The following is a 57671-nucleotide window of genomic DNA, read 5'->3' on the forward strand; positions in this document are numbered from 1 at the left end:
GAAAGGAACGTACGGCCGCGGCCGTGACCGGGCACCACCCGGTCACGGCCGCGGACCGCTAGATCACCAGGGACAGCAGCAGGACCAGGGCGCCCGCGACCACCGAGATGATCGTCTCCATGACCGACCAGCTCTTGATCGTCTGGCCGACGCTCAGCCCGAAGTACTCCTTCACCAGCCAGAAACCGGCGTCGTTGACATGGCTGAAGAACAGCGAGCCGGCGCCGATGGCCAGCACCAGCAGGGCGGCGTGGGTGGTCGACATGTCGGCCGCGAGCGGGGCGACGAGACCGGCCGCCGAGATGGTCGCCACGGTCGCCGAACCGGTCGCCAGCCGGATCGTCACCGCGATCAGCCAGGCCAGCAGCAGCGCCGGGATCGACCAGTCCTTGGAGATGTCCAGCACCATCTGGCCCACCCCGGCGTCGATCAGCGTCTGCTTGAAGCCGCCGCCCGCGCCCACGATCAGCAGGATGCCGGCGATGGGCATGAGGCCCTTCTCGACGGTCGAGGAGATCCGCTCCTTGCTGAACCCGGCCGGCCTCCCCAGCGTGAAGACGCCGACGAGCACGGCGGCGAGCAGCGCGATGAGCGGGGAGCCGATGACGTCGAAGACACGCTGGGTCATGTTCGCCGGGTCGTCCACGACGATGTCGACCAGGGCCTTGGCCAGCATCAGCACCACCGGGAGCAGCACCGTGGCCAGCGTGGCGCCGAAGCTCGGACGCCGCTGAAGCTCCTCCGACGGGCGCTGGGGCAGCATCCGGTCCGGAACGGGGACGTCCACCCAGCGGGCCGCGACCTTGGAGAAGAGCGGACCGGCGATGATCACCGTCGGTATGGCGACGAGGATGCCGAGCGCCAGCGTCACGCCCAGATTGGCCTTGACCGCGTCGATGGCGACCAGCGGGCCGGGGTGCGGCGGGATCAGGCCGTGCATCACGGACAGACCGGCCAGCGCCGGCACGCCGATGCGCATCAGGGAGTAGTTGCCGCGCTTGGCCACCATCAGCACGACCGGGATCAGCAGCACGATGCCGACCTCGAAGAACAGCGGCAGACCGATCACGGAGGCGATCAGCACCATCGCCCAGGGCATCGCCCGCCCCTTGGCCTTCGCCAGGATCGTGTCGACGACCTGGTCGGCGCCGCCGGAGTCGGCGAGCAGCTTGCCGAGGATCGCGCCGAGGGCGATCAGCACGCCGACGCCGGCGACGGTGGAGCCAAGGCCGGTGGTGAAGCTCGTGATCGCCTTGTCGAGCGGTGCCCCGGCGACCGCGCCGAGGACCAGCGATCCGATGGTCAGGGACAGGAAGGCGTGCAGCTTGAACCTGGTGATGAGCAGGACGATGACGGCGATGCCCGCGAGGACGGCGATGCCGAGCTGGGCGTGGCCGGCCGAGGTGATCGGCGGGGGCGCGTCCGCTGCCAGCATCTCGACGCTGAGTCTGGTCACGGTGTTCCCTTGCAGGTGAAGAGGGACGGTGGGGAGAGGTGTGCCGCAGTCGGCGAGCGTGGGGGAGAGGCGCCGGGGCTCAGGGCCGCGGCACCTCGGAGGACTGCGTGGAGCTGTCGAGGCCGTCCAGCGCGGCCACCGCGCGTGCGGTGATCTCCTCGGGCGACCCGGAGACGTCGACCGCGACGCCCCGCTCGTCCCGCTGGAGCGGCTCCAGCGTGGCGAACTGGGAGTCCAGCAGCGCCGTCGGCATGAAGTGACCCCGACGGTGCCCCATCCGGTCCTCGATGAGCTTCCGGTCGCCCGTCAGGTGCACGAAGACGACGCCGGGAGCCGCGGCCCGCAGCCGGTCGCGGTACGACCGCTTCAGCGCCGAACTGCTCACCACCCCGCCCAGCCCCGCCCGCCCGTGGGCCCAGGCGCCGATGGCGTCGAGCCACGGCCACCGGTCCTCGTCGCCGAGCGGGATCCCGGCCGTCATCTTGGCGATGTTGGCCCGCGGATGGAAGTCGTCGCCCTCGGCGTACGGGACGCCGAGCCGGGCGGCGAGCAGGGGACCGATCGTGGTCTTGCCCGTGCCGGCGACGCCCATCACCACGACGACGTGGGGGGTGCGCATCACTGCCTCGCTGTCTTCCTCGACATGGGACGCCGACATCCGGCGTCCGCCACACTGAAACCCATAGGTACGACTAATTCAAGAGTCTGTGACATATAAGTCTGACTTTTTGAGGCTGTGATCCGCCCCGTACGCTGAGTGCATGAGCACACCGGGCCGAGGGCTGCACGGCCGCGTACTGGACACCCTCGGCCCCGCCATCACCGCGGGCGAGTATCCGCCGGGCAGCGTGCTGCGCACCGACGAACTGGCGCAGCGCTTCGACGTGTCACGCTCCGTGATGCGCGAGGCGGTCCGCGTCCTGGAGTCCATGCACCTGGTGGCCTCGCGCCGCCGCGTCGGCGTGACCGTGCTCCCCCTGGCCGAGTGGAACGTCTACGACCCGCAGGTCATCCGCTGGCGGCTGGCCGGCGCCGACCGGCCCCGGCAGCTGCGGTCGCTGACCGTGCTGCGCTCCGCCGTCGAACCGGTCGCCGCGGGTCTGGCCGCCCGGCTCGCCACCCCCGAGCAGTGCGCCGAACTCACCGAGTGCGCCCTCGGCATGGTGGCCAACTCACGCGGCCACCACCGGCTTCAGGCGTACCTGGTCCACGACGTCGCCTTCCACCGGGTGATCCTCAACGCCTCCGGGAACGAGATGTTCGCCCGGCTCGGCGACGTCGTGGCCGAGGTCCTGGCGGGCCGCACCCACCACGAGGTCATGTTCGAGGAGCCCGACCCCGCCGCCGTCACCCTCCACGTCCGGCTCGCCGAGGCGGTCCGGGCCCGCGACGCGGACCGCGCCGAGCGGCTGACCCGCGAGATCACCGTCGGGGCCCTCCAGGAACTGGACGTCCTGGCGCCGTAGCCCGGCGCCGCCTCACTGCTCGGGGAAGTCCCCGTCCACGTACACCCACGCCCCGTCGACCCGCTCGAACCGGCTGCGTTCGAGCAGCGAGCCACCCCGGTAGGACGCCCGGAACGTCACCGTCCCGGTGCCGTGGAACGCCGAACCGTCCGTCGCGCCGAGGATCTCCAGACCCGTCCAGCGCATTCCGGGATCCAGGTCGAGCCGCGCCGGCCGCGTCCGCGGGTGCCAGGTCCGCAGCAGGTACCCCGCGTCCAGCCGCACGAAGGCGCAGTACCGGGACCGCATCAACGCCTCGGCGGTCGGCGCGGCGGCACCACCACCGTGGTAGCGGCCGCAGCACCTCTCATACGGCTCGGGCAGCCCGCACGGGCAGGAACGCGTGGTCATGCCCCCCATTCTGCCCGCGGCGGCGCACCCGCCCGCCCCCGGTACGCCCGCTTCCCCCGTCGCGCCCGTGCGGCACGCGCGCGACGGGGGCACAGTGGAAGACGGAGGCCACGCCGGGTCACTCGTCGCCTCGACCGTGTGACCTCGCCTCCCACCGGAGTTGAGGAGACACGGACGATGACTCGACCCGTCGGCATCCGGCCTCCCTCCGTCAAGGAGTGGCGGCTCAATCTGTATCTGTCCGAACACGACCCGGACACCACCGCCCGGATCGTCCTGGACACCGGCGACAACGTCCTGGAGACCCGGGCGGAGGCCCGCCGCAATCCGTACGACATGGCGGTGCCCGAGATCGGCGACGAACTCGCGGCCGGCCGTGCGCTGATCGCGCTCGGTCGCGAGCTGCTGCGCGCCGCCGCGGGCGACATCGACGCGGTGGGAGCGCCGGAGGCGACGCCTCCCGTCCCCCTGTGGACATCCAGGGAGTGAAGGAGCCGAACGGTGCTCTTCACGGACCGTCTCGACGCGGGACGGCGGCTGGCCGCCCGCCTGGAACATCTCACCGGCCAGGACGTCGTGGTGCTCGGCCTGCCGCGCGGCGGCGTCCCCGTGGCCGAGGTCGTCGCGGAGGCCCTCGGCGCCCCGCTGGACGTGTGCCTCGTACGGAAACTGGGCGTGCCCTTCCACCCGGAGCTGGGCATGGGGGCGATCGGCGAGGACGGCGTACGCGTACTCGGCGAGGACGTGCTGCGCGACGCACGCGTCACACCCGGGGAACTCGCGCGCGTGGAGGAGCGCGAACGCGACGAACTCCGGCGGCGTGCCGAGCGCTACCGGGGCGAACGGCCACCGGTCGCCGTCGCGGGCCGGACCGCGGTGGTCGTCGACGACGGCGTGGCCACCGGCTCGACGGCGCGGGCGGCCTGCCGGACGGTACGCGCCCGCGGGGCCGCGCGGACCGTGCTGGCGGTCCCCGTCGCACCGCCGGACTGGACGCACCGGCTCGGCGGCGAGGCCGACGAGCTCGTGTGCCTGGCCACCCCGCCGGACTTCTTCGCGGTCGGCCAGTTCTACGCCGACTTCGCCCAGCTCGACGACGAGGACGTCGTCGCCTGCCTCCGCCGGGCGGCGGGCCGCTCGCACCGGTTCCCCGTCGACCGCGAGGTGGAGGTGGCGGCCGGCGCCGTGCGGCTCGGCGGTCATCTGACGGTGCCCCCCGAGGCCGTCGGCATCGTGGTCTTCGCGCACGGCAGCGGCAGCGGACGGCACAGCCCGCGCAACCGCTTCGTCGCCGAGGGCCTGAACCGGGCCGGCCTCGGCACCCTCCTGTTCGACCTGCTCACCGAGGAGGAGGCGCGGGAGCGGGCCAACGTGTTCGACACCACGCTGCTGGCCGCCCGGCTCACCGCCGCCACCGGCTGGCTGCGCGGCCGGCCCGGCGCCGGGCGGATGGCGGTGGGCTACTTCGGTGCCAGCACAGGCGCGGCCGCCGCCCTCTGGGCAGCGGCGGAGCCGGGCGCGCACATAGCCGCAGTGGTCTCCCGAGGCGGCCGTCCCGATCTGGCCGGGACGCGCCTGCCGGACGTGACCGCTCCCACCCTGCTCATCGTCGGCGGCGCCGACACCGTCGTCCTCGACCTCAACCGCCAGGCGCAGTCCCGGCTGCGCTGCGAGAGCCACCTCGGCGTCGTCCCCGGCGCCACCCATCTCTTCGAGGAGCCCGGAGCCCTGGAGACGGTGACCGACCTGGCCCGGGACTGGTTCACCGACCACATGGCGGCGGCGCACGTGTAGCCCCGGGGCGGCGTGCGGTGTGCGATGTGCGGTGGGAACGCGAAAACGGTGCCGACCGATACTGGTCGACACCGTTTTCCGGTGGTGTCCGAGGGGGGACTTGAACCCCCACGCCCGATAAAGGGCACTAGCACCTCAAGCTAGCGCGTCTGCCATTCCGCCACCCGGACGGGGTGTCTGTCGTGCGGGCCTTCCCGCGGCGACGAAGGAAACATTACCAGGCTTTCGGGCAGGCCCGATCACCCGTCCGCCCCAGGGGGCCGTCGCGCGCGGGGGCCGGGGGCGGGCGGCGGCGGGCGGGGCCCGGGGCTCTCTTGGGGTTGGCGCGGGGGAGGGGGAGGATGAGCGGACCACCGGCACACGGGGTGGCCACCAGCACACAGCGGGAGGAAGCAGCGTGAGCGAGACGGGCACGGCCAGGGGCGTCACCGGCGAGGACGAGGTCGTGGACCTCTGCCGCGAGCTGATCCAGATCGACACCAGCAACTACGGCGACCACTCGGGACCGGGTGAGCGCAGGGCGGCCGAGTACGTCGCCGAGAAGCTCGCCGAGGTGGGCCTGGAACCGAAGATCTTCGAGTCGCACCCGGGCCGGGCCTCCACGGTGGCCCGCATCGAGGGCGAGGACCCCTCCCGGCCGGCGCTGCTGATCCACGGCCACACCGACGTCGTACCGGCCAACGCCGACGACTGGACCCACCACCCCTTCTCCGGGGAGGTCGCGGACGGGTGCGTGTGGGGTCGCGGCGCGGTCGACATGAAGGACATGGACGCGATGACGCTGGCGGTCGTGCGCGACCGGCTGCGCAGCGGACGCAGGCCCCCGCGGGACATCGTGCTCGCCTTCCTCGCCGACGAGGAGGCCGGCGGCACGTACGGAGCCCGGTACCTGGTGGACAGCCACCCGGACCTGTTCGAGGGGGTCACCGAGGCGATCAGCGAGGTCGGCGGGTTCTCCTTCACCGTCAGCGAACAGCGACGGCTGTACCTGATCCAGACGGCCGAGAAGGGCATGCACTGGATGAAGCTGACCGTGGCCGGCACCGCGGGGCACGGCTCGATGATCCACCGGGACAACGCGATCACCGAGCTGTCGGAGGCCGTCGCCCGGCTCGGGCGGCACAGGTTCCCGGTGCGGGTGACCAGGACCACCCGCGCCTTCCTGGACGAACTGGGCGACGCGCTCGGCACCAAGCTCGACCCGGAGGACATGGACGGCACGATCGCGAAGCTCGGCGGCATCGCCAAGCTCATTGGCGCCACCCTGAGCAACACCGCCAACCCCACGCAGCTGGGCGCCGGTTACAAGGTCAACGTCATCCCGGGCGAGGCCACCGCGCACGTCGACGGGCGGTTCCTGCCCGGCTTCGAGGAGGAGTTCCTCGCCGACCTCGACCGGATCCTGGGACCGAAGGTCAAGCGCGAGGACGTGCACTCCGACAAGGCCGTCGAGACCACCTTCGACGGGGCCCTGGTGGACGCTATGCAGTCCGCGCTGGTGGCCGAGGACCCGGCCGCGAAGGCCATCCCGTACATGCTCTCCGGAGGCACCGACGCCAAGTCCTTCGACGACCTGGGCATCCGGGGCTTCGGCTTCGCGCCGCTGAAGCTGCCGCCGGAGCTGGACTTCGCCGGCATGTTCCACGGCGTGGACGAGCGGGTGCCGGTGGACGGCCTGAAGTTCGGCGTGCGCGTGCTCGACCGGTTCATCGACGCGTCCTGAGTTCCGCCCGGATTCGTCATCAACGGCTTGACCCGGGTAATCGACCGCGCGTGCGGGAAGACCGGGAAGGGTGAATGCGACCATAAGCTCGTATCCCGATTAGTCCCTCCTCGTTACAGGTGATGCGATCAGCAACATGGGATCGCCTTTGTCAACGAGGAGGAACAATGATCAAGAAGGTCGTCGCTGCCGCGGTCGCCACCGGTGGACTGGTTCTCGCGGGCGCCGGGATGGCCGCCGCCGACTCGGGCGCCCAGGGTGCTGCCGTGCAGTCCCCCGGCGTCGTTTCCGGCAACGTCATCCAGGTGCCCGTTCACGTGCCGGTGAACGTGTGCGGCAACACGATCTCGGTGATCGGGCTGCTGAACCCCGCCTTCGGCAACACCTGCGTCAACCACTGACGTTGTGCCCCGCCCCGTGAGGGTCTGACTCCATCGGCTCCGTGGGGGGTCTGAACCCGTCGGCCCCGGAGCGCCCGCCATGCGCTCCGGGGCCGACCGGTTTACCGGCGCGGTCGCGACGACGGAATTCCGACGGATGCGATCGCGCGTTCCGGAAGGTTCGAGAAGGTCGAAGGCAGGGATTCAGCAAAATGCGACAGGTCACCCGCAAGGGCCTGATGACGGTGGCCGCGGCCACCGGCGTGATCGCCGCGGCGAGCGGCTACGCCCACGCCGACGCGGGCGCGTCCGGCGCCGCGTCCCGGTCACCGGGCGTGCTGTCCGGCAACACGGTGCAGGTGCCGGTGCACGTACCGGTGAACGTCTGCGGCAACACGATCAACGTCGTCGGACTGCTCAACCCGGCGGCGGGCAACACCTGCGCCCAGCACGGCGGCGGCAGCGCGTCCGGGAACAACGGCGGTGCCCACGCCCAGGGGCGCACCAGCGGCTCGCCGGGCGTCGGCTCCGGCAACACGGTGCAGGTGCCGGTCGACGTGCCCGTCAACGTCTGCGGCAACAGCGTCGACGTGATCGGCGCGGCCAACCCGGCCATGGGCAACCACTGCGCCAACGGCGGCGGGAGCCACACCACGCCTCCGGGCGGCGACCGGGAGATCCCGCCCAGCACACCGAGGCACCCGGGCCACCCCGGTCACCCCGGCCACCCCGGGACTCCGGGACATCCGGGGACGCCCGGTCACCCGGGTACTCCGGGGCAGCCCGGCACACCCAGCACTCCTGCCACCCCCGCCACCCCGGCCACGCCGCCCTCCGAGGACGGCGGCAGCGGCACTCCCGGTGGTTCGACGCGGGTGAACCAGCCGGAGGCGCAGTCCGTCGCCGCGACCAGCAGCCGGGCGCAGCTCGCCCACACCGGCAGCGAACTGCCGATGGGCGCCGTCCTGCCGGTGGGCGCGGGCGCGCTGCTCGCGGGTGCGGTGCTGTACCGCAAGGCACGGACCTCCGCCCGGTAGCCCGAAAACGGCCATGCCCATGACAGAGCGGGCCCCGCTTCGGCGGGGCCCGCTGTGGCTCGGCCGCCTCAGCTCACCACGTGGCGCGCACCTGGCGGATGATCCGCCGGCGCAACCGCACCCTGCGGCTGCCGTCGCGCAGCAGGCTCAGACGGTACAACTCCCAGTGTCCGTACTCGGCGTGGTCCGTCAGCAGACGTGCCGTCTCCTTGCGGGACACCCCACGCGGGACGTACACGTCGACAAATTCGTATTCCGGCATCGCATCTATTGTGCGGGCTGGGGCCCGGTACGGATAGCGTCTGCACTATGTCTGATGCTGCGCAGCCCACCGCTGCCGAGGTACGCGCCGCCGCCGAGGCGGTCAAGACCGCGCTCGACCGCCACCTGGCCGCGGTCGAACGCAGGTCGGGTGATGAAGACCCGGCCGTCTACGAGGCGTTCAACCAGCTGGCCGCGGCGGCCGAGGCGTACGACGAACTGCTCTACGACCGCTACGACGAGGTCACGCCCTTCGAGATCCCCGGTGACGACTCGCTGCCGCCGTACACGGGTCCCGAGGAGCCGAACGCGATCAGCGTGATCATCCGCCGCGACTACGCCGTGGCCGAGCCGCAGCGGCTGCTGGCGCAGGCCCAACGGGTGGAGGCCGCGGACTCCGAGGCCGTCCTGGGCACCGCCGAGGGCGCCTCCGGCACGGCGCACGGGGCGATCGGCATCCTGTTCGGCGAGTTCGAACCGGACGAGATCGCCTCCCGGCACAAGGAGTTCGGCCTGGAGGAGGGTGACTCGACTTTGTGGGTCACCGCCGCGGACGAGCCCGCCGACCCGGGCGAATGGCTGGACGCCCCCTTCGAGCACGTCGACCCGGAGCGGGTCGTCTGCCGTTTCGACGTCAGCGCGGTCTTCGACGACGAGGACGACGAGCTGGACGACGAGGACCTCGACGAGGACGACTTCAGTGCGCCGCTCGACGAAGAGGACCTGGAACCGCTGGACGCGAACGACCGCTGAGGCCGTGGGCGGACCGGCGGTCGCCGGTCCGCCCGGTCGCACGCCGGGCGGGTCCGCGGCGGCCGAGGCGCGTGTTCCAGGAGCGCTGGGAGTTCCAGGAGTTCCGGGAAGTCAGCCGGCCGTTCCCTCCTGCGTCCCGGGATCCTGCGCCGGGGGCTGGAGCAGGGCGGGCAGACGGGTCGTACGCGGCCTGGCCGGGATCTCGGCGACGGCACGGGGCAGTGCCTGCTCCACGCCGTGCACCACGGACAGATGCCGGGCGGCCCGGCTGAACGCCGTGTAGACCCACGGGCGGCTGAGCCCCTTGGCCGCGTCACCGGGCAGCACGACGACCACCGCGGGCCACCGGCCGCCCACGGCCTGGTGCGCGGTCAGTGCCCAGCCGTGCCGCAGTTGCGTCTCCACCCGCTCCTTCGGGACCACCACGTGGGCGCCCGAGCAGGACAGGTGCAGCCCCTCGGCGTCGGCCTTCACCACCTGACCGGGCAGCGTACGGCCCGGAGCGGGGGAGTAGGCGATCCGGTCGCCGGGGTCGAAACCGCCGAAGCGGCCGGGGCCCGGGTTGAGCCGCTCCTTCAGCGCGGCGTTCAGCGCACGCGTGCCGGCCGCGCCGCCGTGACCTGGGGTGATCACCACGGTCTGCTCGGCCGGGACGCCGATCGCCCGCGGCACCGAGTCCGCGACGAGCTGCACGGTCCGGTGCACGGCCTCGCCCGCGTCCCGCACCGGGACGATCACCACCTCCTTGCCGGGCGCCGCCACCTGGTTCAGCTCGCCGGCGCCGACGCCGGAGACCAGCTCGCCGAGCGGGCCCGGATCCGGCAGGCGCGAGGCGATCTGCGGGCACACCCGCGCCGCCAGCAGATCCGCGAACACGCGACCCGGCCCCACCGACCACAGCACCGCCGGATCCCCGGCCAGCACCAGCCGCGCCCCGTCCGGCAGCGACTCGACCAGCAGAGCCGCCGTCTCCACGTCCAGTTGGGGCGCGTCGAGTACGACGAGGAGGTCCAGCGCGAGCGAGCCGTCCTCGTCCCGGCCGGGGCCCTCGGCGCCGGACAGCAGTCCGGCCACGGTGGCGACGGCGGGCTCGGGTGCCTGCGCGAGCCGCGCGAGAAGCTGCCCGAAGCCGTCCCGGCCGAGCGGGCTGTGGTCGGCGGCCCAGGCGCGCAGCCCGAGACGACCCGCCTCGACGAGCAGCCGCGCGGGCTCGACGCGGGACGCCTCCCCGCCGGTGTGCAGCACCAGTCCGTGCCCGGCCACGGCGCGGAGCAACTCGGCGGCGGAGCCCTGCGCGGAGGCGGCGGCCCGCTCCCAGTCCGAGGCCGAACCGCCTTCCTTCGGCGCGGAGTTGATCAGGCGGGCGAGTCCGTCGGCCAGACTCTCCTCGGCGAGCGCGTACCGCTCCAGGCCGACGAGGACGCGCACCGGACGCCCGTCGTCCTCGTCCGCCTCCCCGGTGGCCGGGGTGTCCTCCAGGGCGTCCTGGAACACCAGGGCCTCGCCCTCCGCCAGCGTGCCGTTCAGGGCCGCCTCGGGGTCGGGCACCGCCCGCTGGGCCAGGGCGGCGGTCAGGGCCGGGGCCTCCAGGGCCGTGTGCCCGGCGAGGGCGGCCTGCTCCAGCAGCCACACGGTGAAGGCCCGCCCGCGGCGCTCGTCGTCCGGACGGCACTCGGCGCCGAGCAGGGCGCGCGCGAACCCGTCGGCCTGCTCCGGCCGTACGCCGGTGACGTGCAGCAGCTGCCAGGGGTCGGCGTGCAGTCGCTCCTCCGCGCCCTCGCCGAGGGCAGCGGCGGCCTGGGGGGCGAGCGTCTCCGGTGCGCCGCCCCGGGCCAGCACCCGGCGCACCGCCTGGACGGTCTCCGGCGCCGGCCCGGCGGGCGCGGCGGCGGCCTCGGGTGCCACGGTCCTCGGCCGCGGTGCCGGTTCGGGGGCGGGGCGGCGCGGTGCGGGCTCGGGCTCGGCGAAGACGGTGGCCGAGGGCTTCTCACCGCTCTCCACGGCCCGCACGGCGGCCAGCAGGTCGGCCGCCGTGCCGCTGAGCTTGCCGCCGCTCTCGATCGGCCCCTTCCGCTCGGCCTTCCGCTGCTCGATCCGTTCCCGCTCGACCCGCTGAGCCGCCAACTCGGCCTCGGCCTCGGACCTCTTGCCCCCGTCCGAGCCGTCCGGGCCGTCCGGGCCGTCCGGGCCGTCCGGGCCGTCCGAGGGCTCCGCCTCCGCGCCGGACCGCCCGTCCTCCACCGAGCCAGTGCCGCCCGCGCTCGCGCCGTCCTCCGGAGCGCCGCCCGCACCCGGAGCGACGCCCCCGCCCGAGGCCGCTGCCGCACCGGCCTCGGAGGCGCCGTCTTCCGAGTTCGCCCCGCCGTCCGAGGCGCCGCCTTCCCCGGCCGCCTCGGCTTCCGAGGCGCCGCTCCCCGCGCTCGTTCCGGCCCCGGAAGCGTCCCCCTCCGCAGCCGCCCCGCCTTCCGGCGCGCCGTTCCCCGAGACCCCGCCCCCCGACGTACCGCCCTCCCCGACCGGGCCGTCGTGGCGGAGGTCGTCGTTTGCCCCGGGATCCGGGGTGCCAGGCCCCGTCTGTTCCGTGGTCTCCGGCTCCGTGCTCACAGCGTGCTCCAGTCGTGATCGGGATAGCGGTGCACGGGCTCCGACACGTCGTCGAGCGCCCGGCAGATCTCGTCAGGAAGACTAAGCGCCTCCACCGACAGCACCGCCGTGAGCTGCTGCGCGTTGCGGGTACCGACGATCGGTGCCGTCACGCCCGGCCGGTCGCGGACCCAGGCGAGGGCCACCTGGAGCGGGGTCACCGCCAGCCCGTCCGCCGCCGTGGACACCGCGTCCACGATGCGGCACGCCGTGTCGTCCAGGTACGGCTCGACGAACGGTGCCAGGTGCTCCGAGGCGCCCCGCGAGTCCGGCGGCGTCCCGTTGCGGTACTTGCCGGTCAGCACGCCTCGGCCCAGCGGTGAGGACGGCAGCAGGCCGACGCCCAGGTCCAGCGCGGCGGGCAGCACCTCGCGCTCCACGCCGCGTTGCAGCAGCGAGTACTCCATCTGCGTGCTCGCCAGCCGCGTCCGGGCGCCGGGCGCCGCGAGCTGCCAGGTCGCGGCCTTGGCCAGCTGCCAGCCGCAGAAGTTGGAGACGCCCGCGTAGCGCACCCGGCCGCTGCCGACGGCGAGGTCGACCGCGTGGAGTGTCTCCTCCAGCGGTGTGTGCGGGTCGAAGGCGTGGACGTGCCACACGTCGACGTAGTCCGTGCCCAGGCGGGCGAGGGAGGCGTCCAGCGCGGCCAGCAGATGGCCGCGGGAGCCGTCGAAGCGCCGGTCCGGGTCCGGCACGCTGCCCGCCTTGGTCGAGAGGACCAGGTCACGGCGGGGCACGAGGCCGTCCATGAGCAGCCCGAGCAGGTACTCGGCCTGTCCGTCGCCGTACACGTCCGCCGTGTCCACGAGGGTGCCGCCCGCCTCCCAGAACACCTTCAGCATGTCCGCGGCGTCGTGCTCGTCGGTGTCCCGGCCCCAGGTGAGGGTGCCGAGGCCGATGCGGGACACGCGCAGGCCCGTACGGCCGAGATGCCTCTGCTCCATGGTCGCGAGATTACTGGCCACGGCTGGTACGTGGGTGACCTGTGGACAACCCGGTCCCCGCCCACAGGGGCGGCGCCGCGAACCGGCCGTCCCGCAGGTCGTGCACTGCCATGTGCCGTGGTGCCGCGCTAGTGTTCCCCGCACAACGGACGTTACTGATCGGTAAGGGGAACGGCATGCAGCTCGGGATCAACCTCGGCTACTGGGGTGCCGGCATGGACGCGGACAACCTGGCCGTCGCGCAGGAGGCGGACCGGCTCGGATACGCCGTGTGCTGGGCGGCCGAGGCCTACGGCTCGGACGCGGCCACCGTGCTCACCTGGGTCGCCGCGCAGACCGAGCGCATCGACGTGGGCTCGGCCATCTTCCAGATCCCCGCCCGGCAGCCCGCGATGACGGCGATGACGGCCGCCACGCTGGACTCGCTGTCCGGCGGCCGCTTCCGGCTCGGCCTCGGCGTCTCCGGCCCGCAGGTGTCCGAGGGCTGGTACGGCGTGAAGTTCGACAAGCCGCTGGCCCGCACCCGCGAGTACGTCGAGATCGTCCGCAGGGCCATGACGCGCGAGCGGCTGACGTACGACGGCGAGCACTGGACGCTGCCGCTGCCGGGCGGTCCCGGCAAGCCGATCAAGCTGACCGTCCACCCGCAGCGCGAGCACATCCCGCTCTACATCGCCGCCATCGGCCCGAAGAACCTGGAGCAGACCGGCGAGATCGCCGACGGCGCGCTGCTCATCTTCCCCTCCGCCGACCATCTCGAGGAGACCGCGGTCAAGCACTTGCGCGCCGGCCGTGAGAAGGCCGGCAAGACCCTGGACGGCTTCGACGTCTGCCCGACCCTGCCGCTGGCCGTCGGCGACGACAAGGACGTGTCCCGCCTCGCCGACACCTTCCGCCCCTACACCGCGCTGTACGTCGGCGGCATGGGCAGCCGCAAGCAGAACTTCTACAACCAGCTCGCCCGTCGCATGGGCTACGAGAAGGAGGCCGCCGAGATCCAGGACAAGTACCTGGCCGGCGACAAGCAGGGCGCCGCGGCCGCCGTACCGCAGCGGCTCATCGACCAGACCACGCTGCTCGGCTCCGTCGACCGGATCGCGGACCGCATGAAGGCCTACGCCGCGGCCGGGGTGACCACGCTGACCCTCGCCCCCGCGGGTTTCATGCTGGACGAGCGGCTTGCCTCGCTGCGGGCCGGCACCGAGGCCCTGGAGCGCGCCGGGCTGGCGTGACCGCCCGCCGCGACACGGCAGGCGGCGGGCGGTACGGCGGTGGCTTTTCGCGGCCGTGGTGGGGGCTCGGGGGTCTTCCCCGCCACGGCCGTCATGGAGAACAACGCGCCCGCCGCCACGCGGTTACGCCCGTGTCCGGCCCCGTTCCGGTCGCCCCGCCGCCCGCCCCACGCTCCTCCGTTCGGCGTAGTGCGCCCTCACCCCTGTTGCGGCACCCCCGCGGTCGCATTTGACTCGTGCTGCGCGCCAGTCAGGCAGGGAGGTGGCCCGCGGTGCTTTCGCCGGGAAGCCTGTTCCGGGAGATTCTCGACCACGACGAGTCCTTCCGGCTGTTCTGCTCCATCGCGGCCGGCGGGGAGGCGCAGGGCGGCTGGGAGAACGGCCGGATCGCGGCGCTCGTACCGCCCGGCGAGCGCGGCCTCGCCCCGAAGATCGCCCGCCACGGGGCGGACGAGGACAAGCACGGCCGGATCTTCCGCGCCCTGCTGCGCAAGCGCGCTCTGGACCCCGTGCCGGTGCCCCCGGAGACGGACTACACGATGCTCCTGGAACGGCGGGGCATCGGGCTCCCGCACGACCGGCTCCGCTCCGACGAGCCGCTCACCGTGGAGGACCTCGTCGTCTACCTGGCCCACAGCCGGGTCACCGAACAGCGCGCCAGCGAGCAGATGAGGCTGCTGTGCAGGCACTTCGGCGACCACCCCGGCATCGGGCGGGCGGTGCGGATGATCGCCGACGACGAGGACGGCCACCTCGCCCACTGCCACGAGGAACTGCTGCGCCTCGCCGCCGCCGGGTACGGCCGGACCATCCGGCGGACGCTGCACGCGTACGCGCTCGCCGAGATCCGCGTCCACCGCGACGTCAGCCTGGCCGTCATGTCCCGTATGGGCCGCATCCTCGCCTGGTCCGCGGCCAGGTCGGCGCTCCTCGCGGCCGGCATCCACGCCGTGTACGCCTACGAGCGGCTGGTGGGCCGCCGCCGGATGACGACCCTGCGCATGCCCGAGCGCCGCGACGCCCTCGGCGGACCCGCCGCCCAGGCGCCCGAGTTCGCCTGACGGCTGACGCGGGACCTACAGCCAACCCCGCCGCTTGAACAGCCGGTACAGCAGCATCTCCAGAGCCGCCATCAGCAGGATCACCGCCGGGTAGGACCAGAGCCAGTGCAGCTCCGGCATGTGCGCGAAGTTCATCCCGTAGATACCGGCGATCATCGTGGGCACCGCGGCCATGGCCGCCCACGCGGAGATCTTCCGCATGTCGTCGTTCTGCTGCACGCCGGTCTGCGCGAGGTGCGCCGACAGGATGTCCGAGACCAGCCGGTCCAGGCTCTCCACCGAGTCGTTGACCCGGGTCAGATGGTCGCTGACGTCCCGGAAGAACGGCCGCGCCTTGTCGTCCACGAAGGGCACGGTGGGGGAGAAGAGGCTCGTGCCGGTGCCGCCCAGGCGGGACATCGGCAGCGCCAGCGGGCCCGTCGCCCGCCGGAACTCCGTGATCCGGCGTTTGAAGGCGTAGATGCGTGAGGCGGAGTGCCGCGAGCCGCCGTCCGGCGAGAAGACCTCCGCCTCCAGCTCCTCCAGGTCCGTCTGGAGCTCGGCGGCCACGTCCAGGTAGTGGTCGACGGTGGTGTCGGCGATGGCGTACAGCACGGCGGTCGGGCCATGGCCGAGCGTCTCCGGCTCCTGTTCGAGCCGGCGCCGTACGGTGGCGAGCCCGTCGCCCTCGCCGTGGCGGACCGTCACCACGAACGAGTCGCCCAGGAAGATCATGATCTCGCCGGTGGAGACGGCGTCGCTGCGCGGCTCGTACACCACGGGCTTGAGCACCACGAACAGGGAGTCGTCGTAGACCTCCAGCTTGGGCCGCTGATGCGCCTTCAGGGCGTCCTCGACCGCCAGGGGATGCAGCGCGAACTCCTCGGTGACCAGGCCGAACTCCTCCTCGCTCGGCTCGTGCAGCCCCACCCACACGAAACCCCCGGCGGCCCGCGCCGCGGCCAGGGCGTCGGAGAGGTCGGCGAAGCCCGGTGTGCGGTGGCCGTCACGGTAGACGGCGCAGTCGACGATCACAGAGCGTGTTCTCCCTTCGGCCGGTCGCCACCCGAAGCGTTCGTACGCCTACCCTGGCCGCATGCCCACGCTGATCCTCGTCAGGCACGGACGTTCCACCGCCAACACCGCCGGACTGCTCGCCGGCTGGACCCCCGGGGTCGCCCTGGACGAACGCGGCACCGTGCAGGCCGCGGCGCTGCCGGGGCGGCTCGACGGACTGCCGATCGCCGAAGTCGTCACCAGTCCGCTGCAGCGCTGCCGGGAAACCGTACGACCGCTGCTGGACGCCCGGCCGGAACTGACCGCGCACACGGACGAGCGGATCGGCGAGTGCCACTACGGCGACTGGTCCGGCCGCAAGCTCGCCGAGCTCAAGGACGAGCCGCTGATGGAGGTGGTGCAGGCGCACCCCTCGGCGGCCGCGTTCCCGGGGGGCGAGTCCATGCGCGCGATGCAGACCCGCGCCGCCGAGGCGGTGCGCGAGTGGAACGCGCGCGTGGAGCGCGACCACGGCGCCGACGCCGTCTACCTGATGTGCTCCCACGGTGACATCATCAAGTCCCTCGTGGCGGACGCGCTCGGCCTTCATCTGGACCTCTTCCAGAGGATCTCCGTCGAACCCTGTTCCGTCACCGCGATCCGCTACACCAGGTTGCGGCCCTTCCTGGTACGGCTCGGCGACACCGGGGACTTCGCGTCCCTGGCACCGCGTGAGGAGCCGGAGGGCGACGACGCACCGGTCGGGGGCGGCGCGGGCGCACCGTGATCGTCGGCCGCAGTAGGGTGAAGCGGTCGCCCTCGACTTCCCGATTCAGACGTTCTCACGATTCCCATGGAGACAGGACGTGTCCCGTCAGGTGTTCCTCTACGACCCCCCGGACCGCTTCGTGGCCGGCACGGTCGGACTGCCCGGGCGCCGTACGTTCTTCCTCCAGGCCACCGCAGGCCCCCGGGTGACCAGCGTGGCCCTGGAGAAGACCCAGGTCGCCGCGCTCGCCGAGCGCATGGACGAACTGCTGGACGAGGTGCTGCGCCGCAGCGGCGGCAGCGCCGCCGTGCCCGCCATGGCGCCCAGCGAGATCGCCGACACCGGCCCGCTGGACACTCCCATCGAGGAGGAGTTCCGGGTGGGCACCATGGCGCTCGCCTGGGACGGTGAGGAACAGCGCATGATCGTCGAGGCGCAGGCCCTCGTCGAGCTCGACGCGGAGTCCGAGGAGGACCTCGCCGAGGCCGAGGAGCGGCTGCTGCAGGACGAGGAGAACGGTCCCCCGATGCTGCGGGTCCGGCTCACCGGCGCGCAGGCGAGGGCCTTCGCCAAGCGCGCCCTCGACGTCGTCAACGCCGGGCGGCCGCCGTGCCCGCTGTGCAGCCTCCCGCTCGACCCGGAAGGACACGTATGTCCGCGCCAGAACGGATACCGCCGCGGAGCGTGACGCCCGGCGCCGAGCCCGCCGAACTGCTCGCCCGGGGTGAGCTGACCGTGCGCGGCCGCATCCGCGAGGCCTCCAACGCGGCACTGTTCTGCACGGTCGCGTACGACGGCCGGGAGGCGTCCTGCGTGTACAAGCCGGTCGCCGGGGAGCGGCCGCTGTGGGACTTCCCCGACGGCACCCTCGCCGCCCGCGAGGTGGCGGCGTACGAGGTCTCCGAGGCGACCGGCTGGTCCCTGGTGCCGCCGACCGTGCTGCGCGACGGCCCGTACGGCGAGGGCATGGTCCAGCTGTGGATCGAGGCGACCCCGGAAGCCGAACTGCTCGCGCTGCTGGACGCCGAGGAACCCGGACCGGGCTGGAAGGCGATCGGCTTCGCCGAGGTCGGCGAGGGGCGCACGGCACTGCTGGTGCACGCCGACGACGAGCGGCTGCGCCGGATGGCCGTGCTGGACGCGGTGATCAACAACGCCGACCGCAAGGGCGGCCACCTGCTGCCGACCCCGGAGGGACACCTCTACGGCATCGACCACGGCGTCACCTTCAACGTCGAGAACAAGCTGCGCACCCTCCTGTGGGGCTGGGCGGGCGAACCGCTCCCGCCGGAGGTCCTGGCCGTCCTCAAGGCCCTGAAGGACACCCTCCGCGACGGCGCCCCCCTCGCGACCCGGCTGGCCGCCCTGATCACCCCGGCCGAACTCGACGCCACCCGCGCACGCGTGACCGCGCTGCTCACCTCCGGCGCACACCCCGAGCCGAGCGGAGAGTGGCCGGCGATCCCATGGCCGCCGGTCTGAGAACAGGGGTCAACCAGCCATCCGGGGTGGTCCGGTTCGTAGATGGGACCGCGGTCCGGTTACGCTCATGACATGCATGCCTGGCCCGCTTCCGAAGTCCCCGCCCTGCCTGGTGAGGGCCGCGACCTCAGGATCCACGACACCGCGACCGGTGGTCTGGTCACACTCGACCCCGGCCCCGTCGCCCGTATCTATGTCTGCGGCATCACGCCGTACGACGCCACCCACATGGGGCACGCGGCGACCTACAACGCGTTCGACCTCGTGCAGCGCGTGTGGCTCGACACCAAGCGGCAGGTGCACTACGTCCAGAACGTGACCGACGTCGACGATCCCCTGCTGGAGCGGGCGCAGCGCGACGACGTCGACTGGGTGGAGCTGGCCGAGCAGGAGACGGCCCTGTTCCGTGAGGACATGACGGCCCTGCGGATGCTGCCGCCCCGGCACTACATCGGCGCCGTGGAGGCCATACCCGGCATCGTCCCGCTGGTCGAAAGACTGCGCGACCTGGGGGCGGCGTACGAGCTCGACGGGGACGTGTACTTCTCCGTCGAGTCCGACCCCCACTTCGGCGAGGTCTCCCGCCTCGACGCGGCGGCCATGCGGCTGCTTTCCGCCGAGCGCGGCGGCGACCCGGATCGCCCGGGCAAGAAGAACCCGCTCGACCCGATGCTGTGGATGGCCGCCCGGGACGGCGAGCCGAGCTGGGACGGGGGGTCCCTCGGCCGCGGCCGGCCCGGCTGGCACATCGAGTGCGTGGCCATCGCCCTGGACCACCTCGGCATGGGCTTCGAGGTGCAGGGCGGCGGCTCCGACCTCGCCTTCCCGCACCACGAGATGGGCGCCTCGCACGCCCAGGTGCTCACCGGCGAGTTCCCCATGGCCAAGGCGTACGTCCACGCCGGCATGGTCGCGCTCGACGGCGAGAAGATGTCCAAGTCCAAGGGCAACCTGGTCTTCGTCTCGCAGCTCAGGCGTGACGGCGTCGACCCCGCCGCCATCCGCCTCGCGCTCCTCGCCCACCACTACCGCTCCGACTGGGAGTGGACCGACCAGGTGCTCCAGGAAGCCGGCGAGCGTCTGGACCGCTGGCGCGCGGCCGTCTCCCGGCCCGACGGCCCGTCCGCGGACGGGCTGGTCGAGGAGATCCGCGACGCCCTCGCCGACGACCTGAACGCCCCGGCGGCCCTCGCCGCGGTCGACCGCTGGGTGGCCCTCCAGCAGGAGCACGGCGGCGAGGACACCGGCGCCCCCGGCGTCGTCTCCCGCGCCGTGGACGCCCTGCTGGGCGTGGCTCTCTGACCCGACCGGCCGGACACGGCAGCAGGGGCGGTGCCCGTCACGCGCACCGCCCCTGATCCGTTCACTCCTCCGACGAGTCGTTCCCGGCGTCCCCGTCGTCCGGCTCCGCCTTCGGCGGTCGCGGCGGCCGGGGCCGGCCGCCGGGGCCGTCCCGCAGATACGAGCCGCCGTCGCCGCCGTCCGCCGTGGCGTGGCCGCCCGACGACGGGCCGCCGCCGTCCCGGCGCCGCAGATACCGCTCGAACTCACGGGCGATCGCCTCGCCCGACGCCTCCGGCAGCTCGGCGGTGTCCCGGGCCTCCTCCAGCGTCTGGACGTACTCCGCGACCTCGCTGTCCTCGGCGGCCAGCTGGTCCACGCCCACCTGCCAGGCACGCGCGTCCTCCGGCAGCTCGCCCAGCGGAATGCGCAGGTCCAGCAGGTCCTCCAGACGGTTGAGGAGGGCCAGCGTGGCCTTCGGGTTCGGCGGCTGCGACACGTAGTGCGGGACCGCCGCCCACAGCGAGACGGCCGGGACACCCGCGTGCGTGCAGGCCTCCTGGAGGATCCCGACGATGCCCGTCGGCCCCTCGTACTTGGTCTCCTCCAGGTCCATGCGGCGGGCCAGATCCGTGTCCGACGTGGTCCCGCTGATGGGGACCGGACGCGTGTGCGGGGTGTCACCGAGCAGCGCGCCCAGGATGACCACCAGCTCCACGCCCAGCTCGTGCGCGAAGCCGAGCAGTTCGTTGCAGAACGAGCGCCAGCGCATGGACGGTTCGATGCCGCGGACCAGCACCAGGTCGCGCGGCTTGTCGCCGCCGACCCGGACCACCGACAACCTGGTCGTCGGCCAGGTGATCTTGCGCACGCCGCCGTCCATGAACACGGTGGGGCGGTTGACCTGGAAGTCGTAGTAGTCCTCGGCGTCCAGCGCCGCGAACACCTCGCCCTTCCACTCCCTCTCCAGATGCGCGACCGCGGTGGAGGCGGCGTCGCCGGCATCGTTCCAGCCCTCGAACGCGGCCACCATGACCGGGTCGATCAGCTCGGGAACCCCCTCGAGCTCGATCACCCAGCGCCTCCTTCCGACGTGCCCTCGCCTGACCCACCAACCTTACGGCGTTCGGCGGGGGCGTCCGCAGCCCCCTTGCACGGGGGAGTGAACGGATCACTGCCCCGTCCGAGTCCTTCGAACACCCATGATCGCCGCCCCGGCGGCCCCGCCCGTCCACGGGTCCACACCTCCGATGGATCACCGGGCCGAGCGCAGCCACTGCTCCACGCTCGCGATGTGCACCGTCGCCCACGAACGCGCCGCCTCCGCGTCCCGGTCGCGCAGCGCGCCGAGGATCGCGCGGTGCTCGCTCAGGGTGCGGCCGACCGCGTCCCGCCGGGCCAGTCCGCGCCAGACGCGGGCCCGGGTGGCGGGACCGGACAACCCGTCGAGCAGGGAGCACAGGACCGAGTTGCCGCAGCCCCGCGCGATGCCCCGGTGGAACTCCAGATCGCAGGCGACCAGCTCCTCCACCGAGGGATCGCCGCCGAGCGCGTCAAACCGGGCGTCGAGCGCGGCCAGTTGCTCCTCGCTGATGCGGGACGCCGCCATCGCGGTCGCCGCCGGTTCCAGGATGCGGCGCACCGCCAGGAACTCCAGCGCCGTGTCGGCGCGGTGGAAGTCGACGACGAACCCCAGTGCCTCCAGGAGCAGTTGGGGATCCAGGCTGGTGACGTACGTGCCGTCGCCCTGCCGCACGTCCAGGACCCGGATCAGGGACAGCGCCCGCACGGCCTCCCGCAGGGAGTTGCGCGACAGCCCCAGTCCGGCGGCGAGTGCGCTCTCCTTGGGCAGCCGGTCGCCGGGCCGCAGCGCACCGGAGACGATCATCCCCTTGATCTTCTCGATCGCCTCGTCGGTCACCGCCATGACCGGCCTCCCCAGCGCGCTCAGACATCGGATGTCTCGGCCCATTATGGAGGCTCCCCGGACCGGCCCGGGAGGAAAACGCACAGCTCGGCGCCGCGGCCGGCACCCCCTGCGGGGGAGCCGGCCGCGGCGCCGGCCCGGCGGCTTCGCTCACTGCCCGCCGGGCCGCCTCCGGTCGAGCAGGTCCCGCACCTTCGCCCGTACGTCGTCCGTGGCCAGGCCGCGGATCGTCAGCGTCGTACGCCGGCGCAGCACGTCGTCCGCCGTCTGGGCCCACTCGTGGTCCCGGGCCCAGACGACCTGCGCCCAGATCTCCGGGGCGTCCGGGTGGACCCGCTCGCCCAGCTCCGGGTTCTCGTTGGCCAGCCGGGCGATGTCGAAGGCCAGCGAACCGTAGTGCGTGGCCAGGTGCTTGGCGGTGTCGGCCGCCATGCGCGGACCGGGCGCCGGACGGTCCACGAGGAGCCGGTGGGCGACCGCCCGCGGGTTGGCGATGCCCGGCAGCGGCAGCCGCTTCGGCAGGGAGGAGATCGGCTCGAAGTCCTCGCCCAGCGGGGCGCTCGGCAGGGACTCCAGCTTCTTCATCACCGTCCGGCCGATGTGCCGGAAGGTGGTCCACTTGCCGCCCGCCACGGACAGCATGCCGCCCCTGCCCTCCGTCACCACCGTCTCGCGCCTGGCCTTGGCGGTGTCCCCGGGGCCGCCCGGCAGTACCCGCAGCCCGGCGAACGCGTACGTGATCAGGTCGCGGTCGAGCTGCCGGCCGCGTACGGAGAACGCGGCCTCGTCGAGTATCTGGGCGATGTCCTTGTCGTCGACCGCGACATCGGCCGGGTCGCCCTCGTACTCCTCGTCGGTCGTGCCGAGCAGCAGTATGTCCTCCCAGGGGAGGGCGAAGGTGATGCGGTACTTGTCGATCGGCGTGGCCAGCGCGGCCTTCCACGGGGAGGTGCGCTTGAGCACCAGGTGGGCGCCCTTGGACAGGCGGATCGACGGCGCCGCGTTCGGATCCTCCATCCTGCGCAGGTGGTCCACCCAGGGGCCGGTCGCGTTCAGCACCAGGCGGGCGTCCACCCCGAACTCCTCGGCGGACAGCCGGTCCCTCAGCTCGGCGCCGGTGACCCGGCCCCGGGTGAAGCGCAGACCGGTCACCTCGGCGTGGTTGAGGACGACCGCGCCCGACTCGACGGCGGCGCGGACGGTCATCAGCGCCATGCGCGCGTCGTTCATCTGGTCGTCGCCGTAGACGGCCACCGCCCTGAGGCTCTCGGTGCGCAGCTCCGGCACGTCCTGCGCGGCCCTCGCCGGGCTGAGCAGGTGGCCGACGCCGTCGCCGAAGGCGGACAGCGCGGAGTAGGCGAACACGCCCGCCCCGAGCTTCGCCGCGCCGTGCGGACCGCCCTTGTACACGGGGAGGTAGAAGGTGAGCGGGTTCGCCAGATGCGGAGCCACCTGGCGGGAGACCGCACGGCGCTCGAAGTGGTTCTCCGCCACCAGCTTCACCGCGCCGGTCTGCAGGTAGCGCAGGCCCCCGTGGAGCAGCTTGGAGGAGGCGGAGGAGGTGGCGCCGGCGAAGTCGCCGGCGTCGACCAGAGCCACCCTGAGACCGGACTGCGCGGCGTGCCAGGCGGTGGAGATGCCCAGGATGCCGCCGCCGATCACGAGGAGGTCGTAGGCCGCCTTCGAGAGCTGCTCCCGGGTCTCGGCACGGCTCGGGTTCGGGCCGCAGGACGGAACCGTTCCCAGGGCGGGCACGGACTGCAGGGTGGACTGACCGGTCATCGCTTGTTCTTGCTCCTCGTCGGCTTTCGTCGGCTTTCGTCAGCTCTCGTCGTCGAGCCAGCCCATGGTCCGCTCGACGGCCTTGAGCCAGTTCTTGTACTCACGGTCGCGGATGTCCGCGTCCATGCGGGGGGTCCATTCGGCGGCCCGGCGCCAGTTGGCGCGCAGGTCGTCGGTGCTGCTCCAGAAGCCGACGGCGAGACCGGCGGCGTAGGCGGCGCCGAGGCAGGTGGTCTCGGCGACCATCGGGCGCACCACGGGGGCGTCCAGGAAGTCCGCGAGCATCTGCATCAGCAGGTTGTTGGAGGTCATGCCGCCGTCGACCTTCAGCGCCGTCAGCTCGACACCGGAGTCCTTGGTCATGGCGTCCGCGATCTCCCGCGTCTGCCAGGCGGTGGCCTCCAGGACGGCGCGCGCGAGGTGCGCCTTGGTCACGTACCGCGTCAGGCCGGCGATCACCCCGCGGGCGTCGGAGCGCCAGTACGGGGCGAACAGGCCGGAGAAGGCGGGCACGAAGTAGGCGCCGCCGTTGTCCTCGACCGACAGCGCGAGCGTCTCGATCTCGGCGGCGGTGGAGATCAGGCCCATCTGGTCGCGCATCCACTGCACCAGGGAGCCGGTGACGGCGATCGAGCCCTCCAGGGCGTAGACCGGCTTGTCGTCGCCGATCCGGTAGCCGACGGTGGTCAGCAGTCCGCTGTACGAGTTGATGATCTTGTCGCCGGTGTTCATCACCATGAAGGTGCCGGTGCCGTACGTCGACTTGGTCTCGCCCTCGGAGAAGCAGGTCTGGCCGAACAGGGCCGCCTGCTGGTCGCCGAGCGCCGAGGCGACCGGGATGCCGCCGAGCAGGTCGCCCAGCTTGCCGCCCTTGATCTCGCCGTAGACCTCGGCGGAGGAACGGATCTCGGGCAGGATCCGCGTCGGTACGCCGATCGACTCGGCGATCTTCTGGTCCCACTCCATGGTGTGCAGGTTCATCAGGAGGGTCCGGGAGGCGTTGGTGACGTCCGTGACGTGCTTGCCGCCGTCCGTGCCGCCGGTCAGGTTCCAGATGACCCAGGTGTCCATGGTCCCGAACAGCAGGTCGCCCGCCTCGGCGCGCTCGCGCAGTCCCTCGACGTTGTCGAGCAGCCAGCGGGCCTTGGGACCGGCGAAGTAGGAGGCGAGGGGGAGGCCGGTCTCGCGGCGGAAGCGGTCCTGGCCGACGTTGCGGCCCAGTTCCTTGCACAGGGCGTCGGTGCGGGTGTCCTGCCAGACGATGGCGTTGTGGACGGGCTCACCGGTGTTCCGGTCCCACAGCACGGTGGTCTCGCGCTGGTTGGTGATGCCGATGGCCTCGATGTCGGCGCGGGTGATGCCGGCCTTCGCGATGGCTCCGGCGACGACCTCCTGCACGTTGGTCCAGATCTCGGTGGCGTTGTGTTCGACCCAGCCCGGCTTGGGGAAGATCTGTTCGTGTTCCTTCTGGTCGACGGAGACGATCCGGCCGTCCCGGTCGAAGACGATGCAGCGGCTCGAGGTGGTGCCCTGGTCGATGGCGGCGATGAAGGGCCCTTGGCCGTGGGATGCGAGGCCGGCGGTGTGGGCGTCCGTCACTGTCTGCTCCTGGGGTCCGTGGTCGATGGGGCGGGGGTACGGCGTTCGGGGTGCGGCGCGGTGCGCTGTGCGCGAGGGCTCGGAGAGCGGTGCCCGTCAGGCGAAGGCGGCGTTGTAGATGCCCGCGCCGATGGCGCCGCCGATGAGCGGGCCGACCACCGGGATCCAGGCGTAGCCCCAGTCGGATCCGCCCTTGTTGGGCAGGGGCAGCAGGGCGTGGACGATGCGAGGGCCGAGGTCACGGGCGGGGTTGATGGCGTAGCCCGTGGGGCCGCCGAGGGAGAGGCCGATCGAGACGACGACGAGGGCGGTGATCAGGCCGCCGAGGACGCCGAGGCCGTTGCCCTGGTCGTTCAGGCCCTGGGTGAGGACCGCGAGGATCAGCACGACGGTGCCGACGATCTCCGTGGCGAGGTTCTGCGCCGCGTGCCGGATCTCGGGGCCGGTGGAGAAGATGCCGAGGACGGGGCCCGCGCCCTTCTCCTGGGCCTCGACCGCCTTGGCGGCGGTGGTCTGGGCGCCGGGGCCGCCGACGATCTCCCGGTCGGTGAGGTGGGCGTGGAACTGGCCGTAGTAGGCCACCCAGACCAGGGTCGCGCCGATCATGGCGCCGAGCATCTGGCCGCCGAGGTAGGTCGGGACGTTCGTCCAGTCGCTGTTCTTGATCGCGAGGGCGACCGTCACGGCCGGGTTGAGGTGGGCGCCGGAGAGCGGGCCCGAGATGTACACGGCCGTCATCACGGCGAAACCCCACCCGAAGGCGATGGCGAGCCAGCCGGCGTTGCGGGCCTTGGAGGCCTTCAGCGTCACCGCGGCGCAGACGCCGCCGCCGAGCAGGATGAGTACGGCGGTACCGATGGTCTCGCCGATGAAGATGTCGGAGCTGGACACCCGCGACTCCTTTGTCCTTCGTCCAGAGGTAGCCGAACCCCGGGTCCCTCCGTCCGGGAGCTCGCGCCCTCGTGGGTGAGGGCGAATGCCGGCCCTTGGCGTTGTCACACTCTAGCGCGTATTACCGCAAGGCGTTCGACAATGCCGACCGTTGGACGGGAGTCTCGCCTCGCACCAGGCGACCGTCAAGGCCCCCGGTACCGAAACCGCGATCGTTACTGATCGCGAAGGATCCCGGCGGCCGGCGGCCGGCGGCAGGCGGCACGCGTGAGCGGGCGCGGTGGCGGGTCACGAGGTCACGGCGGCCGGCCGTGGGCGCGGTGACAGGCCCGCGAGGGCGTGGTGGCGGGCCGTGCAGGAGAGGAGGCAGGCTGAGCGGGCGCGGCGGCACGCCGCGTGGGCATGGCGAAGGTCGGTGCGTCTTGAGGCGTGAGCCACGCAATGGCCTCGTGCCCGGTTGCATGGCGGGTGCCAGTGGCCCCGCGCCCGGTCGCACGGGCCGTGCGCAGCGGTTCCGCGGCTTGGTGCGGCGGACAGAAGCGTCCGGCGCCGAGGCCTCGCGAAACCGTGGGGGCGCGGTCCCGGACTGCCGTGGCCAGTTCGTGGGGGAGCCCGTCCTCTCGGCGCTCCCGCAGCATGGCCCCGGACGGTGATGCCGGTTGCGTGGGCACGGCGGCGGGCCGGGCGGGCATGGCCATCGGTCGTCCGGGCACGCCGAAAGCCCGTGCGCCCGGAGGCGTGCCGCCCTGATTGGACGGGAGGAGCTCAGTGGCACCGTGCCTGGTCGCACGGGACGCGCCCCGCGATCCCGCGGCTTGGTGCGGCGGTCGGAAGCGCTCGGCGCCGCAGTCCCGTGGGACCGCTCGGGGCGCCGGTCCCGGATCGGCGCGACGAGTTCGTGGCGGGGCTCGTCCTCTTGGCGCACCCGTTCCACGGCGCCGGTGATGCCGGTCGACGGGCACCCGCGGCCGACCGGGCGGACATGGTGAAGGCAGTTGCGGCCAGAGGCGTACCGGCCCGGTCGTACGGGCGGGGCGCAGGGGCTCCGCCCCTGGTCGTACGGGACGTGAGCAGGGACCCCGCGCCCGGTTGCGCGGCCCGCGGCTTCCCGTGGTGGTCAGAAGCGTCCGGCGCCCAGGTCGCGGGAGACCGCGCGGGCGCAGTCCCGGACCGCCGCGACGAGTTCGTGGCGCAGCTCGCCCTCGCGGCACACCCGCTCCACGGCGCCGGTGATGCCGACCGCGCCGACCGGCATCCGCCGCCGGTCGTGAATGGGCGCGGCGATGGAGGCGACGCCCTCCCAGGTCTCCTCGACGTCGGCGGCGTAGCCACGCGCGCGCGTGAGGTCGAGGATGTGCTCGAAGTCGTCGATCCCGCACACGGTCCGGTCCGTGAACGCCTTGCGGTCGGCCTCGACCGCCTCGCTGTGCGCCACCGGGTCGTACGCCGCCAGCACTTTGCCCAGAGCCGTGCAGTGCAGCGGCTGCATCGCCCCGATCTCCAGCACCTGCCGGCTGTCGTCCGGGCGGAAGACGTGGTGCACGATCAGCACGCCGTGCTGGTGCAGTACGCCCAGGTACACGCTCTCCCCGCTGGACCGGGCCAGGTCGTCCGTCCACACCAGCGCGCGGGCCCGCAGTTCGTGCACGTCGAGGTAGGTGGTGCCCAGGCGCAGCAGCTCCGCGCCCAGCTGGTACCGCCCGGAGGCCTCGTCCTGTTCGACGAAGCCCTCGTGCTGGAGGGTGCGCAGGATGCCGTGGGCGGTGCCCTTGGCGAGGCCCAGTGAGGAGGCGATGTCCGACAGGCCCAGCCGCCGCTCACCGCCCGCCAGCAACCGCAGCATCGCGGCCGCCCGCTCGAGCGACTGGATGTTCCGTGCCATCGCCGTCCTGCCTCCGTCCCCTTCGACCGCCGGCGGACGACTCTCGTCGTGGCGCCCGTTCGGCAATGCCGAACACTACCGCTCCGTGCCGATCCCCCGCCAATGGTCGGCCGTCACCTGTGGCGCGACCCCGCCACCCGGGGTGTTCCGGCCGTCATCCTCGTCCGCTTGGTGGACGCCGTGACCGTCAGGGGCCGGTCCCGGCTACCCTGGCGGCGTGCGCCTCGCCCGGGCAGCGCCGTGCTCGCTCCCGGGAACGCGCAAAGCCGACAGCCGTCGCACCCCCAAGGGAGCCCCTTCATGGCCTCGTTGCCGCCGACCCCTTCCGCCGACAGCCGGACCCGTGCGTCCGCCCTGCGCGAGGCACTCGCCACCCGTGTGGTGGTCGCCGACGGAGCGATGGGCACCATGCTTCAGGCCCAGGAGCCCTCGCTGGACGACTTCCAGCAGCTGGAGGGCTGCAACGAGGTCCTGAACGTCACCCGCCCCGACATCGTCCGTTCGGTCCACTCCGCCTACTTCGAGGTCGGCGTGGACTGCGTGGAGACCAACACGTTCGGGGCCAACCTGACCGCCCTGGGCGAGTACGACATCGCCGAGCGGGTCGCCGAGCTGTCCGAGGCCGGCGCCCGGATCGCCCGTGAGGCGGCGGACGCGTTCACCGCCGCGGACGGCCGCCCCCGCTGGGTGCTGGGCTCCATGGGCCCGGGTACGAAGCTGCCGACGCTCGGCCACACCACCTTCGCCGCCATCCGCGACGCCTACCGGCAGAACGCCGAGGGACTGCTCGCCGGAGGCGCGGACGCGCTGCTGGTGGAGACCACCCAGGACCTGCTCCAGACCAAGGCCTCCGTCATCGCCGCCCGCCGTGCGATGGAGACCGCCGGGTACGAGGTCCCGCTGATCGTGTCGGTGACGGTGGAGACGACCGGCACCATGCTGCTGGGCTCGGAGATCGGCGCCGCGCTGACGGCGCTGGAGCCGCTGGGCGTCGACATGATCGGCCTGAACTGCGCCACCGGCCCCGCCGAGATGAGCGAGCACCTGCGCTACCTGTCCCGGCACGCGCGCGTCCCGCTGTCGTGCATGCCGAACGCCGGTCTCCCCGTGCTGACCAAGGACGGCGCGCACTACCCGCTGACGGCGCCGGAGCTGGCCGACGCACAGGGCCACTTCGTCCGCGACTACGGACTGTCCCTGGTGGGCGGCTGCTGCGGCACCACGCCGGAGCACCTGCGCCAGGTGGTCGAGCGGGTGCGGGACCTGTCCCCGGTGGAGCGCCGCCCGCGCCCGGAGCCGGGCGCGGCCTCCCTGTACCAGACCGTGCCCTTCCGCCAGGACACGTCCTACCTGGCGATCGGCGAGCGGACGAACGCCAACGGGTCGAAGAAGTTCCGTGAGGCCATGCTCGAGGGCCGCTGGGACGACTGCGTGGAGCTGGCGCGCGAGCAGATCCGCGAGGGCGCGCACATGCTGGACCTGTGCGTGGACTACGTCGGCCGGGACGGGGTCGCGGACATGCGGGAGCTGGCGGGCCGGTTCGCCACGGCCTCGACGCTGCCGATCGTGCTGGACTCCACCGAGGTGGACGTGATCCGGGCCGGGCTGGAGCAGCTGGGCGGCCGCGCGGTGATCAACTCGGTGAACTACGAGGACGGCGACGGACCCGAGTCGCGGTTCGCGCGGGTGACGGCCCTGGCGCGGGAGCACGGGGCGGCGCTGATCGCGCTGACCATCGACGAGGAGGGCCAGGCCCGTACCGCCGAGAAGAAGGTGGAGATCGCCGAGCGGCTGATCGCGGACCTGACCGGCAACTGGGGCATCCGTGAGGAGGACATCCTCGTCGACTGCCTGACCTTCACCATCTGCACCGGCCAGGAGGAGTCCCGGGGCGACGGTGTGGCCACCATCGAGGGCATCCGGGAGCTGAAGCGGCGGCACCCGGAGGTGCAGACGACGCTGGGCCTTTCGAACATCTCCTTCGGTCTGAACCCGGCCGCCCGGATCCTGCTGAACAGCGTGTTCCTGGACGAGTGCGTCAAGGCGGGCCTGGACTCGGCGATCGTGCACGCCAGCAAGATCCTGCCGATCGCCCGCTTCGACGAGGAGCAGGTCACCACCGCGCTCGACCTGATCCACGACCGCCGCCGCGAGGGCTACGACCCGCTGCAGAAGCTCATGCAGCTCTTCGAGGGCGCCACGGCGAAGTCGCTGAAGGCCGGCAAGGCCGAGGAACTGGCCGCGCTGCCGCTGGAGGAGCGGCTGAAGCGGCGGATCATCGACGGCGAGAAGAACGGCCTGGAGCAGGACCTGGACCAGGCCCTGGAGACGCGCAAGGCCCTGGACATCGTCAACGACACCCTGCTGGACGGCATGAGGGTGGTCGGTGAGCTGTTCGGCTCCGGGCAGATGCAGCTGCCGTTCGTGCTCCAGTCGGCCGAGGTGATGAAGAACGCGGTCGCCCACCTGGAGCCGCACATGGAGAAGACCGACGAGGCGGGCAAGGGCACGATCGTGCTGGCGACCGTACGCGGTGATGTGCACGACATCGGCAAGAACCTCGTCGACATCATCCTGTCCAACAACGGCTACAACGTGGTCAACCTGGGCATCAAGCAGCCGGTCTCGGCGATCCTGGAGGCGGCCGAGGAGCACCGGGCCGACGTGATCGGCATGTCCGGGCTGCTGGTGAAGTCCACGGTGATCATGAAGGAGAACCTGGAGGAGCTCAACGCCCGCGGCCTGGCGACCGGCTACCCGGTCATCCTCGGCGGCGCCGCCCTGACCCGCGCCTATGTCGAACAGGACCTGCACGAGCTGTACGACGGGGAGGTCCGCTACGCCCGCGACGCGTTCGAGGGCCTGCGCCTGATGGACGCCCTGATCGGGGTCAAGCGGGGCGTGCCCGGGGCGAAGCTGCCCGAACTCCGGCAGCGCCGGGTGCGGGCCGCCACCGCCCAGGCGGACGAGGAGCAGCGGCCCGAGGAGGGGCACGTCCGCTCCGACGTGGCCACCGACAACCCGGTCCCCGAGCCGCCGTTCTGGGGAACGCGGGTGATCAAGGGCATCCAGCTCAAGGAGTACGCGTCCTGGCTGGACGAGGGCGCCCTGTTCAAGGGCCAGTGGGGGCTCAAGCAGGCCCGCACCGGCTCCGGGCCCACCTACGAGGAACTCGTCGAGAGCGAGGGCCGGCCCCGGCTGCGCGGCCTGCTGGAGAGGCTCCAGACGGACGGCCTGCTGGAGGCCGCGGTGGTCCACGGCTACTTCCCCTGCGTGTCCAAGGACGACGACCTGATCATCCTGGACGACCAGGGCAACGAGCGCACCCGCTTCACCTTCCCCCGCCAGCGCCGCGGCCGCCGGCTGTGCCTGGCGGACTTCTTCCGCCCGGAGGAGTCGGGGGAGAGGGACGTGGTCGGCTTCCAGGTCGTCACCGTCGGCTCGAGGATCGGCGAGGAGACCGCGCGGCTGTTCGCCGCCGACTCCTACCGCGACTATCTGGAGCTGCACGGGCTGTCCGTGCAGCTGGCCGAGGCGCTCGCCGAGTACTGGCACGCCCGGGTGCGCGCCGAGCTGGGCTTCGCAGGTGAGGACCCCGCCGACATCGAGGACATGTTCGCCCTGAAGTACCGGGGCGCCCGGTTCTCCCTCGGCTACGGCGCCTGCCCCGACCTGGAGGACCGTGCCAAGATCGCCGACCTCCTCCGCCCCGAGCGGATCGGCGTCCACCTGTCCGAGGAGTTCCAGCTCCACCCCGAGCAGTCCACCGACGCCATCGTGATCCACCACCCGGAGGCCAAGTACTTCAACGCCCGCTGACCCGGGGATTCCCCTGGTCACCGGCACGGTCGAGAGGTCCTGCGGGCCCCAGCGGAGGGCAGCGGTCCGTCGGACCGGCCGTCCTCGCGCGCAACCCCGGTGCCGTCGTGCGCCGATGCCGTTGCGGGCGGTTCGTGCGGGCATTTCGGTTGTGGGCGTCGTACAATTGTCGGTCCATCGCAGGCCGGTTCCCCGTGTGGGAACCGGCCTGATCGTCCCTCAAGGAGGTATGCGCGGATGACCAGCACGGTACCGGCGCTCGGAACCCGTATGGCCGAAGGCTCAGCCTTGCAGGCCGTGCTCCTGGACATGGACGGAACCCTGGTGGACACCGAGGGCTTCTGGTGGGACGTCGAGGTGGAGGTGTTCGCCGCCCTCGGACACAGGCTCGACGACTCCTGGAGACACGTCGTCGTCGGTGGCCCCATGACCCGCAGCGCGGGCTTCCTCATCGAGGCCACCGGCGCCGCCGTCACCCTCGCCGAGGTCACCACCCTGCTGAACGAGGGCTTCGAGGCCCGTATCGACGGCGCGCTGCCCCTGATGCCGGGCGCCGCACGGCTGCTGGCCGAACTGTCCGAGCAGCGGATCCCCACCGCCCTGGTCTCCGCCTCCCACCGCCGCATCATCGACCGGGTCCTGACCTCGCTCGGCCCCCAGCACTTCGCCCTGTCCGTGGCCGGCGACGAGGTCCTGCGCACCAAGCCGCACCCCGACCCCTACCTGCTGGCCGCCGCGGGCCTCGGCGCGGACCCCACCCGGTGCGCCGTCATCGAGGACACCGCCACCGGAGTCGCCGCGGCGGAGGCCGCCGGCTGCCGGGTCGTCGCCGTCCCCTCGGTCGCCCCCATCCCCCCGGCCTTCCGGCGGACCGTCGTCCCCACTCTCGAAGACGTGGACCTGTCATTTCTGCGCGGCCTGATGACAGAAATGCGCTAACCGTTCACCCAGCGTGCCAAGTCCCGTGGAAAAGGCCTGCGAACCGGATGTCCGAGCGAATTCAAAGCTCGCCGTATGGCCGAATTCCGGCAGCCGTTCCCCTACTTGTGCGTGTGACGTTCCCCACTCGCCGGGGGGTCGACAACGGGTCCGGGGCGTGCTGTCCGCCCCCTCTCGGGTGTCGTGCGCGCGCCCTTGTGTCCCGTTTGGTGGAACGCTGCACGAATCCTTCCGGCGACGGGTTTCCGGTCCGTCCGCACCCGGTTCCGCTGCGTGATGGGAGCTCAACTCCGGTGGCCGCGAACGGTCCTGCGAGGGAGGACTAATCTCGTCGCGAGAACATCGACCCTGCCCCCGTGATCCGTCGCAACACCCTGCATGCCGGATACACGGACAAGACAGCTCTGGAGAAACTCGAGCATGAACCGCAAGACTTTGGTGCTGCCGGCCGTGGTCGGTCTGCTCGCGCCGGTACTCGCCGCGTGCGGCGGTTCCGACAGCGGCAGCAAGAGCGGCGACGCCATCGTCGTCGGCACCACGGACCGGTTCACCGCTTCGCAGGACGCCCCGGCGCCCGTCGACCCGGCGTACGCCTACGACGTCGGTACCTGGAACATCCTGCGCCAGACCGTGCAGACCCTGATGATCCAGCCCAAGGGCGACGGCGACCCCGTCCCGGAGGCGGCCGAGAAGTGCGGCTTCACGGACAGCGGCAACGAGCGTTACGCCTGCACCCTGCGTGAGGGCCTGAAGTTCGCCAGCGGCGAGCCCATCACCGCGGCCGACGTGAAGTTCTCCGTCGACCGCGCCATCTCCATCAACGCGGACAGCGGCGTGTCCGGCCTGCTCTCCACCGTGGACACCGTGGAGACCCAGGGCGACCGTGAGGTCATCTTCCACCTCAACACGGCCGACGCCATCTTCCCGTACAAGCTGTCGACGCCCGTCGCGGGCATCGTCAACCCCAAGGACTACGAGAAGGACAAGCTCCGCGACGGCTTCGCCGTGGACGGCTCCGGCCCGTACACCCTGAAGGCCAACGTCAAGAACGGCGAGATGGTCGACGGGGTCTTCACCAAGAACCCCAACTACCAGGGGACGTTGAAGCTCAACAACGACAAGGTGCAGATCCGCTCCTTCGCGGACGCCGACACCATGGGCGACGCGCTGGACAAGGGCGACATCGACGTCATGACCCGCAGCATGTCGCCCGAGCAGATCCGCACGCTGTCGGCCGCCAAGGACAGCAAGGTCGGCATCGTCGAGACGGCCGGCCTGGAGATCCGCTACCTGGCCTTCAACACCGACGCCCCGACGGTGAAGACCAAGGCCGCGCGTGAGGCCATGGCCCAGATCATCAACCGCAGCGAACTCGTCTCCGAGGTCTACGGCACCCAGGCCGAGCCGCTGTACTCGATGGTCCCGGCCACCATCACCGGTCACTCCAACTCCTTCTTCAACCGGTACGGCGACCCCAGCGTGACCAAGGCCCGTTCGCTGCTGGAGAAGGCCGGTGTCACCACCCCGGTGAAGCTGACGATGCACTACACGACGGACCACTACGGGCCTGCCACCAAGAAGGAGTTCGAGATCCTTCGGCAGCAGCTCAACGGCAGCGGTCTGTTCGAGGTCGACATCCAGGGCACCCCCTGGGACACCTTCCGCCCGGCGGAGAAGAAGGGCGAGTACGACGTCTACGGCATGGGCTGGTTCCCCGACTTCCCGGACGCCGACAACTACCTGGCGCCGTTCCTCGACAAGGGCAACACCCTCAACACCCCCTACGCCAACAACGAGATCCGCGACATCCTGATCCCGAAGTCCCGTCGCCAGGCCGACCGGCTCTCCGCTTCCACCAGCCTGACGGACATTCAGGACATCGTCGCCAGCGAGGTCCCGCTGATCCCGCTCTGGCAGGGCAAGCAGTACGTCGCCGCCCGCGACAACATCACGGGCACGGCGTACGCCCTCAACTCCTCGGCGACGCTTCAGCTGTGGGAGCTCGGCCGCGGTGTGGGCGGCTGATCCGCCACCATCCCCACGGCGAAGGGCGCCCCTCCCGGTCTTCCGGGAGGGGCGCCCTTCGCCGTTGCCTTGCCTTGCGGGGGCCGCCGCTACTGCGCGCCGGGGCGCACCAGTCCGCTCTCGTACGCGTACACCGCGGCCTGCACGCGGTCGCGCAGCCCCAGCTTCGTCAGTACGTGCCCGACATGCGTCTTGACGGTCGTCTCGCTGACGAACAGATCGGCGGCGATCTCCGCGTTGGACAAGCCGCGCGCCACCAGCTTCAGCACCTCCACCTCACGGTCGGTGAGGGTGTGCAGCGTGTCCGGCACCGGCTCCTCCCCGGAGGGCAGATGCGTGGCGTACTTGTCCAGCAGCCGGCGCGTGATGCTCGGCGCCAGCATCGCCTCGCCGGCCGCGACCACGCGGATCGCCTGCACCAGCTCGTTGGCGGGCGCGTCCTTGAGCAGGAAGCCGCTCGCGCCGGCGCGCAGCGCCTCCACCACGTACTCGTCGAGGTCGAAGGTGGTGAGGACCAGCACCTTCGCCGGACCGTTCCGTTCCGGTCCGGTGATCTGCCGGGTCGCCTCGACGCCGTCCATCCGCGGCATGCGGATGTCCATCAGCACCACGTCGGGCTGAAGGGCCCGCACCTGGTCCAGGGCCTGCAGGCCGTCTCCGGCCTCGCCCACGACCGCGATGTCCTGCTCGGCCTCCAGGATCATCCGGAACCCGGTGCGCAGCAGCGGCTGGTCGTCGACCAGTAGGACGCGGATGGCCACGTGAGTCTCCTTCGCTAGTCCGGCCCCATTCTGCCCTGCGCCGTCGTGCCGGACTCCGCCGCCCTCACCGGCAGCGGGTAGGGCGGGGGAGTGCCGCCGAACTCCGGGCAGTGGGCCTGGTGGTCGCACCAGCCGCACAGCTTGGTGGGGCGCGGCCGCCAGTCACCGGTCTCGGTGGCCAGCCGGATCGCCTCCCACAGCGCCAGCAGCTTGCGCTCCACCCGCTCCAGGTCGGCGGGGACCGGGTCGTAGGTCAGTACGTCGCCGCTGCCCAGGTACACCAGTTGCAGCCGCCGCGGGAGGACCCTCTTCAGCCGCCACACCACCAGGGCGTAGAACTTCATCTGGAACAGCGCGCCCTCGGCGTACTCGGGGCGGGGCGCCTTGCCCGTCTTGTAGTCGACGATCCGCACCTCGCCCGTGGGCGCCACGTCCACCCGGTCGATGATCCCGCGCAGCGTCAGCCCCGAGTCCAGCTCCGCCTCGACGAACAGCTCCCGCTCGGCGGGCTCCAGCCGCGTCGGGTCCTCCAGCGTGAACCAGCGCTCCACCAGCCGCTCCGCCTCCGCCAGCCAGCGCGCCAGCCGCTCGCCGTCGGTGTCGTCCGCGAACAGCTCCACCAGCTCGGGCCGCGCCTCGCGCAGCCGCTGCCACTGGCCCGGGACCAGTTCCTTGGCCCGTGGCGCGGTCCGCTCCCCGGCGGGCGCGTCGAACAGCCGCTCCAGTACGGCGTGCACCAGCGTGCCCCGCGTCGCGGCCTCACTCGGCTTCTCCGGCAACCGGTCGATCACCCGGAACCGGTACAGCAACGGACACTGCATGAAGTCCCCGGCCCGCGAGGGAGACAGTGAACTGGGCGGTGCGACAGCCCGGCGGCCCTCCACGCCCGAGCCCCCGTCGCCACCCGGCACGTCCGCACCCGGCGCCGCAGCCGCCTCGCTTCCGCCCGGCGCCGCGTCATCCGCCACGGGACGGCCGACGACCTCGTCGCGCACATCCGCTCCACCGCCGCTCGCACCGCCCGCGGCCGCAGGGCCCGCGTCGCCTCCGCCGGCCACCGCAGCGTGCGCCGCGCCGGTCGTCGTGCCCTGCCCGGCGGCCGCCTGTGCGGGGACCGTCGTCCGCGCCGCGTTCGGCGGCCGGGCCGACTCCGGCTCGGGCTGCAACTCGGCGGCCCGCGGCGCGCTGTGGCGTGACCGGGCCGGTCCGACGTCGCCGTGCGGGGTGCCGGGCTCGCCCTCCGTGCTCGTCTCCATGCACCAGACCCTACGACCCACCACTGACAGTGACCCGGGGACGGTCATGTTGTGCGCGAAGCGGGGAAAACACATTGGGGTGCCGGGCGTGACCGGTTGCCACGGCCGCATACCATCGACCCGAGACCTTCCGGCCGTCAGGCACGGAAGATGTGCTTCGAACGAGGGGACACCGTGGACGTGAGCGGCGGGAGCGGACAGCCGCGTTCCGGCAAGGACGAGTCGGCAGATCGCCGCACGGGCCCGGTGGACCCGGCCCCCGACTCCGTGGGCCCGGGCGCCGAGCCGGCCGACGCGGCCCCGCCCGAGCCGGCCTCGCCGACCGCCGCCCCTGCCCCCGCGGCGGAGGGCGGGACGGAGGAGACGGAGGAGCGGGACCGTTCCGGCGACACCCCGTCGGAGCCGCCCGTCACCGACGACGCCCACCCTGACGCCCACCCCGAGCGCGGCTACGCCCACGGCGGCGACCCGGCCGCCGGACGCGAAGCCGGTACCCGTCCCGAGGGTGCCGCCGACGCTCCCGGCGACCGCACGCGTCCCGAGTCCCACCACGACCGCGCTCTCGCCCGTTCCGGCACCGGACAGGAGCCGCCGCGGCGCCCGAGCGACCTCAGGGGCGGGCTCCTCATGGGGCGGCCCTTCGGGGTGCCCGTGTACGTGGCGCCCAGTTGGTTCCTCGTGGCCGCGCTGATCACCTGGGTGTTCGGCGGACAGCTCGACCGGGTGCTGCCCGAACTCGGTGCGGCCCGCTACCTCGTCGCCCTGTTCTTCGCGGTCGCCTTCTACGGCTCCGTCCTCGTCCACGAGCTCGCCCACACCATCGCCGCCCTCCGCTTCAAGCTCCCGGTCCGGCGTATCCAGCTCCAGTTCTTCGGCGGCGTCTCCGAGATCGAGAAGGAGGCCGAGACCCCCGGCCGCGAGTTCGTCCTGGCCTTCGTCGGCCCGCTGCTGTCGCTGATCCTCGCCGGTGTCTTCTACGCCGCCCTGCGGCCCCTCGAGCGCGGCACGGTCGCCGGTGTCCTGCTGGCCGGCCTGATGATCTCGAACCTCATCGTCGCCGCCTTCAATCTGCTGCCCGGTCTGCCCCTCGACGGCGGCCGCATGCTCCGCGCCGTCGTCTGGAAGATCACCGGCAGGCCGATGAGCGGAACCGTCGCCGCCGCCTGGGTCGGCCGCGCGCTCGCGGTCGCCGTCCTGATCGGACTGCCCCTGGTCACCCAGTCCGGCGCCCTCGGCCCCACCGCCGAGGACAGCGTCGGCATGGGCACCGTCACCAACGCCCTGCTCGCCGCCATCCTGGCCGCGATCATCTGGACCGGCGCCGGCAACAGCCTGCGCATGGCCCGGCTGCGCGAGCACCTCCCCGAACTGCGCGCCCGTGCCCTCACCCGCCGTGCCGTACCGGTCGAGGGCAACACCTCCCTGGCCGAGGCCCTGCGCCGCGCCAACACCGCCGGCGCCCGCGCCCTGGTCGTCGTCGACGGCCACGGTGAGCCGCTCTCCCTCGTCCGCGAGTCCGCCATCGTCGGCGTACCCGAACACCGCCGCCCCTGGGTCTACGCCAGCGAACTCGCCCAGGAGCTCACCGACGGCATGCGCGTCTCCGCCGAACTCGCCGGAGAGGACCTCCTCGACGTGCTGCGCGCCACCCCGGCGACCGAGTACCTCGTGGTGGAGGAGTCCGGCGAGATCTACGGCGTGCTGTCCGCGGCCGACGTGGAGCGCGCCTTCGTGAAGGCCATGGCCCGCCCCTCGGCCTCCGCGTAGGGCCCGTCAGCGTGGTCGGAGGGCCCGTCGGGGACCGGTAGGCTGGTCACATGTCCGAACCGACCGGTGCCGCCCGCCGCCGCGGGCCCTTCAAGGTCGGGGACCAGGTACAGCTGACCGACCCCAAGGGCCGCCACTACACGTTCACGCTCGAAGCAGGGAAGAACTTCCACACCCACAAGGGTTCCTTCCCGCACGACGAACTGATCGGCGCACCCGAGGGCAGCGTTGTCCGCACCACCGGCAACGTCGCCTACCTCGCGCTGCGCCCCCTGCTCCCCGACTACGTCCTGTCCATGCCCCGCGGGGCAGCCGTCGTCTACCCCAAGGACGCGGGGCAGATCCTCGCCTTCGCCGACATCTTCCCCGGCGCACGCGTCGTGGAGGCCGGTGTCGGCTCCGGCTCGCTCAGCAGCTTCCTGCTGCGGGCCATCGGCGACCAGGGCATGCTGCACAGCTACGAGCGCCGCGCCGACTTCGCCGAGATCGCGCAGGCGAACGTGGAACGCTACTTCGGCGGCCCGCACCCCGCCTGGCAGCTCACGGTCGGAGACCTCCAGGACAACCTCTCCGACACCGACGTCGACCGCGTCATCCTCGACATGCTCGCCCCGTGGGAGTGCCTGGAGGCCGTCTCCAAGGCGCTCGTCCCCGGCGGCATCCTGTGCTGCTACGTCGCGACGACCACCCAGCTCGCCCGGACCGTGGAGTCCATCCGCGAGATCGGCTGCTTCAACGAGCCGACCGCCTGGGAGACGATGATCCGCAACTGGCACATCGAGGGCCTGGCAGTCCGCCCGGACCACCGCATGATCGGCCACACCGGCTTCCTGCTCACCGCCCGCCGGCTCGCGGACGGCGTCGAGCCGCCCATGCGCCGCCGCCGGCCCGCGAAGGGCGCCTACGGCGAGGACTACGAGGGCCCCAACGCCGACGGCGGCTCCGCCCGCTGACGCGTCCCGCCACGCACGCAACACACGGGCGCCGTGGCGGAGTTCCCGGCAACCACCGGGAACTCCGCCACGGTGCCCTCACGTTGACCCCACCCCGCCGTTCCCCCGCACTGTGACGTGTGGCACGATGCTGGCCACCCCCACCGGCACAGCCCTCGCAGGAGATGCTCCTAGTGCAGCAATCCGCCGTTCCGGAACTGGCCCACACGCACACCAGCCCCATCCACTGGATGGCCACCGCCACCGCGGTCGCCGGTGTGGTCGCCCTCTCCTCGTTCGTGCAGCCCGGGTCGGCCACGGCCGCCCAGCCGCAGGGCATCCGCGCGAACTCCGCCCCCGCCACCGCGCCGGCCCCGAGCACCACCGGCGTGACCTTCCCGATCGACTGCGGCCCGGTGCGGGCCGTGGTGGCGAAGAAGGCCTCCGGTGACCTCGACGGGGACGGCAGACCGGAGACGGTGGCCGTCGTGCACTGCGACGCCACCATGGGCACCCCGCCCGACGCCGTCTACGTCCTGACCCAGGCCGCCGGCGCCGCCGAGCCCCGCGTGGTCGCCACCCTCGTCGAGGCCAAGGACCGGTACTCGGTCACGGACTTCGCCGTCCGCGACGGCGCCGTGACCGCGACCCTGCTCGGCTACTCCTCGCCCGACGTGCCGAATTGCTGCCCCGACCTCAAGGACAGCGTGAAGTGGCAGTGGCAGAACGGCGCGTTCGTCCGCTCCGCGGACGCCGGGGCTCGCGGTGTCCGACCAGTTTCCCTGAAAATGTGAGAAAACAGACAATGGTGACGCGTCGCGCCGAAGCGGTCACTCCGCGTCAGGTCCGTACACCTCGACCCTGTCCGAAACGCGGCGCACGTGGATGCACTCGCCGGGGCACTCCTTGACCGAGTCCACCACGTCCGTGAGAAGCGGGAGCGGCACGGGCGTTGCTGCTCCCGCCTCCTGAAGGAGCTCGTCCTCCGGGCTCTTCACATAGGCCAGACCGTCGATGTCCAGCTCGAAGACCTCCGGCGCGTACTGCGCGCAGATGCCGTCGCCGGTACACAGGTCCTGGTCGATCCAGACCTCCAGTGCCTCGCCACCGTCCGAGGTCTGCTGCTGCACGGTCATCTCTCCTGCCGTATCACGTCGAGCCGTACGGGAATCCGGCCAGCTCTGACGGGTGTTGAACGTGTCGACCCTACCTCTGCCCGCTTTCCAATCATGTTCGGTGGGTATTCCCCTGGCGTGAGGGAGAGCGCAAGGGTGAAGATCGGACACACCCCGACAGTCTTTGTGATCTAGGGGTTTCAATCGACACCCACCCAGGTAGGGTCTGGAAGCGTCCAGCTCCCCTTGGAGGAGGTGAGGACCGTGGCAGCCCACGACGACGACATGAACCGCGGCATCCGCCCGGGACGCGGGTCCGACGACCCGGCCGGGCAGATCGCCTACCTTGAGCAGGAGATCGCCGTCCTGCGCCGCAAGCTCGCCGACTCTCCGCGTCACACGAGGATTCTCGAAGAGCGGATCGTCGAGTTGCAGACCAACCTGGCCGGCGTGTCCGCGCAGAACGAACGCCTCGCGAACACGCTCCGCGAGGCCCGCGACCAGATCGTGGCCCTCAAGGAAGAGGTCGACCGGCTCGCCCAGCCGCCGGCCGGCTTCGGGGTCTTCCTTCAGGCCCTCGAGGACGGCACCGCCGACATCTTCACCGGCGGCCGCAAGCTCCGGGTGAACGTCAGCCCCAGTGTCGAGCTCGACGAGCTCCGGCGCGGCCAGGAAGTGATGCTCAACGAGGCGCTCAACGTGGTCGAGGCCATGGAGTTCGAGCGCGTCGGCGACATCGTCACCCTCAAGGAGATCCTCGAGGACGGCGAGCGGGCCCTGGTGCTCGGGCACACCGACGAGGAGCGGGTGGTACGGCTCGCCGAGCCGCTGCTGGACGTCACCATCCGCCCCGGCGACGCGCTCCTGCTCGAACCCAGGTCCGGCTACGTCTACGAGGTCGTGCCCAAGAGCGAGGTCGAGGAACTCGTCCTCGAAGAGGTGCCCGACATCGGCTACGAGCAGATCGGCGGCCTCGGCAACCAGATCGAGGCCATCCGCGACGCCGTGGAGCTGCCGTACCTCTACCCGGACCTGTTCAAGGAGCACGAGCTGCGCCCGCCGAAGGGCGTCCTGCTCTACGGGCCTCCCGGATGCGGCAAGACACTCATCGCCAAGGCCGTCGCGAACTCGCTCGCCAAGAAGGTCGCCGAGGTCACCGGGCAGGCGGCGGGCAAGAGCTTCTTCCTGAACATCAAGGGCCCGGAGCTGCTGAACAAGTACGTCGGCGAGACCGAGCGGCAGATCCGGCTCGTCTTCCAGCGTGCCCGGGAGAAGGCCGGCGAGGGCACCCCCGTGATCGTCTTCTTCGACGAGATGGAGTCCCTCTTCCGCACCCGGGGCTCCGGTGTCAGCTCGGACGTGGAGAACACCATCGTCCCCCAGCTGCTCGCCGAGATCGACGGTGTCGAAGGCCTGCAGAACGTGGTCGTGATCGGCGCCTCCAACCGCGAGGACATGATCGACCCGGCCATCCTGCGGCCCGGCCGCCTCGATGTGAAGATCAAGATCGAGCGTCCGGACGCCGAGGCGGCGAAGGACATCTTCGGGAAGTACCTCACCGAGCGCCTCCCGCTGCACTCGGACGACCTCGCGGAACACGGCGGCGCCAAGGACGCCACGGTCCAGGGCATGATCCAGACCGCGGTGGAACACATGTACGCCGAAACCGAGGAGAACCGCTTCCTGGAGGTCACCTACGCCAACGGTGACAAGGAAGTCCTCTACTTCAAGGACTTCAACTCCGGCGCCATGATCGAGAACATCGTCGGCCGCGCCAAGAAGATGGCGATCAAGGACTTCCTCGAGAAGAACCAGAAGGGTCTGCGCGTCTCCCACCTGCTCCAGGCCTGCGTGGACGAGTTCAAGGAGAACGAGGACCTGCCCAACACCACCAACCCGGACGACTGGGCCCGGATCTCCGGAAAGAAGGGCGAGCGGATCGTCTACATCCGCACCCTCATCACCGGAAAGCAGGGCGCGGACACCGGACGCTCCATCGACACGGTGGCGAACACCGGTCAGTACCTGTAAATGCAGGGTGGCTGCGGGTGCCCTCCACGGGGTACCCGCAGTCGGCCGTTTCCGGGCCACGCATGGAGCAGGCAATGACGCAAATGATCTCCCCACCAGCGCAAAGGCGTTCTAGGCTCTTTCGTACCGCCGGGTTGCGCAGTGCGGGGACGGGCACCGCACAGGCACCCGGGCATCAGCGGTACTTGAGCGACGCCCACGACCGAGGGCGCCGCCGGGCAAGGAGGGCCGCATGACCGTACGGCGAGTAATGGGCATCGAGACGGAGTACGGGATCTCCGTCCCCGGCCACCCCAATGCCAATGCCATGCTCACCTCATCCCAGATCGTCAACGCCTACGCGGCGGCCATGCACCGGGCGCGCCGGGCCCGCTGGGACTTCGAGGAGGAGAATCCGCTGCGGGACGCCCGGGGCTTCGACCTCGCCCGCGAGGCGGCCGACGCCAGCCAGCTCACCGACGAGGACATCGGGCTGGCCAACGTCATCCTCACCAATGGCGCACGGCTCTACGTCGACCATGCCCACCCGGAGTACAGCGCGCCCGAGGTGACCAACCCGCGCGACGCCGTCCTGTGGGACAAGGCCGGCGAACGGATCATGGCCGAGGCCGCGGAGCGGGCGGCCCAGCTGCCCGGCGCGCAGCCGATCCACCTCTACAAGAACAACACCGACAACAAGGGCGCCTCCTACGGCACGCACGAGAACTACCTGATGAAGCGGGAGACCGCCTTCTCCGACATCGTGCGCCACCTCACGCCCTTCTTCGTCTCCCGCCAGGTCATCACGGGCGCCGGCCGTGTCGGCGTGGGCCAGGACGGCCACGAGCACGGCTTCCAGCTCAGCCAGCGGGCGGACTACTTCGAGGTCGAGGTCGGCCTGGAGACCACACTCAAGCGGCCGATCATCAACACGCGCGACGAGCCCCACGCCGACGCGGAGAAGTACCGGCGCCTGCATGTGATCATCGGCGACGCCAACCTCTCCGAGATCTCCACCTACCTCAAGCTGGGCACGACCGCCCTGGTCCTGTCCATGATCGAGGACGGCTTCATCGCCGTCGACCTGGCCGTCGACCAGCCCGTACGCACGCTTCACCAGGTCTCGCACGACCCGGGCCTCAAGCGCCTCATCACACTGCGCAGCGGCCGGACACTGACCGCGGTGCAGCTCCAGATGGAGTACTACGAGCTGTCGCGCAAGTACGTGGAGGAGCGGTTCGGCGCGGACGCCGACGAGCAGACCAAGGACGTGCTGTCCCGCTGGGAGGACACGCTCAACCGGCTCGAGAACGACCCCATGAGCCTGGCCGGCGAGCTGGACTGGGTCGCCAAGCGGGAGCTCATGGAGGGCTACCGGCGCCGTGACGGCCTCGACTGGGACGCCGCCCGTCTCCATCTCGTCGACCTCCAGTACGCGGACGTACGCCCCGACAAGGGCCTGTACAACCGTCTGGTGGCCCGGGGCCGCATCAAGCGCCTGCTGGACGAGACCGAGGTGGACCGGGCCCGCAGGAAGCCGCCGGAGGACACGCGCGCGTACTTCCGCGGCCGCTGCCTGGAGCAGTACGCCGACGACGTCGCCGCGGCCTCCTGGGACTCGGTGATCTTCGATCTGCCGGGCCGGGACTCGCTCCAGCGCGTCCCAACCCTGGAACCGCTTCGCGGAACGCGTAATCACGTCAAAGAGCTCCTCGACCGCTGCCGTACCGCCGAAGACCTGGTCAGGGTGCTTTCCGGCGGCTGAGCGGATCCCGGACCGGGCGGGTCATCCAGGGTGGAAATCCCCGCCGCCGGGAATCATCGAGGTGGCCCTCGTACGTTGGAGAAAGTGCGGGGCCGATGTCGGACCCGGCTTGTAGGGTCGGAACATCACCGATCGGCCGTAATGGCGACCATGTCGGGCGAACTGAGCGGGGTGAGGGTTATGGCAACGAAGGACACCGGCGGCGGGCAGCAGAAGGCCACGCGTTCCACCGAGGAGATCGAGGAACAGTCCCAGGACGCACAGGCCACGGACGACCTCAAGGAACGCCACGAGAAGCTGAGCGACGACGTGGACTCCGTCCTCGACGAGATCGACGACGTACTCGAGGAGAACGCAGAGGACTTCGTGCGGTCCTTCGTGCAAAAGGGTGGTCAGTAAACGCCCGATAAGCGGTCGGTAAGCCGCTTCTTCCTTCGATTCCTTCGCGTCCTTGGATTTCCCGGGTCCCTTGGAATCCCTGGTTCTCCCGGGGGCGAAGAATCGAAAGGAAGGCGCGTGGAGCGGTGGCGAACGAGCCGGTTGGCGAGGAGCTGCGTGCGGTGCGGTGAGGCCGTGCCGCGCGCGGCCTTCGTTTCCGGGGCCCGGCCGCCCGCGCGGGGTCTAGGGGCTCCGCGGGAGCAGCTTCAGGGCTTCCGCCGTTCATGTGGATCACCGCCGCGAGGCGGGTAGGGTCCGTGGCGTACTGTGCATCAACTGCAACTCCGGCCTCGGCCTGTTGAGGGACGATCCCGAAGCGGTGGACCGAGCTGCCGACCTACCCGGAAGGAAACGCGTGGAAGCCAACACTCGTAGCACCGGGCGTCTACCGGCCGCCTTCCTGACGCCTGGGTCCGCCTCGTTCATGGACTTTCTCGCCGAGCACCAGCCGGAGCTGCTGCCGGGGAAGCGGCGGCTGCCGCCGACCCAGGGCGTGGTCGAGGCGCCGCACGGCACCACCATCGTGGCGACGACCTTCCCGGGCGGTGTCGTCCTGGCCGGTGACCGGCGGGCGACGATGGGGAACGTGATCGCGCAGCGGGACATCGAGAAGGTGTTCCCGGCGGACGAGTACTCGGCCGTCGGCATCGCCGGCACCGCCGGTCTGGCGGTGGAGATGGTGAAGCTGTTCCAGCTGGAGCTGGAGCACTTCGAGAAGGTCGAGGGGACGCAGCTCTCGCTGGAGGGCAAGGCGAACCGGCTGTCGACCATGATCCGCTCCAACCTGGGCATGGCCATGCAGGGTCTGGCCGTGGTCCCGCTCTTCGCGGGGTACGACCTGGACCGCGAGAAGGGCCGGATCTTCTCCTACGACGTGACGGGCGGCCGTTCCGAGGAGCACGGCTTCGCGGCCACGGGTTCCGGCTCGATCTTCGCGCGCGGCGCGATGAAGAAGCTCTTCCGGGAGGACCTGACCGAGGCCGAGGCCACGACGCTGGTGGTCCAGGCCCTGTACGACGCGGCAGACGACGACTCGGCGACCGGTGGTCCCGATGTCGCCCGCCGGATCTATCCGATCGTCACCGTGATCACCGAGGACGGATTCCGCAGGCTCACCGAGGACGAGTCCTCGGAGATCGCCCGCTCGGTGCTCCAGCGGCGCCTGGAACAGCCGGACGGCCCGCGGGCCGCGCTGCTGTAGCCGGCGCCCGGATCTTGTTCGGTGATCCAGTGACTTCTACAGAAAGGGACGGATAACCGGTGTCGACGCCGTTCTATGTATCACCCCAGCAGGCCATGGCCGACCGGGCGGAGTACGCCCGCAAGGGCATCGCCCGTGGCCGCAGCCTGGTCGTGCTGCAGTACGCCGACGGAATCGTGTTCGTCGGTGAGAACCCGTCCCGCGCGCTGCACAAGTTCAGCGAGATCTACGACCGGATCGCGTTCGCGGCCGCCGGCAAGTACAACGAATACGAGAACCTGCGCATCGGCGGCGTCCGCTACGCCGACCTGCGCGGTTACACCTACGACCGGGACGACGTGACCGCCCGCGGCCTGGCGAACGTGTACGCCCAGACGCTGGGCACGATCTTCTCCAGCGCCGCCGAGAAGCCGTACGAGGTGGAGCTGGTGGTCGCCGAGGTGGGGGAGACCCCGGACGGCGACCAGATCTACCGGCTGCCGCACGACGGCTCGATCGTGGACGAGCACGGCTCGGTCGCGGTCGGCGGCAACGCCGAGCAGATCAGCGGCTACCTGGACCAGCGCCACCGGGACGGCATGTCGCTGGCGGAGGCGCTGAAGCTGGCCGTGCAGGCCCTGTCCCGCGACACCAACGGGAGCGAGCGGGAGATCCCCGCCGAGCGCCTGGAGGTGGCGGTGCTGGACCGTACGCGCCCGCAGAAGCGCAAGTTCAAGCGCATCGTGGGCCGTCAGCTGGGCAGGCTGCTCGAGGCCGACGGCGCGGCGACCGAGGCGGAGAGCGCCGAGGAGGACGGCTCCGAGGAGAAGTAGTCCCGCTCCGCAGCCCCGTTCCCGGGTGCCCCGGCCTGCCTGGAGGGCCGGGGCACCGGGCGTTTTCAGGGCGCCGGGCGGTTTCAGGAGGGGGCGGGCGGCGCCGTGGAGCCCCGTACCACGAGTTCCACGGGGATGTCCCCGCCGACGGGAGCACGGCCCTCCAGAACGGCCAGCAGGGCGTGCATGCCCCGCTCGCCGAACAGCTCGGCGTCCAGCCGCACGGTGGTGAGCTCGGGGTCGATGGCGGTGGCCAGGGCGAGGTCGTCGAGGCCGGTGACGGACGCGTCGTCGGGCACGCGCAGGCCGAGGCGGCGCAGCGCCTTGTAGGCGCCCGCGGCGAGCTTGTCGTCGTCGCAGACCAGCGCGGTGGGCCGGGGCCCGGGCTCGCTCAGGGCGGCCTCGGTGGCGGCCCTGGCGTCCTCGATGGAGATGGGGGCGCGGGCGGTGCGCACCGAGGTGCCGGGCACCGCGCCCACCCGGGTGCCGAGCTCCCTGGCCCGCACCTCGAAGGTCCAGGAGGCCACGTCCGCCGCGAGGTGCAGGAAGCGCCGGTGACCGAGCCCGAGCAGGTGGTCGGCGACCTGGCGTACGCCGTCGGCGATGTCCAGGTTGACGGTCGCGGCGCCCAGGCTGCCCGCGGGATCGCTGTCCAGCATGACCAGCGGCAGCTGGTCGCCGCGGATCGGGGTGAGCGCGTCGGCGGCCATGGAGGAGGCGATCACGCCGTCCAGCGCCGCCTGGGCCGAGGCGAACGGGTTCCGGGCCGGGCCGATGCCCTCGGGGGAGGGGTAGAGGACGACGCCGAAGCCGTGCTCGGCGGCGACGCGGGCGGCGCCGGTGTAGACGCCGGCGAAGAACTCGGTGGTCAGCGCGGGGACGACCAGGAGCACGGTCCGGGTGCGGCCGAGGCGCAGGTTGCGGGCGGCGAGGTTGGGCCGGTAGCCGAGTTCCTCGGCCGCCCGGCGCACCCGTTCGGCGGTCGCCTGCGACACCCGGCCGCGCCACTTGTCGCCGAGGACCAGGGAGACGGCGGCCTGGGACACCCCGGCGGCGTGCGCGACGTCACGGCTGGTGGGGCGCGTGCTGCTTCGTGCCACCGCGGGGACGCTCCTTCGTCTGGACTGGTGAACAGCGCACATGGTACGTATGACCGAGAACGTTATACGTAACACCAGAGGTTGCTCCAGCACCTCGGGCGAACCGGTGGAAGGCAGGCGATGGCCGTGGGATTCGGGGGATACCTGGAGATCCTCAGGGCGAGGCACGCCGCCCGGCTGCTGACCGGCACCCTCGTGGGGCGGCTGCCCAACGCCACCGCGGCGATCGCCATCGTGCTGTTCGTCCGCGCGGAGGGCGGCACGTACAGCCTCGCGGGGGCGCTGGCGGCGGTGTACGGCGTGGCCAACGCGGTGGGCCAGCCCGTGCTCGGGCGCCTGGTGGACCTGTACGGACAGCCCCGCGTCCAGCTGCCCGGCGCGCTCGCCGCGGCGCTGGCGATGACGGTCTTCGCCCTGACCGGCACCCAGCCGCCCGCCGTGGCGTACACGGCCGTGGCGGCGGCCGGGCTCTTCACCCCGCCGCTGGAGGGCGGGCTGCGGGCGCTGTGGCCCTCGGTGCTGCGCAGGGACGACCAGGTGCACACGGCGTACGCGATGGACGCCGTGGCGCAGGAAGTGATGTTCACCGTCGGCCCGTTGCTCGTGACCCTCTGCGTCTCGCTGTGGTCGGCGCAGGCGGCGCTGGTGGTGCTGAACGCCGTCGGCGTACTGGGCGCGCTGTCCGTGGTCGTCTCGCAGCCCTCGCGGGCCTGGCGTTCGGCGCCCCGGGAGGCGCACTGGCTGGGCGCGCTGCGCTCGCCCGGCCTGCTGGCGCTGCTCGGCGCGTTCCTCTTCGTCGGTGTCGCCATGGGCTCCATCACGGTGGCGGCGGTGCCCTACGCCGACGACCACGGCGGAGACGCGGTCTACGGCTGGCTGATGGCCGCCCTGGGGCTGGGCGCGCTGGTCGGCGGCGCCGTCTACGGCGCGCGCCAGTGGGCCGGTGCGCCCGAGCGGCGACTGCGCCTGCTGGTGGGTCTTCTGGCGGTGTGTTACCTGCCGCTGCTGCTGATGCCCGGGGCGGTGGCCATGGTGGCGCTGACGGTGCTGGCCGGGGTGTTCCTGGCGCCCTGCATCGCCTGCGCGTTCATCATCGTGGACCGGCACGCGCCGGCCGGCACGGTGACGGAGGCCTTCTCCTGGCTGGTGACGACGTTCACCGTGGGCGCGTCCGTCGGAACGGGTGTCGCGGGCCCGGTGGTCGAGGCGGGTGGCGCGCTCTGGGGCTTCGCGGTGCCGGGCGTCGCCGGGGCCGTGTCGCTGCTGGTGTTGCTGGTCACCGGTCGGGTCCTCACAGCTCCCGTTGGGCGGGCGGTGGTTGCTGCTTCATCGGAAAATGATCCAAATCGTGCTGCCGAACCCCGTTTGAGCGCAGAGGATCGGGCGTAATGTTCAGTCATGGACCGCCGCATTTTCGGGCTGGAGAACGAGTACGGCGTCACGTGCACGTTCAGGGGACAGCGCCGCCTGTCGCCTGACGAGGTGGCGCGGTACCTCTTCCGCCGTGTCGTGTCATGGGGCCGCAGCAGCAATGTGTTTCTGCGAAACGGCGCCCGGCTCTATCTCGACGTGGGATCACACCCGGAATACGCGACACCCGAGTGTGACAATGTGATCGAACTGGTCACCCACGACAAGGCCGGCGAGCGCATTCTCGAAGGACTCCTGGTGGACGCGGAACGACGCCTGCACGAGGAGGGAATCGCGGGCGACGTCTACCTTTTCAAGAACAACACCGACTCGGCGGGCAACTCCTACGGCTGCCACGAGAACTATCTGGTGGCACGGCACGGAGAGTTCTCGCGTCTCGCGGACATCCTCATCCCGTTCCTGGTCACCAGGCAGCTGCTCTGCGGGGCGGGCAAGGTGCTGCAGACCCCGCGCGGGGCCGTGTACTGCGTGAGCCAGCGGGCCGAGCACATCTGGGAGGGCGTCTCCTCGGCGACCACCCGTTCGCGGCCCATCATCAACACCCGCGACGAGCCGCACGCGGACGCGGAGCGCTACCGGCGGCTGCACGTCATCGTCGGCGACTCCAACATGTCCGAGACGACGATGCTGCTCAAGGTGGGCGCGACCGACCTGGTGCTGCGCATGATCGAGGCGGGCACGGTGATGCGCGACCTGACCCTGGAGAACCCGATCCGGGCGATCCGCGAGGTCAGCCACGACATCACGGGCCGCCGCAAGGTGCGCCTGGCCAGCGGCCGGGAGGCCTCCGCGCTGGAGGTGCAGCGGGAGTACTACGAGAAGGCCGTGGACTTCTGCGAGCGGCGCGGTATCCGCACCGGCACGGTGGAGCAGGTGCTGGAGCTGTGGGGCCGTACTCTGGACGCGATCGAGACCGAGGACCTCGACCGCATCGGCACCGAGATCGACTGGGTGATGAAGTACAAGCTCATCGAGCGGTACCGGGCCAAGCACAACATGACCATGTCGCACCCGCGGGTCGCCCAGATAGACCTCGCCTACCACGACATCCACCGCCGTCGTGGCCTGTACTACCTGCTGGAGAAGAAGGGCCAAGCCACCCGGATCTGCAACGACTTGAAGATCTTCGAGGGCAAGTCGGTTCCCCCGCAGACCACTCGGGCACGGCTGCGCGGCGACTTCATCCGGCGGGCGCAGGAACAGCGCAGGGACTTCACCGTCGACTGGGTGCACCTGAAGCTCAACGACCAGGCACAGCGGACGGTGTTGTGCAAGGACCCGTTCCGTTCGGTGGACGACCGGGTGGAGAAGCTGATCGCCGGAATGTGAGCCCGGCGGGACGAGGACGCCGGTTCAACACGAGAACCGGAACGCCACACGGGCGCCGTACGTTCACCGTACGGCGCCCCGCTCACGACGACAGTGCTCTTCCGGGGGAGAAACCCCGGACCCCCGACCGAAACCGGGGCGGGCCGGAGACCCGATCGGCACCGAAAGGTCAGTAAGGTGGCGCGCACGCCATCAGAAGATCGACCGATTACGAGGCCCCCACCGTGCGCCGACGCTCACTTCTTCTTTCCGTACCCGCGGGACTTGTCACCCTGGCCGCCTGCGGCAACGACAAGGCCGGTTCGAGCAAGGCCAGCGAGAGCACGTCGCCGTCGCCCTCCGAGCCGTCCGCGGCGCCTTCGCCGAAGATCGTCTCCGGGCCGCTGCCGGCGATCACCGCGGGCACGAAGTTCGGCGAGAAGCCGACCGTCGCCAAGGGCAGTGGTGACCCGTCGAAGGACATCGCCGTCAAGACGGTGATCGCGGGCGGTGGCCGCACCATCGCGGAGAACGACTACGTCCAGGCGCACTACCTGGGCCAGATCTGGAACTCGGCGAAGCTCTTCGACAACTCCTACGACCGCAAGGCCCCCCTGGTCATCCAGCTCGCCCAGGGCACGATCATCGACGGCTGGCGCTATGCCCTCGCCGGCAAGAAGGTGGGCAGCCGCGTCATGTTCTCCGTGCCGCCCACCTGGGGATACGGCACGCAGGGCAACGCCCAGGCCGGGATCAAGGGCACCGACACGCTGGTGTTCGTCGTCGACCTCCAGGACACCTTCAACTCCAAGAGCTCGGCCAAGGGCAAGACGGTCGCCCAGGACAACGCCGACCTGCCCAAGGTCGGCACCAACACCGACGGCGCCGCCCCGTCCATCACCGTGCCCAAGACGGCCGCGCCCAAGAAGCTCGTGGCCGACTACGTGATCGAGGGCGACGGTCCCGTGGTCAAGCCGGAGAACACCGTGCTCGTCCAGTACAAGGGCGTGCTGTGGGACGGCGGCAAGGAGTTCGACTCGACTTACAAGCGCGATGCGCTGACCTCGTTCTCCCTCCAGCAGGTCGTCAAGGGCTGGGCCGACGGACTGGCCGGCAAGAAGGTCGGCAGCCGGGTCCTGATCGTCGTTCCGCCGGCCCTGGGATACGGCGACAACCCGCCCCCCAACAGCGGCATCAAGAAGGACTCGGTGCTCGTCTTCACGGTGGACATCCTGGCGGCGATGTAGCACCGCGCCACGGTCTCCCGGCGCGGGCGCGCACCCGGCGGGGATGTAAGACTGTGCAGGTTGCCTTGTCGTAGATGAGCAGGAGAAACACGTGAGCATCGAGAAGCCCGAGATCGACTTCCCGGGCGGCGAGCCCCCGGCGGATCTCGAGATCAAGGAGATCTGGGAGGGCGACGGGCCGGTGGCCAAGGCCGGCGACACCGTCGCCGTCCACTACGTCGGCGTGGCCTTCTCCACCGGTGAGGAGTTCGACGCCTCCTGGAACCGTGGCACGCCGCTCCGCTTCCAGCTGGGTATCGGCCAGGTCATCGCCGGCTGGGACCAGGGTGTGCAGGGCATGAAGGTCGGCGGGCGCCGCCAGCTGACCATCCCGCCGCACCTCGCCTACGGCGACCGCGGCGCGGGCGGCCGGATCAAGCCGGGCGAGACGCTGATCTTCGTCTGCGACCTGGTCGCGGTCTGATCGTCGTGCACCGGATCCGTGCTGGATCCGATCATCCGTGGCCCATGCCTGTCCGGGCATGGGCCTCGGCTTTTGTCCGTACGCTGCGGGGCGGTACGGTCATCGGTCGTAAGGACCATACGGAAGGTGAAGGGCGTCGATGGCCATTGCCAAGGCCGAGCGGCTGATGAACCTGGCGCTGTGCCTGCTCGGGACGCGGCGGCCGCTGAGCAAGCGCGAGCTGCGGGAGTCCATCGAGGCCTACGTCGAGGCCTCCGGCCGGGACAGGGGCGCGGCCTCCGGCCGGGACAGGGGCGCGGCCTCCGGCCGGGACAGGGGCGCGGCCTCCGGGTCGGAGAAGAGTGGCGTTGCGGCGTCCGACGACTCCTTCAACCGCATGTTCGAGCGGGACAAGGACGACCTGCGTGAGCTCGGGCTGGTCATCGAGACCGTCGAGAGCCTGGACGGCGAGGTCGGCTACCTGGCCCGCCGGGACAGCAACCGGCTGCCGCCCATCACCCTGGACGCCGAGGAGGCCGCCGCGCTCGGTCTGGCCGCCAAGGTCTGGCAGCAGGCCCGGCTGGCCGGGGCGGCCAGCGGCGCCCTGCAGAAGCTGCGCGCGGCCGGGCTGCCCGAGGACGTCGACCCCTACGAGGCGCACGGCGCGCTGGAGCCGCGCATCCCGGTGCACGAGGCCGCCTTCGAGCCGCTGATGCTGGCCTGCCGCGACCGCCGGCCGGTCGTCTTCGACTACCGCAAGGCCAACGCCGCCCAGCCCGGGACCCGGCACGTCGAGCCGTGGGCGCTGGAGTGCTGGCGCGGCCACTGGTACCTGGCCGGGTTCGACCGCGACCGGGGAGCCGAGCGGGTCTTCCGGCTGTCCAGGATCACCGGCAGGGTCCGCTCCCGGGGCAGCGGCTTCACCGCGCCGGTCCCGGACGTCGTCACCGTCCGCGAGACCGTGGCGAGCTGGGCGGGCGAGAGCGCCGACCGCTCCGCGCGGATCCGGCTGCGCGCGGACGCCGGGTACCCCCTTCGGGCGAAGGCCACCGCCGTGCGGGAACTGGGGGACGGCTGGGACGAGTTGGACATCCCGTACGGGCACGGGCTGGACGCCTGGCTGGTCGAGTTCGGACCGGACGTGGTGGTCCTGGAGCCGGCCGAGCTGCGGGCGGACGTGCTGGACCGGCTGCGTGCCGTGGCCGGGGGCTGAGGGGGAGCGGAGCGACACTGTGGCAGGCAAACCGGTCAGGCCCGCGAGCGCCATCGACCAGACCCGGCGGATGCTCTCCCTGGTGACGTATCTCAGGGAGCGCCCCGGCGCCCGGATCGAGGACGTGGCGCGCGCCTTCGGCATCACCGAGGACGAGCTGGTCTCCGACCTCGACGTGCTGCCCATGTGCGGTACGAGTTTCCGCGGCGGCGATCTGCTCGACATCGACACCGACGGCGAGCGCATCTGGTGGCACAACCCCGCCGCGCTCGGGGCGGAGGCGGCCGAGCCGCTTCGGCTGGCCGCCGACGAGGCGACCGCGCTGCTGGTGGCGGCGCGCGCGGTGGCCACGCTGCCCGGACTGCGGGAGAGCGACCGGCAGGCCCTGCTGCGGGCCACGGCCAAGGTGGAGGCCGCGGCCGGCGAGGCCGCCGGGGCCAGCTCGCGGCTGTCGGTGACCTTCGAGTCCGAGGGCGGGGTCTTCGCCGACGTGGACCGGGCGATCTCCGAGCGCCGCCGGCTGTGGATCCGCTACTACTCGCCCGCCCGCGACGAGGTCACCGAGCGCGAGATCGACCCCATCCGCCTGGTCAGCGTCGGGCACACCTATGTGGAGGCCTGGTGCCGCCGCTCCGAGGCGCGGCGCACCTTCCGGCTCGACCGGGTCGCCGAGATCAAGATCCTCGACGAGCCCTCGGCACCCCCGGAGATGGAGCTGCGCGACCTGTCGCAGGCCCTGGTCCAGCCGGCCGCTGAGGACCCGGAGGTGGTCGTCGAGGTCGGTCCCGGTGGCCGCTGGGTCGCCGAGTACTACCCGCACGACAGTGCCGATGAGCTTCCCGACGGCGGGCTGCGTATCACTCTGCGCACGCCCGATCCGGCGTCGCTCAGGCGGCTGGCGCTGCGCCTGGGCCGGGACGGCCGGATCATCGCCCCGCGGGAGCTGGCCGACAGCGCCCGGCGGGCGGCCCGTGAGGCCCTGGCCGCCTACGAGCCGGCGGACGACGGGGCCGGGGGGCCCGCGGACGCCGTCGCGGCGGGCGGGCCCGGGGGTGCGGACGTGGTTCACGACGGTCGGTACGACAGGCAGGAGCAGGGGCTTTGAGCGAGTCGGCGACGGCTGAGGTGCGTGAGATGTCGGTGGCGGCGGCGTTCGCCGGGATGCGGAGCGTGACACCGGTGGTGTTCCGGGCGGGCTGCCCCGACTGCCGGGGCCGGTTCGAGCTCACCGCGAGCGCGCTGCGCCTGGTCGTCGGCGCCAGCAGCCGCACCACCTTCTACTCGTTCACCTGCCCCGACTGCGGTGCCGCGGTCCGCAAGCCGGCCGGCGAGCGGATCGTCGAACTGCTCACCGGCGGTGGGGTCAGCACGCTGCGCCTGCACTCGGCCCTCTAGGCTCGCGTCATGTTCTGGGCGATGTGCGCGGTGGCCGTGGGGTTCGTGGGGATGGCCGTCCTCGGAGTGCTCGCCGTCCGGGTCTTCGTCGAGGCGCAGCGCCTCGGCCGGCAGGTCACGGAGTCGGCGCAGCGCATCAACCGGGCCGCCGAGGACCTGGAGCGGGCGAGCCTGAGCGCCGCCCGGTCGTTGGAGTCGCGGTGAGTCCCGCCGGGAAAGTCCGGGAAGTCCCGAACGCCGTGCCCTTTCGGTCGCCTCGCCCTGCCATCCAGACCCTGTGGCCGGGTACGCTGCTGGTCATGGCCCGCACTAAGAGGCACGGGTCGCCCAGCAGGAGTACGCACGGGGATTGCTCAGCGTTCACCCCCGGGCGTTACGATCGCTGCCAGCACGATGGTCAGACACCTGTCCGAGTGGTCGGACATGCCCGCCGCCCCGCCTCAGTGAGAAGGTGAAGACTTTATGTTCCGCAACGCACTTGAGCCGTGGCATCTGGTGCTCCTGGTCCTGGTTATCGTCCTGGTGTTCGGTTCGAAGAAGCTTCCGGACATGGCGCGCTCGCTCGGCAAGTCCGCGCGCATCCTGAAGAGCGAGGCCAAGGCGATGAAGGACGAGGCGAAGTCGACCAACGCGGCCGGCTCGGCGGCTCCGGCCGGTGAGGAGCAGCAGTCCTCGGCCCAGCGCACCATCCAGGCCGCGCCCGGTGACGTGACCAGCTCGCGCCCGGTCAACGAGCCGACGGACACGACTCAGCGCTGACGGGAGGACCGGAGCCCTTCCGGTCCGCTGCACGAGATGAGGATGTGGGTTGCTCAAGTCCGCCCGCAAGAAGGAGAAGGACCCCGAGGGGCGGATGTCGCTCGCGGATCACCTCCGTGAGCTGCGCAACCGGCTCGGGAAGGGTGTCCTGGCGATCCTGGTCGTGACGGTCGTCGCCGCCTTCTTCTACAAGGACATCGTCAACTTCATCACCAAGCCGGTGCTGAGCTCGGTGGGGTGTGGGCAGTCCTTCGAGGAACTGGCCAAATCGGGCAGCAGCACCACCTGCGCACACCTCACGATCAACGGTCTGCTGGCGCCCTTCACCCTGGCACTGAAGGTGTCGCTGATGGCCGGTGTGGTGCTGGCCTCGCCGATCTGGCTCTACCAGCTGTGGGCGTTCGTCGCCCCCGGCCTGCACAAGCACGAGCGGAAGTACGCCTACGCCTTCGTCGGCGCGGGCGTACCGCTCTTCCTCGGTGGCGGCCTCCTCGCCTACAACGTGCTGCCCACCACCGCCAAGATGCTGATCGGCTTCACCCCCGCGAACGTCGACAACCTGCTGCCGCTGGACGACCTGCTCGACCTGGTCTCGCGCATGGTGGTCGTCTTCGGGCTCTCGTTCGAGATGCCGCTCCTGCTCGTCATGCTCAACCTCACCGGCATCCTGTCCGGGAAGCGCATGCTCGGCTGGTGGCGCGGCATGGTCGTCGGCATCACGGCGTTCGCGGCGGTGGCCACGCCGAGCGCCGACCCCTTGACGATGCTGGCGCTGGCGGCGCCGATCTGGGGACTGTACTTCATCGCGGTGATCATCGCCCTGTTCAACGACCGCCGAAAGGACCGCCTGGCGGCCCTTGGGCCGTCGGACGACGAGGCCTCCGAACTCGACCTCACCCCCGAGGAGATCGGCGAGGTCGAACCCGTCACCACCCGCCGCGCCCTGCCCGAGCAGACGGACCGGGTCAACGGGTACGACGACGTGACCTGATCACCGCCGAGGATTCCCGGCCGGCCGTTCGCACCGCGAGCGGCCGGCCTTTTTCCGCCTCCGGGACGATCGGGATAATGATCGTCCTGTTGTCGGTGCGGCCCGGTACGCTCGAAAGCACGATGACAGAGGACCTCTCACCGGCCGAGCGGTACGCGGCAGCGCGCAGGCGAGCTGCCGAGCAGGCCACCGCCCTCGCGGGATTCCGCGAGATGTACGACTTCGGCCTCGACCCGTTCCAGATCGAGGCCTGCCAGGCGCTCGAGGCGGGCAAGGGCGTACTGGTCGCCGCGCCCACCGGCTCCGGCAAGACGATCGTGGGCGAGTTCGCCGTCCACCTCGCCCTCCAGCAGGGCAGGAAGTGCTTCTACACGACGCCGATCAAGGCGCTGTCCAACCAGAAGTACGCAGACCTGTGCCGCCGCTACGGCAGCGGCAAGGTGGGCCTCCTGACCGGCGACAACAGCCTCAACTCCGAGGCCCCGGTGGTCGTGATGACCACCGAGGTGCTGCGGAACATGCTCTACGCCGGCTCCCAGACCCTGCTCGGCCTCGGCTATGTGGTCATGGACGAGGTGCACTACCTCTCCGACCGCTTCCGCGGTGCCGTGTGGGAGGAAGTGATCATCCACCTGCCCGAGTCGGTGACCCTGGTGTCCCTGTCGGCGACCGTGTCCAACGCCGAGGAGTTCGGCGACTGGCTGGACACCGTCCGCGGGGACACCGAGGTGATCGTCTCCGAGCACCGGCCCGTTCCGCTGTTCCAGCACGTGCTGGCCGGGCGCCGGATGTACGACCTGTTCGAGGAGGGCGAGGGCCACCGGAAGGCCGTCAACCCCGACCTCACGCGCATGGCCCGCATGGAGGCCGGCCGCCCCTCGTTCCAGGACCGCCGGCGCGGCCGCGCGATGCGCGAGGCCGACCGTGAGCGGGAGCGCAGACAGCGGTCCCGGATCTGGACGCCGAGCCGTCCCGAGGTCATCGAGCGCCTGGACGCCGAGGGCCTGCTGCCCGCGATCACCTTCATCTTCAGCCGCGCCGCCTGCGAGGCCGCCGTCCAGCAGTGCCTGCACGCGGGCCTGAGACTCAACGACGAACCGGCGCGCGAGCGCGTCCGCGCCCTGGTCGAGGAGCGCACTGCCGCCATCCCGGCCGAGGACCTGCACGTACTCGGCTACTACGAGTGGCTGGAGGGCCTGGAGCGCGGTATCGCCGCCCAC

At 71.6% G+C, this 57671-nt stretch carries 52 protein-coding genes, 1 tRNA gene and 1 pseudogene (1 of these 54 cut by a window edge); 36 read left to right on the top strand and 18 right to left on the bottom strand.

The window, feature by feature from the left end; translation table 11 throughout:
* Positions 1–58: 58 nt before the first annotated feature.
* Positions 59–1456: a GntP family permease gene (locus ACWC91_RS05945; RefSeq protein ID WP_225076102.1), complete on the bottom strand. Its 1398-nt coding sequence runs from the start codon at positions 1454–1456 to the stop codon at positions 59–61.
* Between the two features lie 79 nt (positions 1457–1535).
* Positions 1536–2075 carry a gluconokinase gene (locus ACWC91_RS05950; RefSeq protein ID WP_141366788.1) on the bottom strand — a complete coding sequence of 180 codons (540 nt, stop codon included), beginning with the start codon at positions 2073–2075 and terminating at the stop codon, positions 1536–1538.
* 142 nt (positions 2076–2217) lie between these two features.
* On the opposite strand from ACWC91_RS05950, the gene ACWC91_RS05955 reads away from it, so the two are divergent.
* Positions 2218–2922 carry a FadR/GntR family transcriptional regulator gene (locus ACWC91_RS05955; RefSeq protein ID WP_225076103.1) on the top strand — a complete coding sequence of 235 codons (705 nt, stop codon included), beginning with the start codon at positions 2218–2220 and terminating at the stop codon, positions 2920–2922.
* A gap of 12 nt (positions 2923–2934) precedes the next feature.
* Here the strand turns inward: ACWC91_RS05955 and ACWC91_RS05960 are convergent, their stop codons facing one another.
* On the bottom strand, positions 2935–3312 hold the full coding sequence (locus tag ACWC91_RS05960; RefSeq protein ID WP_225076104.1) for a YchJ family protein: 378 nt from the start codon (positions 3310–3312) through the stop codon (positions 2935–2937).
* Between the two features lie 177 nt (positions 3313–3489).
* On the opposite strand from ACWC91_RS05960, the gene ACWC91_RS05965 reads away from it, so the two are divergent.
* Both ACWC91_RS05965 and ACWC91_RS05970 read left to right on the top strand, forming a co-directional pair.
* Entirely contained in the window at positions 3490–3801 is a 312-nt protein-coding gene (locus ACWC91_RS05965; protein WP_141362470.1) for a dsRBD fold-containing protein, read from the top strand.
* Positions 3802–3813: 12 nt separating this feature from the next.
* Positions 3814–5106: a phosphoribosyltransferase family protein gene (locus ACWC91_RS05970; protein WP_281155268.1), complete on the top strand. Its 1293-nt coding sequence runs from the start codon at positions 3814–3816 to the stop codon at positions 5104–5106.
* An 82-nt stretch (positions 5107–5188) separates the two neighbouring features.
* Here the strand turns inward: ACWC91_RS05970 and ACWC91_RS05975 are convergent.
* A tRNA-Leu gene (locus ACWC91_RS05975) sits at positions 5189–5276 on the bottom strand.
* 227 nt (positions 5277–5503) lie between these two features.
* On the opposite strand from ACWC91_RS05975, the gene ACWC91_RS05980 reads away from it, so the two are divergent.
* The 3 genes from ACWC91_RS05980 (at position 5504) to ACWC91_RS05990 (ending at position 8246) form a co-directional block, all read left to right on the top strand.
* Positions 5504–6829, top strand: a complete 1326-nt coding sequence (locus ACWC91_RS05980; RefSeq protein WP_225076106.1) for a M20/M25/M40 family metallo-hydrolase — start codon at positions 5504–5506, stop codon at positions 6827–6829.
* A gap of 167 nt (positions 6830–6996) precedes the next feature.
* Positions 6997–7230 (top strand): chaplin ChpH, encoded by a 234-nt coding sequence (chpH, locus tag ACWC91_RS05985; protein ID WP_141362476.1) that lies wholly within the window; start codon positions 6997–6999, stop codon positions 7228–7230.
* Between the two features lie 191 nt (positions 7231–7421).
* On the top strand, positions 7422–8246 hold the full coding sequence (locus ACWC91_RS05990) for a chaplin (RefSeq protein ID WP_450643825.1): 825 nt from the start codon (positions 7422–7424) through the stop codon (positions 8244–8246).
* A 73-nt stretch (positions 8247–8319) separates the two neighbouring features.
* On the opposite strand, the gene ACWC91_RS05995 is transcribed toward ACWC91_RS05990, so the two are convergent.
* Positions 8320–8508: a DUF5703 family protein gene (locus ACWC91_RS05995; RefSeq protein ID WP_030244084.1), complete on the bottom strand. Its 189-nt coding sequence runs from the start codon at positions 8506–8508 to the stop codon at positions 8320–8322.
* A gap of 47 nt (positions 8509–8555) precedes the next feature.
* Between ACWC91_RS05995 and ACWC91_RS06000 the strand changes: the two genes are divergently transcribed.
* Positions 8556–9260, top strand: a complete 705-nt coding sequence (locus tag ACWC91_RS06000) for a hypothetical protein (protein ID WP_450643826.1) — start codon at positions 8556–8558, stop codon at positions 9258–9260.
* Between the two features lie 111 nt (positions 9261–9371).
* Here ACWC91_RS06000 and ACWC91_RS06005 read toward each other — a convergent pair whose 3' ends face one another.
* A complete protein-coding gene (locus ACWC91_RS06005; protein WP_450643827.1) occupies positions 9372–11864 on the bottom strand; it encodes a helix-hairpin-helix domain-containing protein in 2493 nt (830 codons plus the stop codon).
* Positions 11861–12844 (bottom strand): aldo/keto reductase, encoded by a 984-nt coding sequence (locus ACWC91_RS06010; protein ID WP_376502836.1) that lies wholly within the window; start codon positions 12842–12844, stop codon positions 11861–11863. Before ACWC91_RS06010 ends, ACWC91_RS06005 begins: the two co-directional genes overlap by 4 nt.
* Positions 12845–13020: 176 nt before the next feature.
* Here ACWC91_RS06010 and ACWC91_RS06015 point away from each other — a divergent pair, with 176 nt between their 5' ends.
* Together ACWC91_RS06015 and ACWC91_RS06020 are read left to right on the top strand one after the other, a co-directional pair.
* Positions 13021–14076: an LLM class F420-dependent oxidoreductase gene (locus ACWC91_RS06015; RefSeq protein ID WP_225076110.1), complete on the top strand. Its 1056-nt coding sequence runs from the start codon at positions 13021–13023 to the stop codon at positions 14074–14076.
* A gap of 272 nt (positions 14077–14348) precedes the next feature.
* Positions 14349–15137: a ferritin-like domain-containing protein gene (locus ACWC91_RS06020; RefSeq protein ID WP_450643828.1), complete on the top strand. Its 789-nt coding sequence runs from the start codon at positions 14349–14351 to the stop codon at positions 15135–15137.
* A gap of 15 nt (positions 15138–15152) precedes the next feature.
* On the opposite strand, the gene corA is transcribed toward ACWC91_RS06020, so the two are convergent.
* On the bottom strand, positions 15153–16151 hold the full coding sequence (gene corA / locus ACWC91_RS06025; protein WP_225076112.1) for a magnesium/cobalt transporter CorA: 999 nt from the start codon (positions 16149–16151) through the stop codon (positions 15153–15155).
* Positions 16152–16212: 61 nt separating this feature from the next.
* Between corA and ACWC91_RS06030 the strand changes: the two genes are divergently transcribed.
* The 4 genes from ACWC91_RS06030 to mshC all read left to right on the top strand — a co-directional run bounded on the left by ACWC91_RS06030 (position 16213) and on the right by mshC (position 19665).
* Complete coding sequence (locus ACWC91_RS06030; protein ID WP_281154454.1) at positions 16213–16899, top strand: histidine phosphatase family protein; 687 nt, start codon at positions 16213–16215, stop codon at positions 16897–16899.
* 79 nt (positions 16900–16978) lie between these two features.
* Positions 16979–17569, top strand: a complete 591-nt coding sequence (locus ACWC91_RS06035) for a DUF3090 domain-containing protein (RefSeq protein WP_141362492.1) — start codon at positions 16979–16981, stop codon at positions 17567–17569.
* Positions 17533–18363 carry an SCO1664 family protein gene (locus ACWC91_RS06040; protein WP_225076114.1) on the top strand — a complete coding sequence of 277 codons (831 nt, stop codon included), beginning with the start codon at positions 17533–17535 and terminating at the stop codon, positions 18361–18363. The genes ACWC91_RS06035 and ACWC91_RS06040 overlap by 37 nt, the downstream gene beginning before the upstream one ends.
* Positions 18364–18435: 72 nt before the next feature.
* Positions 18436–19665 (top strand): cysteine--1-D-myo-inosityl 2-amino-2-deoxy-alpha-D-glucopyranoside ligase, encoded by a 1230-nt coding sequence (gene mshC / locus ACWC91_RS06045; RefSeq protein ID WP_225076115.1) that lies wholly within the window; start codon positions 18436–18438, stop codon positions 19663–19665.
* 61 nt (positions 19666–19726) lie between these two features.
* Here the strand turns inward: mshC and ACWC91_RS06050 are convergent, their stop codons facing one another.
* The 6 genes from ACWC91_RS06050 to ACWC91_RS06075 form a co-directional block, all read right to left on the bottom strand.
* Entirely contained in the window at positions 19727–20719 is a 993-nt protein-coding gene (locus tag ACWC91_RS06050; protein WP_225076116.1) for a PAC2 family protein, read from the bottom strand.
* 180 nt (positions 20720–20899) lie between these two features.
* A complete protein-coding gene (locus ACWC91_RS06055) occupies positions 20900–21571 on the bottom strand; it encodes a FadR/GntR family transcriptional regulator (RefSeq protein WP_450643829.1) in 672 nt (223 codons plus the stop codon).
* Between the two features lie 150 nt (positions 21572–21721).
* On the bottom strand, positions 21722–23353 hold the full coding sequence (locus ACWC91_RS06060) for an FAD-dependent oxidoreductase (RefSeq protein ID WP_450725820.1): 1632 nt from the start codon (positions 23351–23353) through the stop codon (positions 21722–21724).
* 39 nt (positions 23354–23392) lie between these two features.
* Positions 23393–24952 carry a glycerol kinase GlpK gene (gene glpK / locus ACWC91_RS06065; protein ID WP_225076119.1) on the bottom strand — a complete coding sequence of 520 codons (1560 nt, stop codon included), beginning with the start codon at positions 24950–24952 and terminating at the stop codon, positions 23393–23395.
* A 96-nt stretch (positions 24953–25048) separates the two neighbouring features.
* Positions 25049–25843 carry an MIP/aquaporin family protein gene (locus ACWC91_RS06070; protein ID WP_225076120.1) on the bottom strand — a complete coding sequence of 265 codons (795 nt, stop codon included), beginning with the start codon at positions 25841–25843 and terminating at the stop codon, positions 25049–25051.
* 1117 nt (positions 25844–26960) lie between these two features.
* Positions 26961–27725, bottom strand: a complete 765-nt coding sequence (locus ACWC91_RS06075; protein ID WP_225076121.1) for an IclR family transcriptional regulator — start codon at positions 27723–27725, stop codon at positions 26961–26963.
* A gap of 300 nt (positions 27726–28025) precedes the next feature.
* On the opposite strand from ACWC91_RS06075, the gene metH reads away from it, so the two are divergent.
* The 3 genes from metH to ACWC91_RS06090 all read left to right on the top strand — a co-directional run bounded on the left by metH (position 28026) and on the right by ACWC91_RS06090 (position 34508).
* A complete protein-coding gene (gene metH / locus ACWC91_RS06080) occupies positions 28026–31544 on the top strand; it encodes a methionine synthase (RefSeq protein WP_450644225.1) in 3519 nt (1172 codons plus the stop codon).
* A gap of 237 nt (positions 31545–31781) precedes the next feature.
* On the top strand, positions 31782–32483 hold the full coding sequence (locus ACWC91_RS06085) for an HAD family hydrolase (protein ID WP_225076123.1): 702 nt from the start codon (positions 31782–31784) through the stop codon (positions 32481–32483).
* 420 nt (positions 32484–32903) lie between these two features.
* Entirely contained in the window at positions 32904–34508 is a 1605-nt protein-coding gene (locus ACWC91_RS06090) for an ABC transporter substrate-binding protein (RefSeq protein ID WP_225076124.1), read from the top strand.
* Positions 34509–34597: 89 nt separating this feature from the next.
* Here the strand turns inward: ACWC91_RS06090 and ACWC91_RS06095 are convergent, their stop codons facing one another.
* Both ACWC91_RS06095 and ACWC91_RS06100 read right to left on the bottom strand, forming a co-directional pair.
* Entirely contained in the window at positions 34598–35269 is a 672-nt protein-coding gene (locus ACWC91_RS06095; protein WP_225076125.1) for a response regulator, read from the bottom strand.
* Between the two features lie 14 nt (positions 35270–35283).
* Positions 35284–36180, bottom strand: coding sequence for a RecB family exonuclease (locus ACWC91_RS06100; RefSeq protein WP_281154460.1), 897 nt, complete (start codon positions 36178–36180; stop codon positions 35284–35286).
* A gap of 519 nt (positions 36181–36699) precedes the next feature.
* Between ACWC91_RS06100 and ACWC91_RS06105 the strand changes: the two genes are divergently transcribed.
* The 3 genes from ACWC91_RS06105 to ACWC91_RS06115 all read left to right on the top strand — a co-directional run bounded on the left by ACWC91_RS06105 (position 36700) and on the right by ACWC91_RS06115 (position 40018).
* Positions 36700–38292, top strand: a complete 1593-nt coding sequence (locus ACWC91_RS06105; RefSeq protein ID WP_225076295.1) for a site-2 protease family protein — start codon at positions 36700–36702, stop codon at positions 38290–38292.
* Between the two features lie 50 nt (positions 38293–38342).
* Positions 38343–39245 (top strand): tRNA (adenine-N1)-methyltransferase, encoded by a 903-nt coding sequence (locus tag ACWC91_RS06110; RefSeq protein WP_225076126.1) that lies wholly within the window; start codon positions 38343–38345, stop codon positions 39243–39245.
* A gap of 173 nt (positions 39246–39418) precedes the next feature.
* Complete coding sequence (locus ACWC91_RS06115; protein WP_450642041.1) at positions 39419–40018, top strand: hypothetical protein; 600 nt, start codon at positions 39419–39421, stop codon at positions 40016–40018.
* A gap of 36 nt (positions 40019–40054) precedes the next feature.
* Here ACWC91_RS06115 and ACWC91_RS06120 read toward each other — a convergent pair whose 3' ends face one another.
* Positions 40055–40360, bottom strand: coding sequence for a ferredoxin (locus ACWC91_RS06120; protein WP_225076128.1), 306 nt, complete (start codon positions 40358–40360; stop codon positions 40055–40057).
* A gap of 243 nt (positions 40361–40603) precedes the next feature.
* On the opposite strand from ACWC91_RS06120, the gene arc reads away from it, so the two are divergent.
* From arc to prcA, 6 genes and pseudogenes are all read left to right on the top strand, one after another.
* On the top strand, positions 40604–42370 hold the full coding sequence (gene arc, locus ACWC91_RS06125; protein WP_225076129.1) for a proteasome ATPase: 1767 nt from the start codon (positions 40604–40606) through the stop codon (positions 42368–42370).
* A 232-nt stretch (positions 42371–42602) separates the two neighbouring features.
* Positions 42603–44114, top strand: a complete 1512-nt coding sequence (gene dop, locus ACWC91_RS06130; protein WP_172633017.1) for a depupylase/deamidase Dop — start codon at positions 42603–42605, stop codon at positions 44112–44114.
* Positions 44115–44294: 180 nt separating this feature from the next.
* A complete protein-coding gene (locus ACWC91_RS06135) occupies positions 44295–44513 on the top strand; it encodes a ubiquitin-like protein Pup (protein ID WP_225076130.1) in 219 nt (72 codons plus the stop codon).
* Positions 44514–44763: 250 nt separating this feature from the next.
* Positions 44764–44956 (top strand): annotated as a pseudogene (locus ACWC91_RS06140) (endonuclease domain-containing protein); the annotation flags it as partial.
* Positions 44908–45753 carry a proteasome subunit beta gene (prcB, locus tag ACWC91_RS06145; RefSeq protein WP_225076131.1) on the top strand — a complete coding sequence of 282 codons (846 nt, stop codon included), beginning with the start codon at positions 44908–44910 and terminating at the stop codon, positions 45751–45753. The pseudogene ACWC91_RS06140 and the gene prcB, both read left to right, overlap by 49 nt.
* A 59-nt stretch (positions 45754–45812) precedes the next feature.
* On the top strand, positions 45813–46565 hold the full coding sequence (gene prcA, locus ACWC91_RS06150) for a proteasome subunit alpha (RefSeq protein ID WP_141362525.1): 753 nt from the start codon (positions 45813–45815) through the stop codon (positions 46563–46565).
* An 83-nt stretch (positions 46566–46648) separates the two neighbouring features.
* Here the strand turns inward: prcA and ACWC91_RS06155 are convergent, their stop codons facing one another.
* On the bottom strand, positions 46649–47665 hold the full coding sequence (locus ACWC91_RS06155; RefSeq protein WP_225076132.1) for a LacI family DNA-binding transcriptional regulator: 1017 nt from the start codon (positions 47663–47665) through the stop codon (positions 46649–46651).
* 120 nt (positions 47666–47785) lie between these two features.
* Here ACWC91_RS06155 and ACWC91_RS06160 point away from each other — a divergent pair, with 120 nt between their 5' ends.
* The 11 genes from ACWC91_RS06160 to ACWC91_RS06210 all read left to right on the top strand — a co-directional run.
* Positions 47786–49054: an MFS transporter gene (locus ACWC91_RS06160; protein ID WP_225076133.1), complete on the top strand. Its 1269-nt coding sequence runs from the start codon at positions 47786–47788 to the stop codon at positions 49052–49054.
* 9 nt (positions 49055–49063) lie between these two features.
* A complete protein-coding gene (gene pafA, locus ACWC91_RS06165; RefSeq protein WP_225076134.1) occupies positions 49064–50425 on the top strand; it encodes a Pup--protein ligase in 1362 nt (453 codons plus the stop codon).
* A 224-nt stretch (positions 50426–50649) separates the two neighbouring features.
* Positions 50650–51651, top strand: coding sequence for an FKBP-type peptidyl-prolyl cis-trans isomerase (locus tag ACWC91_RS06170; RefSeq protein ID WP_225076135.1), 1002 nt, complete (start codon positions 50650–50652; stop codon positions 51649–51651).
* Between the two features lie 91 nt (positions 51652–51742).
* Positions 51743–52114 carry an FKBP-type peptidyl-prolyl cis-trans isomerase gene (locus ACWC91_RS06175; protein ID WP_141362535.1) on the top strand — a complete coding sequence of 124 codons (372 nt, stop codon included), beginning with the start codon at positions 51743–51745 and terminating at the stop codon, positions 52112–52114.
* A 139-nt stretch (positions 52115–52253) separates the two neighbouring features.
* Complete coding sequence (locus tag ACWC91_RS06180) at positions 52254–53306, top strand: helix-turn-helix transcriptional regulator (RefSeq protein WP_450642047.1); 1053 nt, start codon at positions 52254–52256, stop codon at positions 53304–53306.
* Between the two features lie 19 nt (positions 53307–53325).
* A complete protein-coding gene (locus ACWC91_RS06185) occupies positions 53326–54411 on the top strand; it encodes a helix-turn-helix transcriptional regulator (RefSeq protein ID WP_225076137.1) in 1086 nt (361 codons plus the stop codon).
* A complete protein-coding gene (locus ACWC91_RS06190) occupies positions 54408–54701 on the top strand; it encodes a hypothetical protein (protein ID WP_450642049.1) in 294 nt (97 codons plus the stop codon). Before ACWC91_RS06185 ends, ACWC91_RS06190 begins: the two co-directional genes overlap by 4 nt.
* Positions 54702–54710: 9 nt before the next feature.
* Positions 54711–54905 carry a hypothetical protein gene (locus tag ACWC91_RS06195; RefSeq protein WP_225076139.1) on the top strand — a complete coding sequence of 65 codons (195 nt, stop codon included), beginning with the start codon at positions 54711–54713 and terminating at the stop codon, positions 54903–54905.
* Between the two features lie 258 nt (positions 54906–55163).
* On the top strand, positions 55164–55460 hold the full coding sequence (tatA, locus tag ACWC91_RS06200) for a Sec-independent protein translocase subunit TatA (protein WP_281154445.1): 297 nt from the start codon (positions 55164–55166) through the stop codon (positions 55458–55460).
* Positions 55461–55509: 49 nt separating this feature from the next.
* Complete coding sequence (tatC, locus tag ACWC91_RS06205) at positions 55510–56451, top strand: twin-arginine translocase subunit TatC (protein WP_225076141.1); 942 nt, start codon at positions 55510–55512, stop codon at positions 56449–56451.
* Between the two features lie 77 nt (positions 56452–56528).
* Positions 56529–57671, top strand: partial view of a DEAD/DEAH box helicase gene (locus ACWC91_RS06210; RefSeq protein WP_225076142.1) — the 5' portion only. It continues 1710 nt past the right edge of the window; 1143 of the gene's 2853 nt are visible here — the first part of the coding sequence; its start codon is at positions 56529–56531; its stop codon lies beyond the right edge, outside the window.

This window comes from Streptomyces sp. NPDC001204 (assembly GCF_053598035.1).

Excerpts from the sequence above, each read along its gene's own strand:
- ACWC91_RS05950 (WP_141366788.1), bottom strand. The coding sequence starts at position 2,075 with ATGCGCACCCCCCACGTCGTCGTGGTGATGGGCGTCGCCGGCACGGGC.
- ACWC91_RS05955 (WP_225076103.1), top strand. The coding sequence starts at position 2,218 with ATGAGCACACCGGGCCGAGGGCTGCACGGCCGCGTACTGGACACCCTC.
- ACWC91_RS05960 (WP_225076104.1), bottom strand. The coding sequence starts at position 3,312 with ATGACCACGCGTTCCTGCCCGTGCGGGCTGCCCGAGCCGTATGAGAGG.
- ACWC91_RS05965 (WP_141362470.1), top strand. The coding sequence starts at position 3,490 with ATGACTCGACCCGTCGGCATCCGGCCTCCCTCCGTCAAGGAGTGGCGG.
- chpH (WP_141362476.1), top strand. The coding sequence starts at position 6,997 with ATGATCAAGAAGGTCGTCGCTGCCGCGGTCGCCACCGGTGGACTGGTT.
- ACWC91_RS05990 (WP_450643825.1), top strand. The coding sequence starts at position 7,422 with ATGCGACAGGTCACCCGCAAGGGCCTGATGACGGTGGCCGCGGCCACC.
- ACWC91_RS05995 (WP_030244084.1), bottom strand. The coding sequence starts at position 8,508 with ATGCCGGAATACGAATTTGTCGACGTGTACGTCCCGCGTGGGGTGTCC.
- ACWC91_RS06000 (WP_450643826.1), top strand. The coding sequence starts at position 8,556 with ATGTCTGATGCTGCGCAGCCCACCGCTGCCGAGGTACGCGCCGCCGCC.
- ACWC91_RS06010 (WP_376502836.1), bottom strand. The coding sequence starts at position 12,844 with ATGGAGCAGAGGCATCTCGGCCGTACGGGCCTGCGCGTGTCCCGCATC.
- ACWC91_RS06015 (WP_225076110.1), top strand. The coding sequence starts at position 13,021 with ATGCAGCTCGGGATCAACCTCGGCTACTGGGGTGCCGGCATGGACGCG.
- ACWC91_RS06030 (WP_281154454.1), top strand. The coding sequence starts at position 16,213 with ATGCCCACGCTGATCCTCGTCAGGCACGGACGTTCCACCGCCAACACC.
- ACWC91_RS06040 (WP_225076114.1), top strand. The coding sequence starts at position 17,533 with ATGTCCGCGCCAGAACGGATACCGCCGCGGAGCGTGACGCCCGGCGCC.
- mshC (WP_225076115.1), top strand. The coding sequence starts at position 18,436 with ATGCATGCCTGGCCCGCTTCCGAAGTCCCCGCCCTGCCTGGTGAGGGC.
- ACWC91_RS06055 (WP_450643829.1), bottom strand. The coding sequence starts at position 21,571 with ATGGCGGTGACCGACGAGGCGATCGAGAAGATCAAGGGGATGATCGTC.
- ACWC91_RS06060 (WP_450725820.1), bottom strand. The coding sequence starts at position 23,353 with ATGACCGGTCAGTCCACCCTGCAGTCCGTGCCCGCCCTGGGAACGGTT.
- ACWC91_RS06075 (WP_225076121.1), bottom strand. The coding sequence starts at position 27,725 with ATGGCACGGAACATCCAGTCGCTCGAGCGGGCGGCCGCGATGCTGCGG.
- metH (WP_450644225.1), top strand. The coding sequence starts at position 28,026 with ATGGCCTCGTTGCCGCCGACCCCTTCCGCCGACAGCCGGACCCGTGCG.
- ACWC91_RS06085 (WP_225076123.1), top strand. The coding sequence starts at position 31,782 with ATGACCAGCACGGTACCGGCGCTCGGAACCCGTATGGCCGAAGGCTCA.
- ACWC91_RS06090 (WP_225076124.1), top strand. The coding sequence starts at position 32,904 with ATGAACCGCAAGACTTTGGTGCTGCCGGCCGTGGTCGGTCTGCTCGCG.
- ACWC91_RS06110 (WP_225076126.1), top strand. The coding sequence starts at position 38,343 with ATGTCCGAACCGACCGGTGCCGCCCGCCGCCGCGGGCCCTTCAAGGTC.
- ACWC91_RS06120 (WP_225076128.1), bottom strand. The coding sequence starts at position 40,360 with ATGACCGTGCAGCAGCAGACCTCGGACGGTGGCGAGGCACTGGAGGTC.
- dop (WP_172633017.1), top strand. The coding sequence starts at position 42,603 with ATGACCGTACGGCGAGTAATGGGCATCGAGACGGAGTACGGGATCTCC.
- ACWC91_RS06135 (WP_225076130.1), top strand. The coding sequence starts at position 44,295 with ATGGCAACGAAGGACACCGGCGGCGGGCAGCAGAAGGCCACGCGTTCC.
- ACWC91_RS06160 (WP_225076133.1), top strand. The coding sequence starts at position 47,786 with ATGGCCGTGGGATTCGGGGGATACCTGGAGATCCTCAGGGCGAGGCAC.
- pafA (WP_225076134.1), top strand. The coding sequence starts at position 49,064 with ATGGACCGCCGCATTTTCGGGCTGGAGAACGAGTACGGCGTCACGTGC.
- ACWC91_RS06180 (WP_450642047.1), top strand. The coding sequence starts at position 52,254 with ATGGCCATTGCCAAGGCCGAGCGGCTGATGAACCTGGCGCTGTGCCTG.
- ACWC91_RS06195 (WP_225076139.1), top strand. The coding sequence starts at position 54,711 with ATGTTCTGGGCGATGTGCGCGGTGGCCGTGGGGTTCGTGGGGATGGCC.
- tatA (WP_281154445.1), top strand. The coding sequence starts at position 55,164 with ATGTTCCGCAACGCACTTGAGCCGTGGCATCTGGTGCTCCTGGTCCTG.